The organism is Croceicoccus naphthovorans (genome assembly GCF_001028705.1).
GTDB lineage: Bacteria > Pseudomonadota > Alphaproteobacteria > Sphingomonadales > Sphingomonadaceae > Croceicoccus > Croceicoccus naphthovorans.
In genome coordinates this window covers 2889421-2946911 of record NZ_CP011770.1, presented here as the reverse complement: position 1 = coordinate 2946911, position 57491 = coordinate 2889421, and the positions used below count along the sequence as shown (strand labels likewise).

General features: G+C 63.4%; 49 protein-coding genes, 1 tRNA gene and 2 pseudogenes (1 of these 52 running past the window's edge). 23 read left to right on the top strand and 29 right to left on the bottom strand.

Annotation, left to right across the window (positions count from 1 at the left end):
* Positions 1-47: 47 nt before the first annotated feature.
* The 8 genes from AB433_RS14700 to AB433_RS14665 form a co-directional block, all read right to left on the bottom strand.
* On the bottom strand, positions 48-3311 hold the full coding sequence (locus AB433_RS14700; protein ID WP_156170920.1) for an efflux RND transporter permease subunit: 3264 nt from the start codon (positions 3309-3311) through the stop codon (positions 48-50).
* A 37-nt stretch (positions 3312-3348) separates the two neighbouring features.
* Positions 3349-4497, bottom strand: coding sequence for an efflux RND transporter periplasmic adaptor subunit (locus tag AB433_RS14695; protein WP_047822043.1), 1149 nt, complete (start codon positions 4495-4497; stop codon positions 3349-3351).
* Positions 4498-4508: 11 nt separating this feature from the next.
* Positions 4509-5807 carry a TolC family protein gene (locus AB433_RS14690; protein WP_245626678.1) on the bottom strand — a complete coding sequence of 433 codons (1299 nt, stop codon included), beginning with the start codon at positions 5805-5807 and terminating at the stop codon, positions 4509-4511.
* An 18-nt stretch (positions 5808-5825) separates the two neighbouring features.
* On the bottom strand, positions 5826-6200 hold the full coding sequence (locus AB433_RS14685) for a hypothetical protein (protein ID WP_047822039.1): 375 nt from the start codon (positions 6198-6200) through the stop codon (positions 5826-5828).
* A gap of 123 nt (positions 6201-6323) precedes the next feature.
* Positions 6324-7277 (bottom strand): CDF family Co(II)/Ni(II) efflux transporter DmeF, encoded by a 954-nt coding sequence (dmeF, locus tag AB433_RS14680; protein ID WP_047822038.1) that lies wholly within the window; start codon positions 7275-7277, stop codon positions 6324-6326.
* 130 nt (positions 7278-7407) lie between these two features.
* Positions 7408-8346, bottom strand: coding sequence for a DUF2493 domain-containing protein (locus tag AB433_RS14675; RefSeq protein ID WP_047822035.1), 939 nt, complete (start codon positions 8344-8346; stop codon positions 7408-7410).
* A gap of 219 nt (positions 8347-8565) precedes the next feature.
* Positions 8566-9006 (bottom strand): hypothetical protein, encoded by a 441-nt coding sequence (locus AB433_RS14670; protein WP_047822033.1) that lies wholly within the window; start codon positions 9004-9006, stop codon positions 8566-8568.
* 11 nt (positions 9007-9017) lie between these two features.
* On the bottom strand, positions 9018-9947 hold the full coding sequence (locus AB433_RS14665) for an ArdC family protein (RefSeq protein ID WP_047822031.1): 930 nt from the start codon (positions 9945-9947) through the stop codon (positions 9018-9020).
* Between the two features lie 610 nt (positions 9948-10557).
* Here AB433_RS14665 and AB433_RS14655 point away from each other — a divergent pair.
* The 4 genes from AB433_RS14655 (at position 10558) to AB433_RS20085 (ending at position 16240) form a co-directional block, all read left to right on the top strand.
* Complete coding sequence (locus tag AB433_RS14655; protein ID WP_047822027.1) at positions 10558-11781, top strand: TolC family protein; 1224 nt, start codon at positions 10558-10560, stop codon at positions 11779-11781.
* Positions 11782-11783: 2 nt separating this feature from the next.
* A complete protein-coding gene (locus tag AB433_RS14650; protein WP_047822026.1) occupies positions 11784-13025 on the top strand; it encodes an efflux RND transporter periplasmic adaptor subunit in 1242 nt (413 codons plus the stop codon).
* 13 nt (positions 13026-13038) lie between these two features.
* Complete coding sequence (locus AB433_RS14645) at positions 13039-15417, top strand: efflux RND transporter permease subunit (protein ID WP_082134950.1); 2379 nt, start codon at positions 13039-13041, stop codon at positions 15415-15417.
* A 50-nt stretch (positions 15418-15467) separates the two neighbouring features.
* Positions 15468-16240 (top strand): IS5 family transposase gene (locus AB433_RS20085; RefSeq protein ID WP_156170621.1). Its coding sequence is split into 2 segments (ribosomal slippage): positions 15468-15786 and positions 15786-16240, totalling 774 coding nucleotides; the frame shifts between segments, so codons are not numbered across the junction.
* On the opposite strand, the pseudogene AB433_RS14630 reads toward AB433_RS20085, so the two are convergent.
* The 10 genes and pseudogenes from AB433_RS14630 to AB433_RS20630 form a co-directional block, all read right to left on the bottom strand.
* A pseudogene (locus AB433_RS14630) lies at positions 16238-17329 on the bottom strand (ParB/RepB/Spo0J family partition protein); the annotation flags it as partial. The gene AB433_RS20085 and the pseudogene AB433_RS14630 sit on opposite strands and share 3 nt — an antisense overlap.
* Before the next feature lie 378 nt (positions 17330-17707).
* Positions 17708-18064, bottom strand: a complete 357-nt coding sequence (locus tag AB433_RS14625; protein WP_047824205.1) for a type II toxin-antitoxin system RelE/ParE family toxin — start codon at positions 18062-18064, stop codon at positions 17708-17710.
* 3 nt (positions 18065-18067) lie between these two features.
* On the bottom strand, positions 18068-18337 hold the full coding sequence (locus AB433_RS14620; RefSeq protein WP_047822024.1) for a type II toxin-antitoxin system Phd/YefM family antitoxin: 270 nt from the start codon (positions 18335-18337) through the stop codon (positions 18068-18070).
* Between the two features lie 59 nt (positions 18338-18396).
* A pseudogene (locus AB433_RS14615) lies at positions 18397-20202 on the bottom strand (strawberry notch C-terminal domain-containing protein); the annotation flags it as partial.
* 85 nt (positions 20203-20287) lie between these two features.
* Positions 20288-21292, bottom strand: coding sequence for a tyrosine-type recombinase/integrase (locus AB433_RS14610; protein WP_007015829.1), 1005 nt, complete (start codon positions 21290-21292; stop codon positions 20288-20290).
* On the bottom strand, positions 21289-22203 hold the full coding sequence (locus AB433_RS14605) for a tyrosine-type recombinase/integrase (protein ID WP_006832488.1): 915 nt from the start codon (positions 22201-22203) through the stop codon (positions 21289-21291). The genes AB433_RS14610 and AB433_RS14605 overlap by 4 nt, the downstream gene beginning before the upstream one ends.
* Positions 22200-22976, bottom strand: coding sequence for a tyrosine-type recombinase/integrase (locus tag AB433_RS21655; RefSeq protein ID WP_342670041.1), 777 nt, complete (start codon positions 22974-22976; stop codon positions 22200-22202). Before AB433_RS21655 ends, AB433_RS14605 begins: the two co-directional genes overlap by 4 nt.
* Before the next feature lie 913 nt (positions 22977-23889).
* Positions 23890-26373, bottom strand: a complete 2484-nt coding sequence (locus AB433_RS14595) for a strawberry notch family protein (RefSeq protein ID WP_047822020.1) — start codon at positions 26371-26373, stop codon at positions 23890-23892.
* Positions 26374-26448: 75 nt separating this feature from the next.
* Positions 26449-27354: a DUF7146 domain-containing protein gene (locus AB433_RS20080; protein ID WP_156170919.1), complete on the bottom strand. Its 906-nt coding sequence runs from the start codon at positions 27352-27354 to the stop codon at positions 26449-26451.
* 215 nt (positions 27355-27569) lie between these two features.
* A complete protein-coding gene (locus AB433_RS20630; RefSeq protein ID WP_156170841.1) occupies positions 27570-27812 on the bottom strand; it encodes a hypothetical protein in 243 nt (80 codons plus the stop codon).
* Between the two features lie 504 nt (positions 27813-28316).
* On the opposite strand from AB433_RS20630, the gene AB433_RS14585 reads away from it, so the two are divergent.
* The 3 genes from AB433_RS14585 to AB433_RS14575 all read left to right on the top strand — a co-directional run bounded on the left by AB433_RS14585 (position 28317) and on the right by AB433_RS14575 (position 30855).
* On the top strand, positions 28317-28541 hold the full coding sequence (locus tag AB433_RS14585; protein ID WP_008601437.1) for an XRE family transcriptional regulator: 225 nt from the start codon (positions 28317-28319) through the stop codon (positions 28539-28541).
* A 75-nt stretch (positions 28542-28616) separates the two neighbouring features.
* A complete protein-coding gene (locus tag AB433_RS14580; protein WP_221403488.1) occupies positions 28617-29798 on the top strand; it encodes a type II toxin-antitoxin system HipA family toxin in 1182 nt (393 codons plus the stop codon).
* Positions 29799-30081: 283 nt separating this feature from the next.
* Entirely contained in the window at positions 30082-30855 is a 774-nt protein-coding gene (locus AB433_RS14575) for a sulfite exporter TauE/SafE family protein (protein ID WP_047822014.1), read from the top strand.
* Positions 30856-31005: 150 nt separating this feature from the next.
* On the opposite strand, the gene AB433_RS14570 is transcribed toward AB433_RS14575, so the two are convergent.
* Positions 31006-31200: a DUF465 domain-containing protein gene (locus AB433_RS14570; protein WP_047824203.1), complete on the bottom strand. Its 195-nt coding sequence runs from the start codon at positions 31198-31200 to the stop codon at positions 31006-31008.
* A gap of 306 nt (positions 31201-31506) precedes the next feature.
* On the opposite strand from AB433_RS14570, the gene AB433_RS20075 reads away from it, so the two are divergent.
* From AB433_RS20075 to AB433_RS14540, 7 genes are all read left to right on the top strand, one after another.
* Positions 31507-31662: a YdcH family protein gene (locus tag AB433_RS20075; protein WP_082134949.1), complete on the top strand. Its 156-nt coding sequence runs from the start codon at positions 31507-31509 to the stop codon at positions 31660-31662.
* Positions 31663-31852: 190 nt separating this feature from the next.
* Entirely contained in the window at positions 31853-34129 is a 2277-nt protein-coding gene (gene ptsP / locus AB433_RS14565) for a phosphoenolpyruvate--protein phosphotransferase (protein ID WP_047822012.1), read from the top strand.
* Between the two features lie 169 nt (positions 34130-34298).
* Complete coding sequence (locus tag AB433_RS14560) at positions 34299-35147, top strand: helix-turn-helix domain-containing protein (protein ID WP_047824201.1); 849 nt, start codon at positions 34299-34301, stop codon at positions 35145-35147.
* A 122-nt stretch (positions 35148-35269) separates the two neighbouring features.
* On the top strand, positions 35270-36193 hold the full coding sequence (locus AB433_RS14555) for a tetratricopeptide repeat protein (RefSeq protein ID WP_047822010.1): 924 nt from the start codon (positions 35270-35272) through the stop codon (positions 36191-36193).
* A gap of 39 nt (positions 36194-36232) precedes the next feature.
* Positions 36233-37198: a tRNA lysidine(34) synthetase TilS gene (gene tilS, locus AB433_RS14550; RefSeq protein ID WP_047822008.1), complete on the top strand. Its 966-nt coding sequence runs from the start codon at positions 36233-36235 to the stop codon at positions 37196-37198.
* 120 nt (positions 37199-37318) lie between these two features.
* Positions 37319-39265, top strand: coding sequence for an ATP-dependent zinc metalloprotease FtsH (ftsH, locus tag AB433_RS14545; RefSeq protein ID WP_047822006.1), 1947 nt, complete (start codon positions 37319-37321; stop codon positions 39263-39265).
* Positions 39266-39376: 111 nt separating this feature from the next.
* Positions 39377-39631 carry a hypothetical protein gene (locus AB433_RS14540; protein ID WP_047822004.1) on the top strand — a complete coding sequence of 85 codons (255 nt, stop codon included), beginning with the start codon at positions 39377-39379 and terminating at the stop codon, positions 39629-39631.
* 4 nt (positions 39632-39635) lie between these two features.
* On the opposite strand, the gene AB433_RS14535 is transcribed toward AB433_RS14540, so the two are convergent.
* Both AB433_RS14535 and rpoZ read right to left on the bottom strand, forming a co-directional pair.
* On the bottom strand, positions 39636-40226 hold the full coding sequence (locus AB433_RS14535; protein WP_156170840.1) for a hypothetical protein: 591 nt from the start codon (positions 40224-40226) through the stop codon (positions 39636-39638).
* 209 nt (positions 40227-40435) lie between these two features.
* Positions 40436-40780: a DNA-directed RNA polymerase subunit omega gene (rpoZ, locus tag AB433_RS14530; RefSeq protein ID WP_047822000.1), complete on the bottom strand. Its 345-nt coding sequence runs from the start codon at positions 40778-40780 to the stop codon at positions 40436-40438.
* Between the two features lie 109 nt (positions 40781-40889).
* Between rpoZ and AB433_RS14525 the strand changes: the two genes are divergently transcribed.
* Both AB433_RS14525 and AB433_RS14520 read left to right on the top strand, forming a co-directional pair.
* Positions 40890-42083 carry a phospholipase D-like domain-containing protein gene (locus tag AB433_RS14525; RefSeq protein WP_047821998.1) on the top strand — a complete coding sequence of 398 codons (1194 nt, stop codon included), beginning with the start codon at positions 40890-40892 and terminating at the stop codon, positions 42081-42083.
* Positions 42084-42118: 35 nt separating this feature from the next.
* The gene (locus AB433_RS14520) at positions 42119-42721 is read left to right on the top strand and encodes a hypothetical protein (RefSeq protein ID WP_047821997.1); all 603 of its coding nucleotides are present in this window, start codon (positions 42119-42121) and stop codon (positions 42719-42721) included.
* 12 nt (positions 42722-42733) lie between these two features.
* On the opposite strand, the gene AB433_RS14515 is transcribed toward AB433_RS14520, so the two are convergent.
* The 3 genes from AB433_RS14515 to metX form a co-directional block, all read right to left on the bottom strand.
* Positions 42734-44245 (bottom strand): replicative DNA helicase, encoded by a 1512-nt coding sequence (locus AB433_RS14515; RefSeq protein WP_047821994.1) that lies wholly within the window; start codon positions 44243-44245, stop codon positions 42734-42736.
* 73 nt (positions 44246-44318) lie between these two features.
* A complete protein-coding gene (gene metW / locus AB433_RS14510) occupies positions 44319-44924 on the bottom strand; it encodes a methionine biosynthesis protein MetW (RefSeq protein WP_047821992.1) in 606 nt (201 codons plus the stop codon).
* Positions 44921-46048, bottom strand: coding sequence for a homoserine O-acetyltransferase MetX (gene metX, locus AB433_RS14505; protein WP_047821991.1), 1128 nt, complete (start codon positions 46046-46048; stop codon positions 44921-44923). The genes metW and metX overlap by 4 nt, the downstream gene beginning before the upstream one ends.
* Positions 46049-46176: 128 nt before the next feature.
* On the opposite strand from metX, the gene hisC reads away from it, so the two are divergent.
* Together hisC and AB433_RS14495 are read left to right on the top strand one after the other, a co-directional pair.
* Positions 46177-47292 carry a histidinol-phosphate transaminase gene (hisC, locus tag AB433_RS14500; protein ID WP_047821989.1) on the top strand — a complete coding sequence of 372 codons (1116 nt, stop codon included), beginning with the start codon at positions 46177-46179 and terminating at the stop codon, positions 47290-47292.
* Positions 47289-48248, top strand: coding sequence for a prephenate/arogenate dehydrogenase family protein (locus tag AB433_RS14495; RefSeq protein ID WP_047821987.1), 960 nt, complete (start codon positions 47289-47291; stop codon positions 48246-48248). Before hisC ends, AB433_RS14495 begins: the two co-directional genes overlap by 4 nt.
* Here the strand turns inward: AB433_RS14495 and AB433_RS14490 are convergent.
* From AB433_RS14490 to ftsE, 4 genes are all read right to left on the bottom strand, one after another.
* The gene (locus tag AB433_RS14490; protein ID WP_245626677.1) at positions 48237-48932 is read right to left on the bottom strand and encodes a lysophospholipid acyltransferase family protein; all 696 of its coding nucleotides are present in this window, start codon (positions 48930-48932) and stop codon (positions 48237-48239) included. The two genes, AB433_RS14495 and AB433_RS14490, sit on opposite strands and share 12 nt — an antisense overlap.
* A gap of 12 nt (positions 48933-48944) precedes the next feature.
* Positions 48945-49475, bottom strand: coding sequence for a YdcF family protein (locus AB433_RS14485; protein ID WP_047821981.1), 531 nt, complete (start codon positions 49473-49475; stop codon positions 48945-48947).
* Positions 49476-49550: 75 nt separating this feature from the next.
* Positions 49551-50504: a cell division protein FtsX gene (locus AB433_RS14480; RefSeq protein ID WP_245626676.1), complete on the bottom strand. Its 954-nt coding sequence runs from the start codon at positions 50502-50504 to the stop codon at positions 49551-49553.
* A complete protein-coding gene (gene ftsE / locus AB433_RS14475; protein WP_047824197.1) occupies positions 50504-51217 on the bottom strand; it encodes a cell division ATP-binding protein FtsE in 714 nt (237 codons plus the stop codon). The genes AB433_RS14480 and ftsE overlap by 1 nt, the downstream gene beginning before the upstream one ends.
* Positions 51218-51469: 252 nt before the next feature.
* On the opposite strand from ftsE, the gene AB433_RS14470 reads away from it, so the two are divergent.
* On the top strand, positions 51470-52474 hold the full coding sequence (locus AB433_RS14470) for a zinc-ribbon domain-containing protein (RefSeq protein ID WP_047821980.1): 1005 nt from the start codon (positions 51470-51472) through the stop codon (positions 52472-52474).
* 136 nt (positions 52475-52610) lie between these two features.
* Positions 52611-52697, top strand: a tRNA-Leu gene (locus AB433_RS14465).
* 56 nt (positions 52698-52753) lie between these two features.
* On the opposite strand, the gene AB433_RS14460 is transcribed toward AB433_RS14465, so the two are convergent.
* Positions 52754-53413: a helix-turn-helix domain-containing protein gene (locus AB433_RS14460; protein ID WP_047821978.1), complete on the bottom strand. Its 660-nt coding sequence runs from the start codon at positions 53411-53413 to the stop codon at positions 52754-52756.
* Between the two features lie 109 nt (positions 53414-53522).
* Between AB433_RS14460 and AB433_RS14455 the strand changes: the two genes are divergently transcribed.
* The 3 genes in view from AB433_RS14455 to AB433_RS14445 are tightly spaced (each overlapping or abutting the next) and all read left to right on the top strand, a layout consistent with a single transcriptional unit that may run on beyond the window.
* Entirely contained in the window at positions 53523-55553 is a 2031-nt protein-coding gene (locus AB433_RS14455; RefSeq protein WP_047824195.1) for a serine hydrolase domain-containing protein, read from the top strand.
* The gene (locus AB433_RS14450) at positions 55553-56560 is read left to right on the top strand and encodes a dipeptide epimerase (protein ID WP_047821976.1); all 1008 of its coding nucleotides are present in this window, start codon (positions 55553-55555) and stop codon (positions 56558-56560) included. The genes AB433_RS14455 and AB433_RS14450 overlap by 1 nt, the downstream gene beginning before the upstream one ends.
* Positions 56557-57491 carry the 5' portion of a peptide MFS transporter gene (locus tag AB433_RS14445; protein ID WP_047821974.1) on the top strand. It continues 394 nt past the right edge of the window, so 935 of the gene's 1329 nt are visible here — the first part of the coding sequence; its start codon is at positions 56557-56559; the stop codon falls past the right edge of the window. The genes AB433_RS14450 and AB433_RS14445 overlap by 4 nt, the downstream gene beginning before the upstream one ends.

Below are 57491 nucleotides of genomic sequence, written 5' to 3'. Positions count from 1 at the left end.
CCGCGCGCTTGCGAGAAAGGACGCTGTCCCGCCATATAGCTTCGCCACTAGGTCACATTTTGAAGCTCCTCGCGCTCTTCAGGCGTGACATTGCGCCGCAGCCTGTCCCACCAACGCTGTCGCCAGGTCCGGTCATCTTCTCTGGTCCCGAAAACCAGCTTCAAGATTGCGGGCAAGACGAAGAGGGTGAGCGCGGTGGCCGTGATCAATCCTCCGATGACGACTGTCGCCAAGGGACGCTGCACTTCCGCGCCGGTCCCGGTCGCAATGGCCATCGGCACGAAGCCGAGCGATGCAACGAGCGCGGTCATGAGAACCGGCCTCAGGCGCGCCAATCCACCATCGACGATGGCGTCATCGAGCGCCATGCCCCTGTCGAGCCGCTGACGGATCGCAGTCACCATCACGAGGCCATTCAAGGTCGCCACACCCGACAGGGCGATAAAGCCTACCGCCGCAGATACCGAGAATGGCATCCCGCGCAGGGCCAAGGAGAAAATCCCGCCTGCCAGGGCCAACGGGATCGCGCTGAATACGGCGAGCGCCGGCACCCAGCCCCCAACCGCCATGTAAAGCAGCAAGAGAATGACCGCGAAAGCGATAGGAATGACTATCTGAAGTCTTTCCTGGGCAGCCTGGAGGTTCTGGTATTGACCGCCCCACTCGATAAACGCGGCAGCGGGCAGTTCGACCTGCGCCGCAACCCTTTCCTGGGCCTCTTCTACAAAAGACCCGAGGTCGCGTTCTCGCACGTTGGACGAAACGATCACCAGTCTGCGTCCCTGTTCCCGGCGAACCTCCGCGAGACCATCCACCACACGGAACTCGGCAACCGAGCGTAGCGGTATGGTTGCCCCGTTCGGGAGCAGCACCGGCAAAGCACCCAACTGGTCGAAATCGTCGCGGGTCGCGTCCGACAACCGCACAACCACATCGAAGCGGCGATCGCCTTCGAAAACGAGGCCCGCAGGCCGACCGCCCAGTGCGATCGCCACCGATTGCGCAACGTCTTCGACCTTCAGCCCGTAACGGGCAATCGCTGGCCGATCGAAGGCAATATCGAGGGTGGGGAACCCGGTCACTTGCTGGACCTTGACGTCCGCGGCGCCGTCGACATTGCGCAGCACGCCCGCAACCTCGTTCGCCGCCGAGGTCATGGCGCTGAGATCGTCTCCGTAGATCTTGACGGCAACATCTCCGCGAACGCCTGCGATCAATTCGTTGAACCGCAATTCGATCGGTTGGCTGAACTCGTAAAGGTTGCCGACGAGACTGCTGAGGGCGCTCTCCATTTGCGCGACCAACTCGTCCTTGGCGAGGTCGGGATCGGGCCATTCCTCACGGGGTTTGAGGATCACATACGCATCGGAAGCGTTCGGCGGCATCGGGTCACTGGCCACTTCCGCCGTGCCCGTCCGCGAAAAGACGAGCTCGACCTGCTCAAACTGCTCGAGCCGGTCCTCGACCCGCCTTTGCATCGCGAGCGAACGTTCGAGCGATGTCGAAGGAATACGCAGCGATTGCACGGCGATGTCGCGCTCGTCCAATTGCGGTGTGAACTCGCTCCCGAGGAAGCTGAACACGAAGGCCGCAAAGGCGAAGATGCCGACGCCCATGCCGATGACCGGCCAAGGGCGGGTGATCGCCCTGCGGACCAGCGGTCCGTATCGCTCCTTGGCGATCCGGATCGGCTTGACCTCCTTTTCCGTCAGCTTCTTGTTGAGCAGGATGGCGATCATTGCCGGGACGAAGGTCAGCGACAACACGAACGCCGAGGCGAGCGCGAGCATGACCGTGATCGCCATGGGCGAGAAGGTTTTGCCTTCGACCCCGGTAAAGGTCAGAAGCGGTGCGAAGACGAGAAGTATGATCGCCTGCCCGTACACAGTCGGCTTGATCATTTCCTGCGCGGCAAGCCGCGTTTCCGTCAACCTTTCGCCCAGTGTGAGAAGCCGGCCTTCGTGTTCCTGCCGGGCCGCGAGCCTCGCGACACTGTTCTCGACGATGATGACGGCACCATCGACGATCAGGCCGAAGTCCAGCGCACCCAGGCTCATGAGATTGCCCGACACGCCGAGCCGGTTCATTCCGATCGATGCCATCAGCATGGAAAAGGGAATGACCAGCGCCGCGATGATCGCTGCCCGGATGTTGCCCAGCAGCAAGAACAGGATCGCGATCACCAGAAGCGCGCCTTCAACGAGATTCTTCTCGACGGTCGCGATCGTCGCATCGACCAGCGAAGACCGGTTGTAGACGATCTCCGCGACAATTCCTTCCGGCAGGGAGCTGCGAACTTCCTCGAGCCGTTCGGCCGCCTGGGCCGACACGGTGCGGCTGTTCTCGCCCGCGCGCATGAGCACGGTGCCCACGACCGCTTCATCGCCGTTCAGCGACGCCGCGCCCGTTCGCAGGTCGCCACCGATGCTGACCGTGGCGACGTCTCCTACGCGAATGGGGACTCCTTCGCGTGTAGAAACGACCGCCTGCTCGATATCCTCGACACTGCCGAGGCGCGCATCGACCCGGGCGAGGAGGGCTTCGCCTGCCCGCTCGACGAAATTGGCGCCTTCGGCGAGATTGGCCGCTTCCAGCGCATCGATCACTTCGTCGAACGATAAACCGTACCCGGTCAATCGCGCGGGATCGGGTTGGACAAGGTATTGCTTTTCGAAGCCGCCGATCGAGTCGACACCTGCCACACCGTCGACCGACCGCATGAAGGGCGCAACCACCCAGTCCTGAATAGTTCGCAGATACGCGGCCTTGGCGACATCACTGTCGAGCTGGTCGCCACGTTCGGTTACGAAGCTCCCGTCGGACTGCCATCCGACCGCTCCGCCCAGCGGTGCTTCCTTGCCGTCAGGAAACTCGTACTCGATGGTATACATGAGCACTTCGCCCAAGCCGGTCGAGATGGGTCCCATCACCGGTTCGGCACCCTCGGGTAGGGAGGCACTTATGGGCGTCAGCCGTTCGTTGACCTGCTGACGCGCAAAATAGATGTCGGTCCCTTCCTCGAAAATCGCGGTCACCTGGCTGAACCCGTTGCGCGATATTGAGCGGGTCATCTCCAGACCCTCGATACCGGCAAGCCCGGTTTCAACGGGATAGGTGACCTGCGTTTCGACTTGCGAAGGCGACAGGGCTGGTGCCTCGGTGTTGATCTGCACCTGTACATTGGTGATATCGGGCACGGCATCGATGGGCAGGCGCAGCAAATTCACCACGCCATAGATTGCCACACCGAGCGTCAGTACGACCATCGCCCAGCGAAAGCGCACGGCGACGTCGAGGATCATGCCGATCAGGCCATGGCGGTGGGAGCGATCCGCGTCCTGCATGTGATCAGTGTCCATGCTCGGCCTCCTCCTTCTCGAGTTCAGCCTTCAGCAAAAAGGCATTGGCGGTGGCGATCCGCCACTGCGCTTCGAGACCGGACTCGATGACCACGCGTCCTCCCGAACGCGCACCGGTGACCACCGGACGGGCTTGAAACCCGCGGCGCGTGCGAACGAAGACCACTTCTGCGCCATCGATTGTCTGGACGGCACTTTCCGGCACCGACATGCGGCCTGTATCGACCTCACCCGAGGGGCGGATACGTGCCTGCAGGAAGGCCCCGGGTTGCAGACCGGGGATCGGTCTTGCCAGCGACAGGACCGCCGTAGCGCTGCGGCTTTCGGGATCGAGCGAGGGAGTGACAGACCGCACGCGCGCACCCACTTCCCGGTTGTCCGCGATTTCCAGCGTCGCCTCGTCGCCAGGCTGGATGCGGCTTGCTTCAGCCGACGGGAGGGCAACCTCGACCTGCATGCCGCTCGGATTCACGACCTGATAGAGTTCTTCCCCGGCATCGACGAAGGAGCCGAGAACGATAGGCGCCGAGGTCACTCGGCCCGCGAGCGGGCTCGTGACCGCAAGGGAGCGCCCGTCGCCGCTAACGCCCGCCGCGGAGACTGCCGCCTGGGCGCGCGCAAGTTCCGACTGGGCGACCTGCAGATTTGCTCGCGCGGCCTCGAGATCCTGCCGTGCGGTGACATTGGCTTCGAAAAGGCGGCGCTCCCGATCGTAGGCAGCAGACAATTCGTTGACCCGCGCGCCCGCTGCGCTGAGTTGCGCCGCAAGAGCAGCGGCGTCGGCGCTCTCGATGCGGGCAATCGTCTCTCCCTGCCTCACGTAATCACCCAGCGTTTTGCCGACACTGCGGACTACGCCCGCTGCGCGGGCATCGATGCGGGCACTTGCCGTCGGACTTGCCGCGACGGTGGCCGGAAAGACCAGCTCGACCGCCGATCCCTGACCGACGGTTTCGACCTCTATCTGGGACGCTTCGATTTGTTCGGCGCCAAGCAGGACAAGGCCTTCGGGAAGCTCGACCTCCTCACTCGTCTCCTCGGCGTTTTGGTCAGCTTTGTTGTCGGGCCACAGCATGAGCGCCGCGACTACAAAGAGAATGACAAGGCCGATCACAACGGCCAGACGTTTACGGTTCATCGGAAAATACCTCATTGTGCACCGAGCCAGATCAGTGTCGCCGCCAGGCGGCCACGATCTTCCTGAGCTTGAATCAAAGCTTCACGGATGGTGTCGCGTGCTTCGGCCGCAGCCAGAACTTCGATCAGCGGAAACCTGCCGTTGCGGTAGCCAATCCGAACGAGCCGCAAGGCTTCTTCGGCTTGGGGCAAGGACGTCTCCGCGAGGGTCTCGACCCGCGCTTCGGCTGCCAGAAATTGTCCGCGGGCCTGCGTGACCTCGAGTTCGAAATCGGTGCGGGCAATTGCTTCCCGCGCCGTCGCGGCGCGAAGCCGCGCTTCGGCAGCAGCGATGTTTCCCTGGTTGCGATTACTGAACGGAAACGGGATCGAAACCCCCACGAGAAACGCCTGGTCTCGACTTTCCTCGAACCGTCGGACTCCGGCGGATATTGCCGGATCCGGAATGCCGAGAGAGCGTTCCCGGGCGATCGCGGCATCCGCGGCCTCGCGTTCGGCACGGGCGACCTGAAGTCGTAAGGCCGAAGGTGACGCGAGCAGCGTCGCCGGAGGTTCGATCTCGGGGAACACCGAAGGCACGTCCGTAGCAGGTGTTGCCTCGCCCCAAAGCGCGGCGAGCGCGTTCCTCGCCGTACTGTCGGCAGCCAGGGCCGCTTCAAGCTCCGCGAGCGCCTCCGCAAGTGCCGCTTCGGCACGAAGCGATCGCAGAGGAGGCTCCCGCCCAACATCGACCAGTACGCCTGCGATCCTGGCAAGCTCGCGATTGCGCTCGACTATGTCCCGCGCGAGTTCCAATCGGGCTGCCGCAGCGACGGCTTCGACATAGCGTTCGCGCACCGATCGCCCGAGCTGAGCAACCGAGAGCGCTCCTGAAAGGGTCGCGACGCGCGCTTCCGCCTGGGCGGCGCGGACGCGCGCTCCCCGTTTGCCGCCCAATTCGAGCCGCTGGCTCAGGGACAAAGTATACTCGGTGGCCTGCAATCCCGAAAACGCGCCGCTCCCGGCAATGTTTTCGGCTTCGAAAGCAATTTCTGGGTTGGGCCGCAGCCGCGCCTGGTCGACCAGGGCCCGCGCCGCGTCGGCTTCGGCCCGCGGTCCGATCAGGCGCGGATTTTCTGGGGGCTCATCTGCGCTGTCGACGATGCCCGCACGAGCGAGCGCAGCTTCGAGCGTCAGAAGCTCACGCTCCTGCGCCGCCACGGTCGTGGCTTGAGCGGCGAGGAACAGCCCTCCAAGGAGGACCCCTCGCCAATGAATGGCTGACATTTTTCGAATATTCCTCTGCTGACGATCCGAACTGCGCTGCGGCATGCAGCGCGGTGACGGTCGTCAGGCGCGAGGGGGGCGCTTCAGTCGGTCGGCAATGTCGGAAGCGAGCGCTTCGGCGGGAGGCGCATCGGGAACCACAACCAAGTGAGGAACCGAATTCTTCTGCACGGTGCCGGCAAAGCTCGCCCCATGATGACAATGGCCGTGCCCACACACGCCGTGTTGCTCGGTCGGCGCATCCGGATCGCCCGGAACTTCGTCAGTAGCTGCGGATGACGCGGACGCGCTGTCGAGCGAAACCAGAACGGGCGTGCTTCCGGGCGCCACTTCGGCGCCGCAAGCAGCAGCATCCGCCGCCGTCACGAACACCATCGCGACCAGCATGAGCAGGACGACGAAAGGGTGCAGGACAAGGCGACGATAGCTTGTAGTCATGGATTCCAATGGCTCATAGCAAACCGCATCAAGATTGCAAGTTCCGTAACACGATGAAGTATAAGTCTTTTGTTACAGTATAACAGTCCTCGAATACTGTTTCGGTCTTTTAGAACGGCGCGATCAGGCCGCGCGAAGCTCGGGATGGGGATGCTCGCAGCGATGCACTTCGATCGTGACGTGCACATATTCCGCATGCTCTGAAAGTCGGCTCGCATAATGGTCGGGCGCGAGCGGATCACCGGCGATGAGCGAGGCGATGACCGCATACTTGCCAGGGCCGATACGCCAGATGTGCAGATCGCCGATCGCGGCGTCCCGGTCCTCTAGCGCCTCGCTCACTTCTGTGTATCGTTCAGAGTCCGCCTCGGCGTCGACAAGCACGGCTGCGGTATCGCGCAGCAGCGACCATGACCAGCGCCCGATCACGAATGCACCTACCAGACCCATTGCTGCGTCCATCCATGCCCAGCCGAGGTACATGCCGGCGAGAAGGGCCACGATAGCCAGGACCGAGGTCAGGGCATCGGCAAGCACGTGGAAATAGGCGGAGCGCAGATTGTTGTCGGCATGCGCATGGTCGTGGTGATGATGATGGTCGTGATCATGCCCATGGTGATGATCGGCACCAAGCAGCCAGGCACTCGCGAGGTTCACCACGAGGCCGAGCAGGGCGATCCAGATCGCCTCGGTATAGGCAATCGTGAGCGGACTGACGAACCTTTGAGCCGATTCAACCGCGATCCCGATTGCGAAGATGGCGAGGACAAGCGCGCTCGCGAAGCCGGCGAGGTCGCCCACCTTGCCGGTACCGAATGTGAAACGCGGGTTGTTCGCATGGCGCCTGGCAAACCAGTAGGCAAAGGCCGCGACGCCCAGGGCACCTGCGTGGGTCGCCATGTGGATACCATCGGCGAGAAGCGCCATCGATCCGGTCCACAGGCCAGCGACGATTTCGACCACCATCATCGCGGCGGTCAAGGCAACGACATAACGCGTGCGCCGCTCATGGGCGTCGTGCGAGGCGCTCAGGAAGTTGTGATCATGGGCGAGCGGATTGGAGTCGGCGTGGTGCATGCGGGGCTGATAACCCGAGATGCCTTCCCAAGAAATCCCCTCTCCAACCGAAAAGGCAATCGATGACAATTGTCTGAGATGGTCGCCGCAGCCAACCGATGGTAGACATGCTGCAGCGACCAACAGACTATTATCCCTTAGTCTTGGATCCGGACGTCACGGTCCTGCGATCGACCACGGTGATCCGGCGCGTCTTGGCGTCGATCACTAGCCGTTCAGTCACGCCATTGCCCGGAAAGGCGACAACGTAGCGCGGATTGAGCGAGAGCATCTGCTCGTTGCGCTTGAACCCGGCGCGGGCACCAAGACGACGATCGAGCGAAAAGGTCAGCTGCTGGACTTCGCGGCGTTCAGCCCAGCTCGCGGCGAGGCGATCGGCACCCTTGCCGTCGCCGCCATGGACCAGGAAGAGATCGGGAACCGCATCGCGAACCTTGTCGAGCGTAGCCCAGATAGTGTCGGCATAGACGCGCGCGTCCTCAGCGTTGTCGAAGCTCTGGCGACCACCGGCAAAGACGACCGGAGTTCCTTCAGGGATCAGGGCGTGGCGCCGGTTCTCTGCGCGAGCGCGGAGGAAATCGCGGGCATCGATTACGGCCGAAGTGAGGTTGCGCGAATGGCTGGTCCGCGAGCCCGAAACGGGCTTCCATGACGAACCGGTCTCGTCGCGGTACAGCGCTGCGGCTGCCTCGCGCATCTGCTCGAAGGCCAGCATGCTGGCTTCGGCGGCCTGTGCACGCTCGACCTGCTCTTCCAGATTGCTCGAATGCACTTCGGAGCCGTCGGCCGATGCGAGCAAAACCCGGATCTCGTCGCTGGCCCGGTCAAGCTGAGCCGACTTGCGGCTGGCTGCGCGGTGGAAGAGATTGACCATGCCCCATGCAATATCCTCGCCGTCGGCCTCCAGGGCCGTATCCGAAAACATCGCGAAGAGGTCGGACCATACGGCACCAAGCGTCTGGTCGATCGCATCCTCGCAGGGAAAGTCGGTCTCGTTGAAGAGGGCTGGCCTGATGCTGAGGCCTGAAAGGTCGAGGCCGCTCAACTGATCGATAAAGCTGTCGTACATGGGGTGTCTCCTGATCGCGGGGACAAGGAGAGGAGGCACCATTGCCTCGGACCTGTCCGCCGGAGCCCGATCAGGGCCGGGGAAAGGGGCAAGGCGCACCGCGTAGCGGGAAACCTGCGGCCCTAGGCTGGCGCGGGTAACACGGGCCGACGGGCCGCAGGTTGCGGCGCGCCCCGACCGGCCCAAGGGCCTCTCCCGGCGGAGAGGAATGAGGCAGGATCAGGACCCGGTGTCGCAGTTGGATCGGGAGCGCTCGAAGATCGCTTCGCCATTCGAGAACCGCCCGACCAGGCGCAACTCACCGAACAGGTCGATGAACCTACCCGAGACCTGGCCAAGCCAGTGCCGTGCTCTCGCCGTTCGTGGGTTGTAGAAATCCGCCTCCCAGTATCGGGGATCGTCGCGTTCGGCGAGCCAGATCGCGGCAAGCCCGCACCAGGTCGATATGCCACAATCGGCGAAGGCATTGCGCAGGAGGATACGGTCCTCGCGGCCGCGCCATCCATCGAAGCGCTCGAAGGATGGAAAGGTCGCCTTCGCAGTATCGATGACCTCGTCGACGAGGCACTCGTAGACCCAGTCGGTGTCGTCCTCTTCGCCGTCATCGAGCAGGCGAAAGGCCACCGCGGAGCCGGTCGGATAGCTGACGGAACGTCCCATCTCACTGCTCCTCAGGCTGCATCTGCGAGATAGATGTCGGCCTCGCTTTTACGGGATCGATGACCCCCAAGTTCGAGCAACAGGCTGGCCGCTTCCTCGGCCTTGGCCGCAGCGGTGAGGATCGCGCGCTCGTCCGATTTGAGGATCTTGAGCCAGGAGGCGATGTAACTGGCGTGATGGTCGAGGTGGGTGACCGGAAGGCCCAATTCGGCTCCAAGGATTGCCGAGGAAAGTTCGGCAATCAGTTCTTCGGCGGCATAGGCCTCGCTGCCGAAGCGGTTCTTGAGATCACGATCGAGCCGCGAGGAATGCCCCGTCCAGTGCGACAGCTCATGTGCAAGCGTCGCGTAGTAGTGGTCGTAGGCTTCGAAGAGTTCTACTGGCGGCATCGTGACCCGGTCACGCTGCGGCTCGTAATAGGCCTGGGCTCCATGATGCCGCAGGTCAGCGCCGATCTCGGCGAAAAAGGTATCAAGCCGCTCTTCGCGTCCTTTGGGCTCCAGCGCGGCAATGAGTGGTTCGGGATGATAGAATGCAGGGAGGCCGTCGCACTGGTCGGCATTGAACACGGCATAGGCCTTGAGGACGCGCCGGTTCTCGGTGTCGGCTTCGCCTTCGGCGTTCTCGACCTCCTTGGTGTAGCTCTTGTAAAAAATCGCTATGGTAGATTTCTCACCCTTGCGGACCTGTCCGCCGAGCTTCTGGCACTGGCGGTAGGTCATCCAGTAAGGCGAGACGTAGCCGCAGCCATCGGCCACCATCCACAGCCAGAAGGTGTTCATGCCGCGATAGGGTGTCCCGCAGCTCCGCAAGGGTCGCGAGACCGGCACGCCGCGCCACGGCTTGACCCAGGGCTTGGTGCCTTGCTCCAGCTTTTCAATGATGGCGGCGGTGATGCGGTTGGCTGGCGAAGCTGAAGCAGCGCGGCGGGACTTGTTCATGGGAGGTCTCCTGATCGCCGGGACGGGCATATCCCGGTTCAGGAAGAGCAAAGCTCCCTCTTCTCTTTTTTTACTGCGTGCTACCTCGCACGCGCCGGATCTTCCGTCGGACACGGGGTCGTACGGCAAGCAATCGCTCAAAAACCGGTCCCCGCGGCTTGCCCATTCGCTTGCGATCGGCTAACCGCCCGCCGATGCGCCAGCTCCATTTCCTGTTTTTGTTGGCATTGCTCTTGGTCTCGCATGGCGGACTTCCGGGATCGATTCCGCATCTGGACGCGGCGCATGCACATGAGGCGGCAAGCGCGCATCATGCGCATGAGCACAATTCCGCCGATGTCATCGAGGTCGAGACAGACGCCGATTCGCTCGCGTCCGAAGATATCGTGCCTCACCCCGCTTCGCATTCGCACAGCTCGATTGCGATGCCGGACCAGACCGAGTTCGCGGGCAACGCCCCTGCGCCTCGAACACTTCTGCGACCGGGCGAGACACCGCCTCTCATCGGCTTTTCGCCAGCTCCGTTAACGCAGCCCCCATCAGCCTGATTTTCTGAATCCGGCCCGCATTCCGGGCCAATTTCCATTCAGACAATCAGGAGCAGTCTATCATGCACGTGTCCACGCGTGCCGCCCTTCTGGCGGCCACGTTGGTGTGGGCGACCTCGGCATCCGCCCAGACGTACACACTCGAGGAGGCCGTTCGAACTGCGGTCGCCAATTCACCGCAGGGCGAGGCGACCGCAGCGCGCCTCGACGGCCTCAACGCAGCGCGAAGCGCTGCCGATACCAACCCCGCGCCCACGATCGATGGGACCGTCGAGAACATCGGCACCCCGGGCTTTTCCCAATGGCAGATCGACGGGACTTACAACCAGCGACTGGAGCGCGGCGGCAAACGCGCGGCGCGCGTGGGCCTCGCGCAAGGTGATATCACCGTTGCCGGGGCCGAGGCTCTCGTGCGGCGTCTCGATCTCGCGAGCGAAGTCCAGGCGTTGTACGTCGAAGCGCAAGCCGCCGCCTTGTCGCTCGAACTTGCCAAGAGCAGGGTCGAGATCGCCGAGACCCTCGCCAATGAGGTGCAGCGCAGGGTCGATGAGGCGCGCGACCCTCTGTTCGCGGGAACGCGGGCCCGCACACAACTGGCCGAAGCCCGGGTGGATCTTGGGCTGGCGGAACACGCCTTCGAAGCCGCTCTGGCGCGCCTGGCGCTCCTTACCGGCGGAGATCCACGCAGCATCGGGGTCGTGACCTCGGGCTTCCTCGAAGCCGAAGAGATTGCCATCACCACTGCCGACCTTACGCCAGTCGATCTTGCCGTCTTCCAGGCCCGGCGCGAGAGGGCGGACGCGAACTATCGCCTCCAGGAAGCCAATTCGCGCACCGATCCAACTGTCTTCGCGGGACCCAGGTTGTTCGGCAATGGCGACGTCGCCGTCATTGCGGGCTTCTCGCTGCCTTTGCCCAACCGCGCGCTCAATCGGGCCAACATCGACCGCGCCGCGGCCGAGCAGCGGCAGGTAGAGGCGGACCTCGCGGTCGAACGGTTCCAGCGTCGCCGGCAGATCGCTCTGGCTGCCGAACGTGTCGAAGAGGCGCGCCACGAGGCCGAGGCTATCCAGGAGCAGGTGGTACCCGGTGCCGAACAGACCCTGCGGGAGGTCCGTGCCGGCTACAATCGCGGAGGGTTCACCTTTCTCGATGTCTCCATTGCCCAGACCGCATTGCACGAAGCCAGAGTCCGCTTCGTCGATGCGCTCGCCGAATATCATCAGGCCAAGGTCGACTACGACCGACTGACTGGCCGCTTCATCGAACTTGTTGGGGGTTATTGATCATGCGCAAGACGCATTTATTCCTTGCTGCATGCTTTGCAGCGACACTTGCCGCCTGCGGCCAGTCGGCAGATACGCCGGAAACTTCCGAAGAACAGGCAGCCGCAGAGGGCGAGTACGAGCGCGGTCCACACAACGGGCGCATGCTTCGTGACGGCGACTTCGCTATCGAGATTACCGTCTTCGAAGACGGTGTTCCGCCCGAATACCGTCTCTACGCCTACCGTGACAACGAGCCCGTCGATCCCGAAACGGTCCGTGCCCGGGTCCTGATCACGCGTCTGGACGGCGAAAAAACCACGTTCGAATTCGAACCGGAACAGGATTACCTGCGAGGCCAGGGGGTTCTCGTCGAACCGCACAGTTTCGACGTCGTGGTCGTGGCAAACGAAGGCGACAACAGCCATCGATGGGCGTTCGAATCCTACGAGGGTCGGGTCACGATCTCGGACGAGGCGGCACGTGCGGCCGGCATTCGGACCGAAACGGTCGGACCGCAGCAGGTCGGTGAAACCGTGGAAATCATCGGACGGGTTGAGCTCGATCCCTCTGGCAGCGCCGAGGTGGGAGCCAAATTCCCGGGCACCGTCATGTCGCTGCATGCCAATCTCGGCGATCGTGTAGCCCGAGGGGCGCTGCTGGCGCGGGTGGAAAGCAGCTCATCGTTGCAGACCTATCCGATCTACGCGCCGATTTCCGGAGTGATCACGCATCGCAATACCAACATTGGCGACATCGCGGACAGCGATCCGATGTTCGTCATCTCCGATCCGTCTCGCACGGTTGCGACCTTCCCGATCTTCCCACGCGACATCGAGCGGGTTCGTCCCGGACAATCGGTGCTTATCCGGGGCCTCGAAGGCCAGCGTGCGCAGGGCTCCCGCATCCGGGACTTCCTGCCTCTGGCGGAAGTCAGCAGCCAGGCGGTGACCGCACGTGCGCCGCTCCCCAATCGCGATGGCTTCTGGCGACCGGGAATGGCGGCCCGGGGTCTGGTCTCGGTCGACCAGCGACGGGCGCCTCTCGCCGTCAGGACGGACGCCATCCAGCAGTTCCGCGATTTTCGCGTCGTCTTCGCCAAGATCGGCGAGACCTACGAGGTGCGGATGCTCGAGCTTGGTCAGGAAGGTCCCGAGTGGACCGAAGTGCTGAGCGGGATCGATGCAGGCACCGTCTACGCATCCGAGAACAGCTACGTGATCAAGGCCGATATCGAGAAGTCGGGCGCGAGCCACGATCACTGAGGAGCGCGATTTCATGTTGGAAAGAATTGTCGAGCTGTCGATCAGACAGCGTTTCGCAGTGCTGGCAGCGGTGTTCATTTTCGCCGCCGTGGGCATTTACAGTTTCGGCCGGCTCAAGATCGATGCGGTGCCGGACATCACCAATGTGCAGGTGCAGATCAACACTTCGGCGCCGGGCTTCTCTCCGCTCGAAGCCGAGCAGCGCATTACCTATCCGGTCGAAACCGCCATCGCGGGGTTGCCGGGGCTTTCCTATACGCGCTCGGTTTCGCGCTACGGTCTCAGCCAGGTCACCGTGGTCTTCGAGGACGGCACCGACATCTACTTTGCCAGGCAACTCGTCAACGAGCGTCTGCAGGCGGTACGTTCAAACCTGCCGGAGACGGTTGAACCCGAACTCGGGCCTATCGCCACGGGGCTGGGCGAGATCTTCATGTACACGGTCGAGGCCGAGCAGGGCGCGGTCAAACCCGATGGGTTGCGCTATACTGCGCAGGATCTGCGGACGTTGCATGACTGGGTGGTTCGGCCACAGCTTCGCACGGTTCCAGGGGTCACCGAGGTCAACTCGATCGGCGGCTACCGTAAGGAGTATGTCGTAGCGCCGCTTCCCGAACGTCTTGCCGGCTTCGGTCTGACGGTCGAAGACGTGATCGAGGCGCTCGAAAACAACAATGCCAATGTCGGTGCTGGCTACGTCGAGAGGTCAGGTTCGCAATATCTTATCCGCGTACCCGGACAGGCCGAGGACGAACGCGATTTGTCCGGGATTATTGTCGATTACCGCGATGGGGTTCCCATTCGCATCGCTGATGTGGCGGATGTCGAGATCGGATCCGAGATCCGCAATGGCGCCGCAACCAAGGATGGCCGCGAAGTCGTGCTCGGCACGATCTACATGCTCGTTGGCGAGAATGCCCGCGATGTCAGTGTCGCGGTGGCCGAAAGGCTGGAAGAGGTAAACCGCTCGCTGCCCGGCGGCGTTGTCGCCAATACGGTCTACGATCGCTCCGAACTGGTCGAAGCAACGGTCTCCACAGTCGAGAAAAACCTCGCCGAAGGGGCGCTGTTGGTCATCGTTGTCCTGTTCGTCCTGCTCGGCAACTTCAGGGCTGCACTCATTACCGCTGCCGTGATCCCCCTCTCTTTCCTCCTTATGATCACGGGGATGGTCGAGAACAACGTGTCCGGCAATCTCATGAGCCTGGGGGCATTGGACTTCGGCCTGATCGTGGACGGTGCGGTCATCATCGTCGAGAACTGTCTCCGCCGGTTCGGCGAGGCGCAGCATTCGCTCGGAAGGCTGCTGAATCGCGAGGAACGCTTCAAGCTGGCGGCCCGCGCATCTGCCGAGGTGATCAAGCCGAGCCTTTTCGGCATCCTGATCATCACCATCGTCTATGTGCCGATCTTCGCTCTTGAAGGCGTGGAGGGCAAGACGTTCCACCCGATGGCAATCACGGTCGTCATGGCGCTAACCGCCGCCATGGTGCTCTCCCTCACCTTCGTTCCCGCGGCAGTCGCGACATTCGTAACGGGCAAGGTCGAGGAGAAGGAGACGCGCGTCATGCGCGCCGCCAAGTCGGGCTATCAGCCTATGCTCGACTTCGCCTTGCGTTCGCGCAAAGCTGTCCTTGCCGGAGCCGTGGCTCTGGTGGTCCTGAGCGGATGGGGCGCAAGCCGGATGGGATCGGAATTCATTCCCAATCTCGATGAAGGCGATATCGCGCTCCACGCCCTAAGGATTCCGGGTACCAGCCTCAGCCAGGCGGTCGCCATGCAGACTGCCCTGGAAGACAAAATTCGGACCTTTCCCGAGGTGGACCAGGTATTCGCGAAGATCGGTACCGCCGATGTGGCCACTGACCCAGTGCCTCCCTCGGTCGCAGACACCTTCGTGATCATGAAGCCGAGAGAGGATTGGCCGGATCCCCGCAAACCAAAAGAGCAACTCGTCGCCGAGATGAACGAGGCAGTCCAGCAGGTGCCGGGTTCGCGCTACGAGTTCCTTCAACCGATCCAGATGCGCTTCAACGAACTCATCGCGGGCGTGCGTTCCGACGTCGCGATCAAGATCTTCGGGGACGATCTCGACCAGCTTGCTTCCGTTGCAGCCGAGGTCGAGGGCGTCGTCTCTTCGATCGAAGGATCGCAGGACGCGCAGACCGAACAGGTGACCGGCTTGCCGTTCATTCAGGTCATCCCTGATCGCGTCCGCCTGACCCAGCTCGGGTTGAACGTGGACGATGTTCAGACGGTGGTGTCGACGGCAATCGGCGGGACCAAGGCCGGCCAGATCTTCGAAGGTGATCGACGCTTCGATATCGTTGTCCGGCTGCCCGAAGAGATGCGCGAGGATCGCCAGGTCCTAGGCCGTAAACTCATAAACTGACTTGCGCGGCGCGGGCGCGGTTGATTCAAGGCTTCGGGAAGGAGCTTTGGATGACGCGTCGTAGATTTGAACTGACCGATGATGAGTGGCTGGTGATCGAGCCGTTGTTGCCGAACAAGCCTCGCGGGGTTCCGCGTGTGGATGACCGGCGGGTCATCGACGGGATATTGTGGCGCTTTCGCACGGGCAGTCCTTGGGCTGATATTCCCGAGCGCTATGGCCCACATACCACCTGCTACAACCGTTTCGTGCGCTGGCGCAAAGCCGGTGTGTGGGACCGCCTTCTCGAAGCGGTGAGCCAAGCCTTCGACGGCGAGTTGGTCATGATCGACAGTTCTTCCATCCGGGTCCACCAGCACGGTGCGACCCTAAAAAGGGGGACCCAAATCGCTGCATGGGACGTTCCCGGGGCGGTTTGACAACCAAGATCCATGCCCTGGTTGATGGTCGCGGCCTGCCGATCCAACTGCATCTGTCCGAAGGCCAGGCGAGCGATTGCCGTGAGGCCGAGAGGCTGCTGGCCGCCGTGCCGAACGCCACCACCTTTCTCGCCGATAAGGCTTATGACAGCGATGCCATTCGCAGTCAGATCACCGCGCAGGGTGGCTTCGCCAACATCCCAGTCAAGCGCAATCGTCGCAAAGGCTTCGCGTTCAGCAGCTTCCTGTATCGCTACCGTAATCTGGTCGAGCGTTTCTTCGGGAAACTCAAAAACGCCAGAGGCTTGGCCACCAGATACGACAAACGAAGCGATAACTTCCTCGCTGCCATCAAGCTCTTCTGCACACGCCTATGGATCGCCGCTAATGAGTCTACGCCCTAGGAAGGCACCAGCCTCGGATTTCAGTTCGTCGGCGAGTACGGGGGGACGATCATTGAGCGCGCGCATGGCGCGGTCGATCACCACGAGTTCCTGTTCGGCCTTGGCGACCTCGTCCTCGTCGCTGTCCTCGTCTTCGAGCACGGCGGCGACGCGGTCGTAGTCGGCCTCGAGCTCGCCGAGCTCCTGCGCTTCCTGCTCGGTCATCGGTGCAGGTTCGCAAGGCAAGCGATTGAGGCCGTCGACAAGGTCATGGCTGACATAGGTGCCAAGCGTCGGCCGGACCCAGGCAAGGCCATATTCGAGCGTGGCCTTTTCTGCCGCCCCCTCCATGGCCTTGTGCGCGAGGTCCTCGAGCAGCGCGACATCGATCCAGCTCTCGCTGGCATCATCGTCGAACAATTCGCGCTCGATCCGGCCACCTGCGGCGAGGTACGCATCGCGTCCGACCAGAACGGCTCGCGGATCGGAACCGCGCACCGTGGCATCAAGCACCATGCGGCGGATCGTGTCAGGCGTGATCTGGTACCAGGCGTCCTGCAACTCGGCATAGACATGCGCCTGTCGCTCGATGTCAGAGATTGCGCCGTAGGCCTTGGCCATGTCGAGCGTGATGGTGCCTTCGGCGAGCGCTTCGAAGACGCAAGGCGCGAGAGAGGCCAGGCGCAGCCGTCCTTCGACAAAACGGACAGTGAGGCCGAAGCGGCGCGCCACGTCTTCTGTGGTAGCCCCCGCCTCGATGATGGAGGCGAAGGCCTGGGCCTCGTCGGCCGGATTCATCGCGAGACGTTGGACGTTTTCGGCAAGGCTGGCTTCACGCACCTCGCTTTCCTCGCCTTCGATCACGAGGCAGGTGACCTCGTGGTTTTGGGACAAGGTGCCCTCTTCGGCCAGTGCCTGCAGCGCGGCGAGCCGACGACCGCCGGCCTCGACCTCGAACTTGCCGCGCTTTCCTTTGCGAACGACGAGGTTCTGCAGCAGACCGCGCGCAGCAATGTCTGCCCGCAGCTGGAGGTCGGCGAGCACGTCGCTCGACTTGCGAACGTTGCGGGGGCTCGGAACGAGCTTCTTCAAGGGGATCGACTGGATCATGGGTTTTCTCCTGATGGAATGAAGGCGCAGGTGAGGATCACGAGGCCCACAAGCCCAAAGGGCTCCCTCCACTCTCTTCAATGGCTGTGGCGAACATCTATACGACCGAGATGGGGCGATCAGGGATCGGCTAAGTTCCGATCATGAGGGCAGTTGTTCTCAATGCGCGAACCCATTCGCAGGCCCGTCATCAGCGGGCACAGGCAGATCAGTCGCCCGGACTTGAGGAAGGACGTGATCAGGCTCCGGCGTACGCGACACGGGAGCTTATCGGTTCATTCAGACACACGAAGGGGAGGAGAGAAGGGGAAACTTAAGCGCAATCGGAGGCAGCGCTCAGTTTCATTCGGACCCTGACCTGTTGAGCGGAGACTCTATCTATCCGCTGCCGAGCAAGCGCTCTTCGAGAAGCGTCCGAAAATCCCGACGCGCATCAGCAATTACGAACACAGTCACCTGATCGGGTGCTGGCTCGGGCTGATATCCGTAGATGATGCGGAAGGGAGAGCGCGACAATTGCCGGAATTCGGTGATCCCGAGAGCCTCAAGTTCCGGTGGAACCGGTCCTTTCTGAGGATTGTCGGAAAGGGACTCGATAGACGCGACGAGGTCATCCAGCAGTGCGTCCGCACCATCGTCGCCATCCGGCCCGCGCTGCGCCACGCGACGCTGCCAGATACCCGCAAGATCACGCTCCGCACCGGAGGTGATCTTGATCGCTAACGCGGCCGTCATCATTCAGTTTGACTTACCCCGTACGCGCTCCGCAAGGCCTGCCACCGGGCGGGTCCGACCAGCGGCAACATCGGCCTGTCCGAGCGCCAGAAGTTTTAGCAGAGCGAGCGTTTCCTGTGCGCGCTCGTAGCTGGCGACATCCTGCAGAACTGCCTTGGCTTCGCCATTCTGCGTGATGACCAGTGGCCCGCCGCCATCTCCAATCTCCCGGATAATTTCGGCGCTGTGGGCCTTCAGATAGCTGATCGGTTTGATGCGCTGGTCCAGCTTCATAGAACACCTTGGGACTGAATTTGGTCTTTATATAGTCCACGACTTGGCAATTGCAAAGCTCAATGCCCGATTGCGATGCCTGGGAGTATCTGGCCTGCCCTCGACACCGGGACGAACAGCCGCGTGCGGTAGCGGATGATCTCGGTGAAGCAGCCCTTGTTCTTGTACCAGTCGAGGCGATCGGGCGAGAACCCGGTCAGTTCAAGGCGCTGTTCGCCGCCTACCAGCGAGCGCTTAACGGTGAGTGGATTGTGGCTTGCGAGGCCCAGCGGTTTGCCGCTGGCAAGGACAAGGTCGCCGATCTGCTCAGCCGATGGTCCGGCAACTCCGGAGAGGCCAAAGGTCTCGGCGATCGCAGCGAGATCGAGATCGAGCACTTCGCGGCCGATGATCGACTGGCCGTCTTCGGCAACGAGCCGGGTGACCCGAACATGATCGCCGGGGAGGCGCTTCCAGACCGGGAGCAGCAGTCCGGTGGCAAGATGGACGCGCTCGGTCACCGGTGACTTGGCCGCTTCCACTTCCTCGGCACGCCAGGCGCTCGTGAACGCAGTGACGCCAATTTCTTCCCATTGGCTCTCAGAGAGTGCCTGAAGTGTCCAGTTCGCGGACTTGAGCGGTCGCAAGAGGCGCCGACGTTCAATCACGGCCCCGTCGTCGGCGATGAGACGCCGGGCTGGAACCGACAGCGCAACCTTGCCCGACCGCGCATTGCGCATCGGGATCGCGTGCGGGCTACCGATCTCGTGCGTCCGCACCAGGCGTTGCAATCGCATAGGCCTAAGGTGCTTGGTCACTTCGAGCGAGACGAGACGGGTCTCGGCTCCGGTCACGGGGTCGGTGCGAAGAAGTTCATCTGTCAGGACCGTAAAGTGATCGACCCTGACGGTCTCCAGTCCCTGGTCGAGCGTTCCGGCTTCACGCGCAGCCTCGATCCGCGCTTCGACGAGGCCGAGATATTCATCGAAGATTGCGTTCTGGAGCGCGATCGGCAGCGCAAGAATGCGGTTGAGCCAGCGCTGGATCGTCGGGAGATTATCGGTCAGTCCACCATCGGGGTTTTCGAGCCGGAGGCCGGTGCGCTCGACGAAGTTGGCAAAGGTGGTGGCTTCGAGCTTGCCGTCATAGAGCAGCTGGAACCAGCGGCTGAGCGCGTCGCGCGCATAGTCGCTTTCAAGATTGTCTGCCGGGTCGAACAGGTTCTGTCCGCCCGTCTGGCGCTGGCCGCGCGTAAGCGCTCCCAAAGCATCGAGCCTTCGCGCAATAGTCGAGATGAATCGGCGCTCGCCCTTCACATCTGTGGTGACCGGGCGGAACAACGGGGCCGAGGCCTGATTGGTGCGGTTCGTGCGACCAAGACCCTGGATGGCGTTGTCGGCGCGCCATCCCGGTTCAAGCAGGAAGTGAACCCGGCGCTGCTGGTTCCTGGCGCCCAAGTCGGCATGATAGGAACGCCCCGTGCCGCCCGCATCCGAGAAGACCAGGATGCGCTTGGTCCCTTCCATGAAGCTTTGGGCTTCGGCGACATTGGCGCTGGGGCTACGCCGTTCGAGGCGCTGCTCACCATCGCGGCCCAGGACAAGCCTGCGGGTCCGGCCCGTGACTTCGGCCACGGCGTCGGTTCCGAAATGCTCGATGATCGCATCGAGCGCAGTGGCGATGGGCGGCAGTGCGCAAAGCTGTTCGATCAGCGCATCGCGCGCGGCAATGGCGCGCGGGCAGAAGACGGGATTGCCGTCTCCGTCGCTCATCGCCTCGGAGCGAAGATTGCCGTCCTCGTCGGCGAAGACCTGCATCAAGCGCACCGGGAAGCTCTTGGCGAGATAGTCGATGACGTATTCTTTGCAGTCGCAGTTTATGTCGAGCGTCGCAGCCGGAGGCGCGGGATTGCGTCGGTTCGTCATGATTTTACTCCAGATAATTGTGCGGTTGGGGCAGCGTGGCCGAAGGCTATGCCCGCTTGCGGACGTCGTTGAGCATGGCGATCAGAGTGTCTGACGGCGGCTTGAAGCGTCCAGGGCTGATTTCCGGCCCGCCATGCGCAGCCAAAATCCGCAGCTTCTCCTCTGAATCGGCGCGCAGATATGTTTCGGTGCTCTGGATGCTGGCATGTCCAAGCCATAGTGCGACCTTGCGAATATCGCCTGTCGCTGCGAGCGTGTGCATCGCGCAGGAATGACGCAATACATGCGGCGTGACTCGTTTGCGCAGCAACGACGGCTGCTTCTTTGCTGCCGCGTTGACATGTTTGGCGAGACGGAATGCGAAGCCATCGCGGGTGATGGGCTGCCCGTTCGCGTTGAGAAATACCTCGGCGACCTCAGTCTCAGGACGGATGACAAGCCATGCGCGGAGTGCGGACTGGGTCTCTTTCCATAGCGGCAAGACCCGCTCGCGACGGCCTTTACCCATGATGTGGACCGTCGAGAGCGATCGATCCGGGAAATCGCGCAGTTGCAGCGACACGAGTTCCGATACCCGAAGCCCCGCTGCATAGGTCAAGTGCAGCATAGCGCGATCGCGCGTACCGAGCCGTGTCCGAGGATCGGGCGCGTCGAGTAATGCCTTGATCTCGGCCCGGTCGAGATAATCGATCAGCGTCTTGTCTGCCTTCTTGCTGGGGATCGATCGAACCCGAAGCGCCTGGTCAAGACACGCCGGAACCCGATACTCGATGTACCGGAAGAAGGATCTGATCGCAGCGAGCCTGCCATTGCGGGTCCGCACACAGCTGCCGCGCTCGACCTCGACATGGCCGAGAAAGGCCATGATCATGTCGGTGCCGAAATCCTCGATCTCGAGATCGGTCGGTCGACGCTTCAGCCGATCGGATGCGAACCGGACCAGCAGGACGAAGCAGTTGGCATAGGTCTTCACCGTATGCGGGCTTACGGCGCGTTCCCGCGGCAGATGTTCGCGCAGGAAGGCTGTGAGATGGGGAGCAAGCGCCGTCATGCCGCTTCTCCCAGATACAGATCCTCGCTCGCGGCAGCGATGTCGCGCAGCAGCACTGGCGTGGCTTCGAGATACCAGTAGGTGTTGGCGACCGAGGTGTGACCGAGATAGACACTGAGCGCGGCCATGTGATGCGTCACGGCGTCCCGGTCCGGCGAGCAGGACTCGAGCGAGCGTACGGCGAAGGTATGCCGCAAATCGTGAAGCCGCATACCTGCAGTCCCGGTTGGTCCACGATATCCGAGCTGTCGCGCCAGCCTGACGAACACGACGTGGGCGCGGACCTTATGGGGTGCTCTTCCCCGGATCGTCACGAACAGATCGTTGCCCGTGGCACCGAGCCTTGCCCGGGTTGCGAGATAGGCCTCGAGAGCCTGACGGATTGATGGCTGCAAGGCGATTAGGCGCTGCTTGCCGAACTTGCCGTCGCGGACGATCAGACCGTCTTCGACCAGATCGTCGCACTGTAGTGCTAGAGCTTCGGAAATCCTCAGACCGGTCGCCGCCAGCAGACCGAACAGGTAATGATAGGTGAAGGGACTGATCATGCCCTTGGGCGGAAGATCGAGCGCCGCCTTCATGATCGCCCGGACCTGTTCCGGTTGGATGATGTGCGGCGTTGGTCGCGGACGCTTCCCCCGGCCAAACACACCGGCGGGCGGAACCTGGTTGGCTGGATCCTCGGCATGGGCAAACAAGCAGAAGTTGCGCACGAAAGTGAAGCCGGTCCGCGCGGTGTTCTGCGAAGTCGTCGCTCGGCACCAGTCGTAGATGCGGTCGATACGGGTGTGGCTGTCTCCGAAGCCAGTCGCGTAGGTGCCGAACTTGCGAAGCAGGCGCTCCTGCTCGAAAAATTTGCGACCGAGGCTGCGATGCAAAGCGACGTACCGCGAAATCTGTGCGTTTATCATGACAGGTCTCCGGGCCAGGGTTGTGCGATCTTCAAGAGCATCGGCAGATCGGTCTTGGCGTAAATGGCGGTGGTCTCGGGCGAGCTGTGGCGCAGGATGGTCCCGATGGACTCCAGGCCTGCACCAGAGCGCAGCATGTTGGTTGCAAGCGAATGCCGGAATATGTGCGATCCGGTCGGCAGACCTTCGATCCCGCCGCGCTCGAGTGTGCGTGCAACGATGCCGGCGATCTCGGCTGACGAACTGAATGGCCGGAACGGGGCTTGCGAACGCAAGAACAGGTGCGCTTCGATGGCCGTCGGGCGGGCCGCAGCAAGATATGCCAAGATCGCGTCGCCAACACCCTGTGGCAATGGCAAACGATCCGGTCGACGCGTCTTGCCCTTGACCTTCAGATGGCCGGATCGCCAATCGATATCGTCGAGACGCATATCCCGAATATCTCCTGCTCGCAGGCCAAGTCTGGCAAGCAGGAGAATGATCGCCTTATCCCGAACTTCCACCGGCCGACCTGTCGGGCAGGCTGCAATGATCCTCTCGATCGTTGCCGGGTCGATGTAGCGCGGCAATGCCGAAAGCCGGTATCTCCGTACGGAAGGCATTGCGTGCAGCAGCGCTGGGCGGCATTGGCCTCGGCCAATAAGAAACCGAAGATAGCTCCTCATGATCGTGGCGAGCAGCGAAGCCGATCCCGGGATCTCCTTGCTGCGACGCTCGAACGCATCTCGCAGAGTGGCAGCATCCCATTGTGCCGGCGCGCCGAGCATGGGCATCAGCCGCTCAATCTCTGCCCGGTATCGCCGGATCGTCTCGTCGGTCACGCCTCGATCCTGCCTGAGCCAACCGACATATGCCGCGACCTGCGGATCTTCGACCACCTTCACCGCGACCGGAGCGATGGCGCGCCGATCACGAAGAAACTCAACGAAGTGCCGTGTGCAACGCCGCCGTCGCTTCCTGCCGGAAGTGGTCAGCTTGCCGCGCTTGCGGAAAACCGGGCACCGACAATCGTGATCGGCATACTGTTTGGTGACCGTGTCATCGACATCGGTCCATGGACATCGCGATACCCGCAGCCAGGCCGCGAAGTGCTCCGCCTCTGAACGGTAGGCTTGCGCCACCCCCTTCGCGAGTTGGAGGCCATCGATCATATGCGAATAGTCAGCAAGATGACGCCCGAGATCGTAAATCCCATCGGCTACGTCGATGTAACCCTGGTCTTCGAGAAACCGGACAAAGCGCCTGACACGCGCCGCAAGATCGGCCTTGTAGGCTGTCGCTTGCGCTGAATACCTTGGGCACCGGCATCGATGCTGCTCAAAACGGCGCACGATGCGATCATCAACCGTCCCGAGCGCAATCCCGCGTAGTCCCAGCCAACACAGAAAATGGCGGATCGCTGCGCTGTACAGGACCGCACAGGCTGTTCCCTCTTCAACCGACAGAGAGGAGAGGAATGCACTGAATAGGGCGTTAGTACTGGGCGGCTCTCCAACCCTGCTTGGTGCAGGCTGAAACGACACAAATGATCTTGTTGGCATGGTGGTTCCTTCGACATGTTGAGGTCGAAGGACCGGTAATTATCTGGAGTAAAATCATGACGAACCGACGCAATCCCGCGCCTCCGGCTGCGACGCTCGACATAAACTGCGACTGCAAAGAATACGTGTAATGTTGAGCTCAGCATTACACGTACTCCCGCGGGGAGAGATCGATATCGAGCGCTTCACGTTCTTCGTCGGAGAGGTCGGCAAGACGCCGGTCGAGCATGGCCTCCGCAGTCGACACCAGCTGCACGACAACCGAATGGTCCTCGCCAAGAGCTGCTTCCATCGCGGGTATCAGGCTCGGCAGCTTCATCGAGAGCAGGAGCTGGGCAAAGAAGCGCTGCTTGGTACCCTCGAAGATCGATAGCGCCGCAGCCTTGGCGTTGCGATTGAGCGTATCGCCGCTGTCCTCGTCGACCACTCGGGTTGCTTCGAGCGCGGCTTCGAGGTTGCGGTGAATGATCGCCCAGGCATCGGCATAGGCATCATAGATTCTTATCTGCGCGTCGGTCAGGCTGTGCTCGAGGATCTCGTACTCGACCCCGGCGAAGGACAGCGCACGGGCGAGATAGAGGCCCTGGGCCTTGAGGTCGCGGGCGACAAGCTCCATCGCCGCGACGCCGCCGGCGCGGATCTCGGTCGTGAACGCCTCGTGGGTCGGAAAGGCGGTCTCGGGTCCCCAGAGGCCAAGCCGTGAGGTGTAACCGAGGTTGGCGATATCCGAAGCTCCAGTGGCAGACGCGTAGATCACCCGGGCGCGCGGGAGATGGTTCTGCAGCCTGAGGCCCGCCATCCCTTGTTCGGAGCCCTTGACCTTGCCGCGGATTGAAGCGCTCCCGAGTGCATTGGCCATGGCGTGGGCTTCGTCGAAGGCGATCACGCCATCGTAGTCCTCACCCGCCCAGGCAAGGATCTGGTCGAGGCGCGTATCCTCGGCGCGCCCCGAGCGCAGCGTCGGGTAGGTGACGAAGAGGATGCCTTCGGACATCGTCACGGGATGGCCGAGTTTCCAGCGCGAGAGCGGCTGGAGATCGAGCGGTAGCCCGCCAAGCGCTTCCCAATCGCGGCGCGCATCTTCGAGCAGCGCCTCGTTCTTCGTGATCCAGATATGGCGACGCTCGCCGGCGAGCCAGCGATCCATGATGACCGCGGCGATCTGCCGTCCTTTGCCCGCTCCGGTTCCGTCGCCGAGGAAGAAGCCTTGGCGGTAGGAGTGTCCGTCTTCGGCCAGTTCCAGCGAGGTGCCTTCCTGGCTAACCTTGAACTGACCCGGAAGATCGCGCGCAAATGCCTGGGCAGCGTAGACCAGTGTCTCGCATTGCGCTTCGGACAGCAGGCCATCCGCCTGCCAACCTGCGGGAAGGCGCGGGCAAATATCGGGCTGCGGTGCCGCGACCGAACCCATAGCGACCGATTCCACGAGCGGGGTAGGATGAACTGGCGCATCTTCGACGGCGATGCGGCTAGGCCGGTAAGGCAGGTAAATGCCTGCCTGTTCAGGCACCGGTGAGGGTTCGGCGAGGACCGAATAGGTGAGGTCGATCGCAGTTGCTGTGGCTGCAGGAGTCGCCGCGAACGGCGCCACCGGCCGAACCGGCGCGCTTTGGGTCGAAGTCTTGCCAAGGAGGCGCACTGGCTTGCCGACTGGCAGGCGATGGAGGCTGGCGGAGGTCCGCGCTCGTCGCGGTAGCTCCGTGACAATTTCGTGGAGCTCAATTAGGTCGGCAGTATCTCCGATGATCGCTGACGAGGACACAATCGGCGTTTTGTCGAACACGACCAGTCGCACGGCGATCCCCGTCCCTGTCCGGCGAAAAGCCTGCTGCAGCCGGACATTGAGGAGCAGCGACGCTTCGTCCTGTGCCTCGGCGAAGGTGCAAGCATCGAAGCCATTGGGCAAGATGGCGACAATCCTCGCCCCAGCAGCAGCAGACCGGATTGCACTGCGAAGGTGGCGCTGCGCCGTCTCACCGTCCTTTCCGCGTTCCTGGCTGCGGGCGAATGGCGGGTTCATCAGCACGACCGACGGAGCAGCGCCGCGAAGCAGATCGGCGATCAGTTCCCCGTCGTGCGCAGTGATCGTGGCCGCGGGAAAGATGTGGACCAGGCTGTCTCGTCTTGCAGGATCGATCTCGTTGAGGATCAGCGAAGCGTTCTGAACGCTGCCCCACAGCGCAAGGGCGCCATTGCCGGCGGATGGCTCGAGCAGCGTGTCATGCGCAGAGACTGCTGCGGCCTTCGCCATCAGCCAGGCCAGCACCGGCGGGGTCGAGAACTGCTGGAGTTCGACCTGTGCTTCGCTGCGAACGTGCCGCGGCGGCAAGGCTGCTTCGAGCCAGTCGAAAGGCGCTTCTGCTGCGTGCGCGCTTGTCGCCAGATCGATGTGTGAGGACTCGCGAAGCCAGAGCAGTGCGCCGATCTCGACCGCGTTGTTGTAATCGTCGATCGTCCAGGCGCTTCCCCAATCTTGTGCACCGGTCTCTTCGGCAAACAGGCTGGAAATGTCGGTACGGGTGAGATGACGCCCCGACGCAAGAAGCGCGGCAATCCTGGCCCCAATGGCGTGGGCCAGGGGCACTGCCGGCATCTGCTCGCCGGCGGGAAACAGATCTGATTGAAACATGGCAATTCGTCCTCCTGATGAGGGCATCGGGACACGCCCTCTGCCGGATCAGGAATTCGAGAAGCCCACTCTCCTCTACGGCGCCGCCTTGCGGCGCAGCCATGCTGTCAGTTCATCGTTCCAGTCTGTGTCGCGTGACGACGGCTTGCGAACGTGGATCGTCCGCGCATCGCGGGCATAAGCGGCCAGGGCACGCGACGCAGCCAGCTCGCCGCCAGCATCGTGATCGACGAAAAGGTGAAGCTCGGTCACGCTCTCGGGTACGCTGACGAGGCCGAAGCGCTCATTGCCCAAGGTCGCCCAGACGGGAATGCCGGTGAGAGCATAGGCCGACATCGCGCTCTCGACCCCCTCGGCAAGGCCAAGCTTGCCGGAGGCCGGAGCGAAGAGGCGGACAGCTGCTTCGCCGAGCGCGCCGAGCGCGCGCTTCGGTTTGTCGAAATCGGCCTTGGCATTGCCCGAAAGGAACGTGCGATGGATGGCGATCGGCCCCACGTCGAGGCTGACCGCCGCAATCATGGCCGGCAAAAAACGGGTGCGTCCCTTCGGACCAAGAGGCGTTCGTGGATGGAAGCAGAGCGCCGGAGATGCTGCGAGGATGCCGCGGCTCTCGAGATAGGACTTTGCTGGACTCGCGCGTAACGGCTGTGCGTCGCGCCAGATGCGCAAGGCAGCGGCCGAAGGCTTCGCTGCAGGACCAGTGTCCATCGTGGGCTCGATTGCACCTCCCGAGAACCAGGCTGACGCCGGTACACCTTCACTCACCAGAGCAGCCAGCACGCTCTGCTGATCACATCCCGCAAAACAATGGAAAAGGATCGCTTTTTGGCCGAGCGACACACCGAGTGACGGCGTACGGTCGTCATGCGCAGGGCAGCAGGCCATGCCTTTTGTGCCGGACCATTTGCCGCCCCGGTTTTCACAGATGCGGCGGGCGGCTTCTTCCAAAGAGCTTATCTTGGTGGAATATCGGTGGGACATGGCACATCGCGATCCTTTCGGCTCGCTCACAAAGGCCCTCCTCCCCTCCAGCCCTTTTGTGTTGTAAGAACAGGTCGGAGGGGATTCACGTCTGCACTGCGAGCCCGTCGATTTGAGCGTCACATCGACATCGCCGCTCACCCGCGAGGTCTACCGATTATTCGTAGTGACTTCTCACTAGCGCCATTGATCCTTATTGCTGCCCCACGACCTGGTCAGTTTAGATCATGCGACACGTTACCTAATCGAAAATTCCAGTCCGATCTTTCCTTTTGCAAATCGCGTCGTGCCTTCGAAAGGTAGTCCCGCCAAGTCCGTCGATGAGTGATATGGCTGATTTTGCCGGGCTTGCTCATTCCCGCCATCGCGGCAACCGCCATTCTGCCATGGCCGGGTTGATCATTTTCACGAGCGAATAATGTCTTCGCGCGTTCGATTTCCTCGTCTGAATAATGCATTCGATGCTCCATCGGGTTGGACCTGCGAGAGCGTTCGAACGAAATTCGGCGAACCCTCTGCAGGGTCCGCCGGTTAACCTCCAACTGGAGGACGGGACCTCGGAATTCTTCCGAAGCTGTCGGCTTGTGCCGACATGCGTGACGTTTGCGATATAGTCGCTGAGACAATTCGCGCAACTGCACAGCGACTTTTGAAGTACGATGGTCAAGCCGCGGCCTAGCGACCGCTCACCAGCGCCTCTCCACTCAGTCATGGTCATTGTAAGCCTCGTGCAGGAGGCGGTGAAGCATCTTCCTTCGGTAAATCTGCTTCAAGCGAAAGAGCACAAAAACATGACATATCATTTCTATTTGCGGAATTTCGCATGATATGTCATATATCGGGCCATGCCCCGTTCGTCTCGAGCTGCTAGCGGACTACCGCCCCAGAGCCAACGTGCGATTACACGGCTAGGTAAGGATATCGCCCTTGCTCGCCGCCGGAGAAAACTTCCTCAGCGTTTAATGGCCGAGCGCATGATCGTCTCGGTTCAAACGCTGCAACGCCTCGAAGCGGGAGATCCTACCGTGGGCCTCGCGGTTCTGGCGAGCGCCCTGCATGTCCTGGGGATGACACAGCGCCTTGCCGAGCTGGTAACCCCAGACAGTGACCGGGCTGGCATCAGCGAGGATTTGTCCCGCCTGCCCCAGAAGACCCACGCTGTCAGCGACGATGATCTGGATTTCTAGCAAGCCGTGACGACCATCCGCACCTATGTCTTCGTGCATCTTGAGGAGGGGCCTGTTCCGGCAGGCCTTCTCACGATGACCGACGAACCGCGCAACCAGTTTGCTACCTTCGCTTACGGGCGGCGTTATCTGGAACGCGCTGACCGTATTGCGGTCGATCCTGTAGCTCTGCCGTTGCACGAAGCTGGAACTTCTCGAACATTCAGGACGGAAGAAGGCTTTGCCGTGTTCGGTGGCATTCGGGATGCTGCTCCTGACGGCTGGGGCCAATACCTAATGTACAAGGCGATGGGCGATCGCTTGCCGAGCGAAATCGATCTCATTCTGGCCTCGGGCGAACATCGCGTGGGTGCGCTCGCCTTTGGGCCGACGTCCGCCCAGCCTGAGAGAATTACACCATGGGGGGACGGCCCTGCTCCGGGCGAAGAGTTCACGCTCGCAGAGCTAGCAGAAGCCGCCGAACGAGCGCAGCATGTCGACGAACTCGACGAGAACTTGAGGGCGTTGCTAGCCGCCGGGTCATCTCTGGGCGGCGCCCGGCCGAAGGCTGCTACAAAAATCGGCGACAAACCCTGGATCGCGAAATTTCAGAAGCGGGGAGACAGCTTCCCCGAATGCCGGGTCGAACTGGCGACAATGCGGCTTGCCAGCGAATGTGGTCTCGATGTGCCGCCACTCGACTTCCGCTGTGTCCTTGATCGCGACATCTATCTGATCGAGCGGTTCGATCGGATTCCTCACGGCAACTGGCTGGAACGCAGGCCCTTTGCTTCGGGGCTCACAATGCTCGGGGCGCATGAGAGCGAGGTCAGCAGCTTCAGCTATGCCGATCTCGCAGGAGCGATCCGGCAATTCGGAACCGAAGTACGCCAGGATCTGCACGAATTATTTCGTCGCATGCTGTTCAATATCCTCGTCACCAATGATGATGATCACCTACGTAATCATGGCTTCCTGTTCGATGGTGAGGGATGGCGGCTTTCGCCGCTTTACGATGTAGTGCCGAAGCCTCAGCTGGGACTGGAGCGCCGGCTCGTCCTCGGCGTCGGGCCGGAAGGCCGCGCTGCAACGATCGAGAACGCTCTCGCCGGTGCCGCGGTCTTCGACCTCAGCCATGATGACGCGAACGCAATCGCCGAAGACATGAGCAGAATCGTAGCGACACGGTGGGAACACCTATTCACAAAAGCAGGGATAAGCGCGGCTGATCGCAAGCGTTTCGCCACCTGCTTCCGGTTGGCAGCACCTGTGTCATGATCGCAAACGCAGAAATCCGTTCATGGGGGCGCGTGCTTGCCTAATTTGGCATGGTGATTACCCGGTGATTGCTAGCCGAGAAAATGGGGATCAAAAAATGCCGATTTGTGATTGTATATCAGTCTATTATGATAGTATGACCACTAAGGTCTGGTATTTTCGTTATCGCAAGCGGTGATCGCGCAAGATAGATCGCCTTTCGGGGTACATTCGAAATCTGGTTGGCACGGCTGGCCCGTTCGCCCCTAATTCCCCGTCCGGTTTCAATTTCGGGAACACGGACATGGATGGCATCGGCATTGGCTGGCCCACGCTGGCAGAGATCTGGCCCTATATCGGCATCGGCTTTGCCGCGCAGCTGGTGGACGGCGCGCTGGGCATGGCTTTCGGGGTGATCTGCAACTCACTGCTCGTCGGCGTGCTGGGGCTGCCGCCCGCGCTGGCATCGGCGAAAGTTCACGTGGTGGAATGTTTCACCACCGCCAGTTCGGGCCTCAGCCACCTTTACCATCGCAACATCGACAAGCGGTTGTTCTTCAAACTGCTGCTGCCCGGCGTGATCGGTGGCGTGACGGGGGCCTACCTGCTGACCAGCATCGATGCCTCTGTCGTGAAGCCGTTCGTGCTGGGCTATCTGACGCTGATCGGCATCTACCTGCTGGTGCGCGGTATATTCTGGCCGCCCAAACCGCGTGAGGCGAAGTCGGTTGCGCCGCTGGGCCTGATCGGCGGGTTCCTCGATGCCGCGGGCGGGGGCGGCTGGGGGCCGGTCGTCACCTCGAACCTGCTGGTGCAGGGGGTGGAGCCGCGCAAGGTAATCGGCACGGTGAACTCGGTCGAATTCTTCCTGACCATTGCGGTGTCGGCGACGTTTATCGCCAGCATCGGCGTGGCTGACCTTGCCGGACCGACGCTGGGCCTGATCCTTGGCGGTGTGGCGGCGGCCCCGATCGGCGCATGGGCGGCAAAGCGCCTGCCGGTGAAGCCGATCCTGATCTTCGTGGGCCTTGTGCTGGCCGCGACGAGTGTGTTCGGGATCTGGAAGACACTTGGCTGAAACGGTCGCTTTCCGGCGCTGCCGGGCTGCAAGCCATCGCCGCCTGCGCTTCCGGTGCTCACGGACTTTAAGTCCGCTGCGCGCCGGTTCTCGGCAACGACGTCTTTTGCCTCGGCATCATCCGAAAATCGATCCGTTTCAGTCTAAGAGCTACGCAATAATATCCGGGATCAGCGCGTCCTGAATCTGCGCGATCTGGTCCTTCAGGCGCAGCTTGCGCTTTTTCAGGCGCGCGACCTGCATCTGGTCAGCCGGGTTTTCGGCCAGCGCGGCAATGGCGGCGTCGAGGTCGCGGTGCTCCACCATCATGATGCTCAGCCGCTTGCGCAGTTCGTCTTCGGTCATCGATGCGCTTTCAAGACCCCGTGCAGCTACCCGTCGCCCCGGTTCAGGCGTGCGCGTCTTTCGCACTTTGCGATGCATCGTGCAATCGGGTCTGGCACGGATTGCGGCACATTCGCCTGATCGCAATTGAACCCCCGCTTCGTCGAAATATTTCTGCAACAGTCTTCGCAAGGCGCGCGGTTTGTGGTCCACTCCATGTGTCGGTGGCGAAGGCTAGCGAGTCGCGGTGCCGGCACGGGTTGCAGCCGTTATGGTTCGGGGAGTTTCACTCACACCACGCTCAATACCCAACGCAAGGAGATTGCTATGGAATCGACGCACATCACCGCTCTTCAGAACAAGCACGCCGGTCTGGATCGGCAATTGCGAGACGAGCAGGCGCGACCGGCGCCCGATGCTGCGAGGGTTCAGCAACTGAAGCGGGCAAAGCTGAAGGTGAAGGAGGCGATGACTCTGAACTGACGGCAAGCCGCTTCCCAACACGGAGCGAAGAAAGGCGCTAGTCCCTTGAGACAAGTCGCCTGATATCAGCGCCCCCGAGCCGTCGGCCCGGGGGCGTTCGCTTTTCGGGCGGCTCGAACGGCGCGTATTTCGGCCCGCGCCGTTCTTTCCCCTTTTGCGCCGGCGCGCCCATGTGCTTTAAGCTTGCGCGATGCAGTCCGCCGTCTCCGCCTCTCGCTCTATCCTGACCAGCCTGCACGAGGTGATGGCCGCGCGCACCCATGCGCAGGCCAAGCTGAACCAGGTGGTCGATATCATCGGCGAAAACCTCGATAGCGAGGTCTGCTCGATCTACCTGCTGCGCGAGGGGATGCTGGAACTGTTCGCAACCCGCGGTCTGGAACAGAGCGCGGTCCACGTCACGCGGCTGGCCATCGGTGAAGGTCTGGTCGGTTCGATTGCCGCGAACATAGAAATGCTGAACCTTGCCGAGGCGGCGGCGCACCCGGACTTCAGCTATCGCCCGGAAACGGGGGAAGACAAGTTCCACTCTTTCGCGGGCGTGCCCATCGTGCGGTTGGAACGCGCGGTCGGCGCGCTGGTGGTACAGCATGTCGAGCCGCGCCGGTATGAGGATGTCGAGATAGAGGCGTTGCAGACGGTGGCGATGGTGCTGTCCGAACTGATCAGCAACGCCGACCTGATCGACGAATACGATTCCTTTGCCGCCAGCCCGCAGTTCGTCGATCCGCAGCAGTTGCACGGTCTGCCGCTGGTCAAGGGCCTTGCCGCCGGTCACGCGGTGTTCCACCAGCCGCGCATCACCATCGAACACGTCATGGCCGAGGATACCGAGGCCGAGCGACAGCGCGTCTATCTCGCCTTCGACAAGATGCGCGAACAGATCGACAAGATGGCCAGCCAGGCCGAGTTCGGCGTGGGCGGAGAGCATGAGGCCGTGCTCGAAACCTACAAGATGTTCGCCTATGACGAAGGCTGGGCCAGGCGCATCAACGAAGCGATCGATTCCGGCCTGACCGCCGAGGCCGCCATCGAACGCGTGCAGCAACGCACCCGGATGCGCATGCGCCAGATAGACGATGCCCTGCTGGCCGAACGGATGCACGATCTGGAGGATCTGTCGAACCGCCTGCTGCGGATGGTGTCGGGGCAGGTCGGCACGGCGGCGACCATGGGCCTGCGCGGCGATGCGATCCTGATCGCGCGCAACCTTGGCCCGGCGGAATTGCTGGAATACGACCGGCGGCGGCTGAAAGGCGTGATCCTTGAGGAAGGGTCGCTGACGGCCCATGTCGTCATCGTCGCGCGGGCGATGGGTGTGCCGGTGCTGGGGCGCGTGCAGGGCCTTCGCGGCTATTTGCGCGAAGGCGACGAAGTGCTGCTGGATGCGACGCAGGGCATCGCCAACGTCCGTCCCGGACCGGCGGTGGTAGAGGCGTTCGAGGCGCGCTCGGCCAAGAACCGCGAACGTCAGGCCGCCTATGCCGCGTTGCGCGAAGTGGAGCCGATTTCGAAGAACGGCGAGCGTGTGACGATCATGATCAACGCCGGGCTTCGCGACGATGTGCCGATGCTGGCCGCGACCGGGGCCGACGGAATAGGCCTGTTCCGGACAGAATTTCAGTTCCTGGTTTCCGCCGCCCTGCCGCAGCGCGAACGCCAGACCAAGTTGTACCGCGACGTGATGGAAGCCGCGGGTGACAAGCCGGTGGTGTTCCGCACGATCGACATCGGCGGCGACAAGTCGCTGCCCTATTTGCGCACCGACGACGATGGGCAGGATGACGAGAACCCGGCGATGGGCTGGCGCGCGCTGCGCCTTGCGCTGGAACGCGAAGGGTTGATGAAGGCGCAGGCGCGATCCTTGCTGGAGGCGTCGGCCGGACGGACGCTGAACGTGATGTTCCCGATGGTGTCCGAGGTGTGGGAATTCGACGCGGCCAAGGCGGTGTTCGAAGGCCAGCTGAAGTTCCTGAAAGAACGGCGCAAGATGCTGCCCGAACGCATCCGTTACGGCGCGATGCTGGAAGTGCCCGCGCTGGCCGAGATGCTGGACGTGCTGGCGCCCAAGCTGTCGTTCCTGTCCATCGGCACGAATGATCTGACGCAGTTCCTGTTCGCCGCCGACCGCGCCAATCCCAAACTGGCCGAACGCTACGACTGGCTCAGCCCCGCGATCATGCGGTTCCTGCGCCGGGTGATGCGGCAGCTGGACGGGCACCAGATCGACATCACCGTCTGCGGCGAAATGGGCGGACGCAGGCTGGAGGCGCTGGCCCTGATCGGCCTTGGTATCCGCCGCCTCTCGATCACCCCCGCCTCGGTCGGCCCGATCAAGGAGATGGTGCGCCAGATCGACACCCGCGAAATCGCCTCTGCCATGGATCGCTGGCTTAACGAGCCTGTCGGCGATCTGCGTGGAGCGATCACGTCCTGGGCGGAAGAGCGCGGCTTGGATCTGGACTGATCCGGCCGGGTGCGGCGTTTTGGTCGGGAACTGGCGTTAAGTCGAACCATTCCTTCAACAAGTCGCGCAAATCACGGGGTACTCGCTTGACTTGCAGGCGCAGGCGCGCTTGCCTTCGCATTCGCGGGCCACAGGTACTGAAAACCGCGCGATCCGGACCGGGGAAGCAATGCACGACGATAACGAGCCGAGCGAAACGACCGAAACGACCGAAACGACCGAAGCGGCAGACGTGGCTGCGGCGGCGCCCACCGGAACCGTCGGCGAAAGGCTGGCGGCAGAGCGTGAGCGGCAGGGCCTTACCCGCGCCCAGATCGGCGAGCGGACCAAGATCGGCGAACGACATCTCGATTCGATAGAGGAAGGGCGGCTGGCCGACCTGCCGGGGCGGACCTATGCCATCGGCTTCGTGCGCAGCTATGCCCGCGCGCTGGGCATGGACGAGAATGCGCTGGTCGCCGACGTCCGCAACGAATTCGGCATGATGGAGCCGCAAAAGCCGACCCGCGTGCTCGACCATATGGAGCCGGGCGATCCGGCGCGGGTGCCTTCGTCGAAACTGGCGTGGGGCGTGGCGGCGCTGTTGATCGCGGTCGTGGCCATCGGGGCCTTTGCGTGGCGCGGTTTCTTCCTGCCCGCCGAAGACCTGCCCCCCATCGCGGCTGAGGAAGAGCCGGTTGCCGCCGCGCCAGCGCCGACCGCCACCGCCAGCGAGGCGGCGATCGCCGATGGCGCGGTGATATTCACCGCCACGGTCGACGGCATCTGGGTGAAATTCTATGACCGCAACGGGCGCGACCTGTTTCAGAAACAGATGGCCGAGGGTGAGAGCTTTACCATTCCGCAGGATGCCGACGGCCCGCAGCTTTGGACCGGGCGGCCCGATGCGCTGACCATCACCATCGGGGGACAGGCCGTGCCGCCGCTGGCGACCGAACAGCGCACTATCCGCGATGTGCCGGTCGATCTGGAATCCTTGCGCGCTCGCCCATCGGGGCCGGGCGTGCCAACCCGTTAAGCCTGCCGCGCGCCCATGATGGTCAAGGTGAATCGTGCCTTCAGCATCGCCGTTAAGCATCTGTTTGGCATGAAGTTGTCACCACTGGCGCGCAACACGAGAACCAGAAAGGTCCGTTCCGCATGATTTCCGCACTTCCCCGTCTCGCTCTGGGGCGCCTCCCGGCCCTGCTGCTGGGCACGATGCTGTCCGCGTCATTGCTTGCTCCGATGCCCGCGATGGCCCAGTCCGACGATGCCGCCCGCATCCGCAAGCTGGAGGCCGAGGTAAAGGCATTGCAGCGCAAGGTCTTCCCCGGCGCGGACGGCAAGTATTTCGAGCCCGAGATCACCGCGGCCCAGCCCGCCAGCCCCGCCGTCGCCGCGCCCGCCAGCGGCCCGGTGACGGACCTGCTGACCCGTATGGATTCGGTAGAGGCCGCGCTGGCGCAGATGACCGCGCAGGTAGAGGTGAACACCAACGCGCTGCGCTTGCTGAATGCCCGGCTTGAGGCATTCGAGACAGCGAACATGGTAACGATGACGCCGATGCCGGTCGAACCCAACGGCGGGATCGGCAATGGCGCGACCCCGCCGCCGAAGCAGTTGCCGCCCGCATCGAACACGCCTGCGCCGACCGCACCGGCTGCAACCGGCATCGAAAAGCCCGTGACCGGCGACGCGGGCGACGACGAATACGTCTATGGCTTCCGCCTGTGGGAAGCGGGCCAGTACGGCCCCGCGCGCACGCAGTTGCAGAAAATGCTCAAGGCCTATCCCAGCCACAGCCGCGCGTCCTATGCGCAGAACCTGTTGGGCCGGGCGTACCTGGACGACAACAAACCGCGCGAGGCGGCAGAGGCGTTCCTCAAGAACTATCTCGACAATCGCGGCGGCGCGCGGGCGCCGGACAGTCTTGTCTATCTGTCGATCGCCACTCTGCGGCTGGGCAACAAGGCCAAGGCTTGCGAGGCGTTGGAGGAATTCCGGCTGGTCTACCCGTCTGAGGCTTCGGGGCGGCTTGCCTCGTTGTCGAGCGACACCGCCAGCAAGGCTGGTTGCAAGTAAGACCGACATGGGGGCAAAAAGGGGGGCACGACGCGGGGCATGAACCTTCCGGTCTATTTCATTCAGGAATGCCGGCGGCTGGGACTGGGTGAGGGGCAGCCGCTGGGGCTGGCCGTTTCGGGCGGTCCCGATAGTCTTGCCCTGCTGGTCATCGCGCAACAGGCGATGCCCAACGACATCCGCGTCGCCACCGTCGATCACGGGCTTCGGCCAGAGGCGGCGGACGAAGCGGCGATGGTCGCGGCGGCCTGCGCCGATCTGGGCGTGCCGCACGAAACGCTGACGATCCGGCTGGAAGAAGGCGGCAACGTGCAGGCCCGCGCGCGCGAGGCTCGCTATGGCGCACTGGGCGACTGGGCCGCGCATCAGGGGCTTCGCTTCGTGGCCACCGCGCATCATGCCGACGATCTGGCCGAGACATTGCTGATGCGGCTGAACCGCGGGGCGGGGTTGCGCGGATTGGCTGCGATGCGCGACCGTTCGCCTATGCCCGGCCGACAAGGGGTGGCGCTAATCCGGCCCCTGCTCAAATGGCCGCGATCCGAACTGGTCATGACGGTGGAGCGCAACGGCCTGACCCCGGCGATGGACCCCTCGAACGAAGACCCCGCCTACGACCGCGCCCGCGTCCGCGCTGGTCTGGCCGGGGCGGAATGGCTCGACCCGATGCGCATCGCCGCCAGCGCGCTGCATCTGCGCGATGCGGCGGACGTGCTGGAATTCGCCGCGCGGCACGAATACGCGGCGCAAATCACGACCAGCGAGGATGGCGGCCAGCTGGCCTATCTTCCCGCAGGTCCGCGCGCGGTGCGGTTCCGCGTGCTCGAAGAGATTATTGCGCGGTTCGCGACCGAAGGTCAGGCACGCGGCGACGAACTGGCGCGGCTGCTCGAATCGCTCGAATCGGGGCAAAAGGCGACGCTGGCGGGGGTGGCCTGCACCCCCCGCGCGGGGTCGTGGCATTTCACCCATGCCCCGCCCCGAAACGGCGACGGCGGCGAATAAGCGCGAAATCGGACGAATTGCGGGGTCGCAACCGACTTTCGTTTGCTTGCCATTCACCATGTGTCGCCTACATTGGCCTATAACCTGTTTTGAGCGGGTGAAAGGACACCGACCGCACCGATGAACGACAACGACGAGAAGCCGAACGGCAATCCGTGGCTGAAGAGCCTGATGATCTGGGGCGGGATATTCCTTGGCCTCCTGCTCGTCGTATCGATGTTCGGCGACCGAGCGGCCCCGGCCGGGGCGACCATCGCCTACTCCGATTTCCGAGAAAAGGTGGCCGAAGGCTCTGTCCGCGAAGTGCAGATCGCGCCCGACCGGATCACCGGCACGCTGAAGAACGATCAGACGTTCAGCACCGTGCCCGTCGGCGCGGACCCGGAACTGACCACGCTGCTGTCCGACAACGACGTTCGGTATGAGGGTAAAGAGGCAGAGCAGCCGAACATGCTGCTCTACATCCTTGCCCAGTCGCTGCCGTTCCTGCTGATCCTCGGCATCGCGTTCTTCGCCTTGCGTCAGGTGCAGAAGGGCGGCGGCGCGGGCGGCGCGATGGGTTTCGGCAAGTCCAAGGCCAAGATGCTGACCGAAAAGCAGGGCCGCGTGACGTTCGACGATGTCGCCGGCATCGACGAAGCGCGTGAGGAGCTGGAGGAAATCGTCGAGTTCCTGAAAGACCCGTCGCGGTTCTCGAAACTCGGTGGCCAGATCCCCAAGGGCGCGCTGCTGGTCGGTTCGCCCGGTACCGGCAAGACGCTGCTCGCCCGCGCCATCGCGGGTGAGGCGGGCGTGCCGTTCTTCACCATTTCCGGTTCCGACTTTGTCGAGATGTTCGTCGGCGTCGGCGCAAGCCGCGTGCGCGACATGTTCGAACAAGCCAAGAAGAACGCGCCGTGCATCGTCTTTATCGACGAAATCGACGCGGTCGGTCGCCATCGCGGTCACGGCCTTGGCAATTCTAACGACGAGCGCGAGCAGACGCTGAACCAGCTTCTGGTCGAGATGGACGGGTTCGAGGCGAACGAAGGCATCATCATCATCGCGGCGACGAACCGCCCCGACGTGCTGGACCCCGCGTTGCTGCGTCCGGGCCGTTTCGATCGTCAGGTCGTGGTGCCCGTGCCCGACATCGAAGGGCGCGAGAAGATCCTGTCGGTTCACATGAAGAAGGTGCCGCTGGCCCCTGACGTGAACGCCCGCACCATTGCGCGCGGCACGCCCGGCTTTTCCGGCGCGGATCTTGCCAACCTTGTGAACGAAGCGGCCCTGCTGGCCGCGCGCCGCAACAAGCGACTGGTCGCGATGCAGGAGTTCGAGGACGCGAAGGACAAGGTCATGATGGGTGCGGAACGCCGTTCCATGGTTATGACCGACGACGAAAAGAAGATGACCGCTTATCACGAGGCGGGGCATGCGCTCGTCTCGATCAACGAACCGGCGTCTGACCCGATCCACAAGGCGACGATCATCCCGCGCGGTCGCGCGCTGGGCATGGTGATGCGCCTGCCGGAACGCGATAATTACTCGTACCACCGTGACAAGATGCACGCGAACCTTGCGGTCGCGATGGGCGGACGCGTCGCGGAAGAGATCATCTTCGGCCATGACAAGGTGTCGAGCGGCGCGTCGGGCGACATCCAGTACGCGACCGACCTTGCCCGCAACATGGTCACCAAGTGGGGCATGTCGGACAAGCTTGGCCCGCTGCAGTACGAGCAGAGCCAGGAAGGCTATCTGGGCATGGGCCAGACCGCGCGGACGATGTCCGGCGAGGAGACCAACAAGCTGATCGATGCCGAGATCAAGCGTCTTGTCGAAGACGGTCTTGCCCGCGCGCAGGCGGTGCTGAAGGATCAGGAAGACAAGCTGCACCTGCTGGCCCAGGCCATGCTGGAGTATGAAACGTTGACCGGCGACGAGATCAACCAGCTGATGAAGGATGGCACCATCGACCGCCCGGACCAGCCCAAGGGCCCCAGCCGCCCGGCCAGCACCGGCAGTATCGGCGTGCCCAAGGCTGGGCGACGGTTCGGAGGCAATGGCCCCGAAGCACAGCCAGCCTAGACGACGGTTTGGCGGAGGCTCCGCGCCGCAGGGCGCGTGATGCCGATACTTTTCGGAACCGGGGCGCATCGCCGGGGGTTGCCATTGGGTAATCCCAGCGAGGTATCGACGATGCGCAAGACCCTGACCGCCCTTTCCGCCAGCCTGATCGCCTTGGGCCTGTCCGCCTGTTCGGAGCAGACCGAACAGGATGCATCCGAAATGGTCGACCGCGCCGCCGCAGATGCCGCCGACAATGCTGAGGTTGTAGAAAACGAGGTGCGCGAAGCCACCATCGATGTGGCCGACAAGGTCAGCGCCGAACTGAAGCAGGACGAACAGACCGATCCCGATCAGGGCGACGGCGCGCTGGACGGCACCGACTGACCCGTCAGGTGACGATGATCTCCGGGTAGAGGTCGTCGACCGCGATGCACTGGTTGGCGGGGTCTGCGACCTTGGCGCCAAGTTCTGTGCGCATGTCGGCCAGCGCTTCCGATCCGATCAGGATGTCCTCTTTCAACAATTCGTGGCTCAGCACCCCGCCCCCGCCATCACCTTTGCCATCGCGGCGCAGCGCATAGAGCGGTGCGTCCATCTTCGCCAAACGGACCAAGGCGTTCCAATCCAACCGCAGGCTCGCCTCTTGCGGGCCGTCCTGGCCCACGACGATCGGGTGCTGCCACCCCTCTTGACCTGCCGCCTGCGCCAGAACGACCGGGCCGGTCCCGTAATGCGCGCCAAAATGAATCGCCGCGGTGGTTTCGGCATCCAGCGTGCGGGCATTGCCGTCGCCCGAGTAGGCCACCACGCCGACCCCATTGTCGTTCGACGGGCTGCGCCATGACCAAAGCGCCAAAAGCATCCTGCCATCCTGCGCCACATCGGCAGACCCGCTGACATGACCGCCAAGCGCCGATGCCTGACATTGCCAACCGGGCGTGGGCTGGTGCGGCGTGGTGATGCAGGCGGAAAGGAGCATGGGCGCAAGCACGGCAAGCGGGCCGAGATTCTTCAATTCGCGGTTCCTCTCAGCAGGTCGATCCTGGCCGAAACGGTAACGCGCATTCCCGTGCGCGCAACATCAAAGGTCTATCGACCCGGCACCGGCAAGACGATTGCGCCCCAACGAAAAAAGGCGGCCCCGCAGGACCGCCCTCATTCGTTCTCAGCGTCGGACCGAGGCTGTGATCAGCCCTCGTAGTCTCCGCCGATCGATGTGCTGCGCGTCGGCGCGGCGGCGGTAAGGCGAAGAGCCTCTGCCGAGCGGGACAGCGAGCCGATTTCATCGATCTCGTCATCGTCGTCCACGGCGACCTTCTGCAGGTTCTGAACCAGCGTTTCCTTCAGGTTTTTCGGGGCGACGGTCTCTTCCGCGATCTCGCGCAGGGCGACGACCGGGTTCTTGTCACGATCGCGATCGACGGTCAGTTCGGCACCGGCGGAAATCTCGCGTGCACGCTGGGCGGCCAGCAGGACGAGATCGAAACGGTTCGGGACCTTGTCGACGCAATCTTCAACGGTAACGCGCGCCATGGGGCACCTCTACAAATTCTGCAAATGCGGGAAAGCGCCGCGAATAGGCATAGGCTAAGCCAGAGTCAAGGATTGCGGCGCGCGGCAACCTGCCCCACATCCATTTGCGATGCCCGATGCAACCGCTCTTGAGCCAGCCGAAATGGACGCGCCCTCCTATGCGGACCCGCCGCCGTTCACCGCCAGCGCGCAGGGGCAGAGCCTGACGTTCTATCCCGCCGGGCAGGATCGGCTGGATGCGTTGTTGGACCTGATCGGATCGGCGACCGAGACGCTGAACCTGTGTTTCTACATCTTTGCCGAGGATACGACGTCGCAGCAGGTGCGCGACGCGCTGATCGCGGCTGCGCGGCGGGGCGTGACGGTGAAGCTGGTCGTGGACGGGTTCGGCGCGGCGGCGAGCGATGAATTCCTTGCCCCGCTGCTGAAGGCCGGGGGGCGTTACTGGCGATTCTCCGCCAACTGGTCGCAGCGGTACCTGATCCGCAACCATCAAAAGATGGTCATCGTCGATGGTCAGCGCGCGATGATCGGCGGTTTCAACATCGAGGACAGCTATTTCGCCCCGCCGCAGCGCAACGGGTGGAACGACCTTGGCCTGATCGTCGAGGGATCGGTGGTCGACCAGTTGCAGGCGTGGTTCGCAAAGATGGAGGAGTGGGTTGCGAACCCCAAGGCCCGCTGGCGCGCGATCCGGCGCATCGTGCGCGAATGGGACGGGGGTGGCGGGCCGGTGCGCCTGCTGGTGGGCGGGCCGACGCGCGGGCTTTCCAGCTGGGCGCGTTGTGTGTCGCAGGACCTGATCGAGGGCGATCGGCTGGACATGATGATGGCCTATTTCAGCCCGCCCAAGCGACTGGTGCGCCGCATCGCACGGATCGCGTCCAAGGGCCAGACCCGGCTGCTGATGGCGGGCAAGAGCGACAACGGAGCGACCATCGGCGCGGCGCGGGCGCTGTACCGTCCTATGTTGAAAACGGGTGCGCGCATCTGGGAATTTGTGCCGTGCAAGCTGCACACGAAGCTGATCGTGCTGGACGACCGGGTCTATGTGGGCAGCGCGAATTTCGACATGCGCAGCCTCTATATCAATCTCGAACTGATGCTGATGATCGAGGATGCGGCGTTGGCGGACCAGATGCGCGGGTTCATTGCGCAGCATCTCGATGCCTCGCTGGAGGTTACGCCCGAGGTGCACAAAAAGCGCGCGACGGTGTGGAATCGCGTGCGCTGGCGGCTATCGTGGTTCCTTGTCGGCGTCCTTGATTACACGGTCAGTCGGCGGGCCAACCTCGGCCTCTGACGGAACATTGTGCGGATGCGAAGCGTTGGTCCGCCATGAAGATACTAGGACAACTGCTTGCCGCAACCGCCGTCGCTTCGATGGGACTGGCCGCTGCGTGCAAGTCTGAAGAAACCCTGCCAGACAGCCCCGCCGCTACAGAAACCACCGCGACGCCAGGCCCCAATGCCGGCACGCCCGCACCGGATTCCGGTGAAACCGGCGTTCCCGATGGTGAACCGATCGACAGCGGCACCATCGGCGGCGACGGATCGGAACTGCGGGTCGCGACGTTGACGGCAGCCCAGATTTCGAGCGCGGACTTGCAGGGTGAACTGTCGTGCTCGTTCATCCGCAGCGATGAGCGCGCGCCCCTGCTGCTGGCCAGCGGCAACGTCGGATCGGATGATCGCGCGCTGGGCGTTGTCGGCTATGCCGGCGGTGTAGAGCGGATCATGAGCACCGAGGACGGCGGTTTCGATGCGATCGTCGACGGCGGGCGTTTCGCGACCAAAGGCCTGACCATAGACGTGCGTCGCGGCAAGGCGCCGATGCCGGGCGCGACCGGCGAATCGCCGCCCTATCCCGCCGCTATGCGCCTGATGCGTGCCGACGGGGCGGAAAGGTCGTTCAATGGCACATGGAACTGCGGCCCCTAAAATAGAAACCGATCAGTCATACTCGTAGTTGTAGTCACCCTCGGCAAGGTCCGAGAACTTGGTGATGCGCGATTCGAAGCGCATCCGCACGCGGCCTGTCGAACCGTGGCGCTGTTTGGCGACGATCAGTTCGGCAAGGCCGGTCACCTGCTCCATCTTGGCGCGCCACGCTTCCCACTTTTCGTGGACGTCGGCGGGGTCGTTCTCGTCGGGGAACTTCGGCTCTACCGCCTTCACGTAGTAATCCTCGCGATAGACGAAGAGCACGATATCCGCGTCCTGCTCGATCGACCCCGATTCGCGCAGGTCCGACAGCATCGGCTTTTTATCTTCGCGCTGTTCCACCGCACGCGACAACTGGGACAGCGCCAGCACCGGTACGTCCAGTTCCTTGGCCAGCGTCTTCAACCCGCGCGAAATTTCCGAAATCTCGTTCACGCGGTTGTCGTTGGCGCGGCCCGACCCTTGCAGCAGTTGCAGATAGTCGACCACGATGAACCCGATGTTGTGCCGCCGCTTCAACCGACGGGCACGCGCCCGCAGGGCCGCGATGGAAAGCGCGGGGGTGTCGTCGATATAGAGCGGCAGTTCGGCCAGTTCCTGCGACGCGCGCGACAGCGACTGGAAATCCTCACGGCTGATCTTGCCGGTACGCAGGTTCTCCGAAGAGATGCCAGAGTTCTCCGCAAGGATACGCGTGGCCAGCTGGTCGGCGCTCATTTCCAGCGAAAAGAACGCGGTCGCCGCACCGACCGATTCGTCTTCCGGGATACCGTCGAGCAGGTCGCGCCGCAGCCGGTCGGCGGCGTTGAACGCGAAGTTGGTGGCAAGCGAGGTCTTGCCCATGCCCGGACGTCCGGCAAGGATCAGCAAGTCGGAATTCTTGAGGCCGCCCAGTTTCTGGTTCACCGACGACAGGCCGGTGGTAACGCCCGCAACATGACCGCCCGAATTCAGCGCCTGTTCGATGAGCTTGATCGAGGTGCGTGTCGCCTGCGCAAAGCTCTGCGTCTCGGTGCCGGTCGTCGTCCCCTCAGCCACCCTGTACAGCGCCGATTCCGCGTGCTCGATCTGCTGCATCGGGTCGACCGCGTCGGACGTGTCCATCGCATCAGTGACCAGCTGGCGGCCCACGCTGACCAACTGGCGCAGCAGGGCGAGGTCGTAAATCTGTTCGGCCAGTTCGCGCGGCGCGATCAGGCCCTGCGCATCGGCGGTCAGCCGGGCGAGATAGTTGATCCCGCCAAGGTCCTTCATCGCCTCGTCCGTTTCGAAATACGGCTTCAAGGTTACCGGCGTGACCACCGCCTTGCGATCGATCAGCGTCAGGATCTTTTCATAGATGCGCGCGTGAAGCGGCTCGAAGAAATGATCGGGGACGAGGTGCGTGTTCAGTTCTTCGATCACGCGATTGTCGATCAGCGCCGCGCCCAGAAAGGCGGCCTCCGCCTCTACGTTGGCGGGAAGCTGGCGGCCGTCGGAATCGTTGGCGGCGCTGAGCGGAATCGGATCGGCAACTGGCATGGGGCAGCGTAATGCGCGCGACGCGGGCGGCTATCAAGAAGCGAATTTTTCCACACCCTGTGGGCAGCGTGGACTATCCGCGCGAGACGAGGAAAACCGCGTGTTCCGCCGTCAGGTTGGCAAACCGCTGGCGCGATGCCTTGCCGCCCGTAAAGAACCACGCGCGTTCCGCCGTAATGCCGCGTTCGGCCAGCAGAGCGCGGAAATCGGCGATGGTCAGGTGGTGGATGTTGGGCGTTTCGTACCAAGCCACCGGGATCAGCCGCGTCACCGGCATCCGCCCGCCGGTCAGCAACGACGCCCGCACCCGCCAATGCGCAAAGTTCGGAAATGACACGAACCCGCGCGGCGCGATGCGCAACAGGTTTTCCAGGATCAGGTCGGGCCGCCGCGTCGTCTGCAACGTCTGCGACAGGATCGCGTAATCAACCGACTTGTCGGGGTAATAGACAAGGTCGGTATCGGCATCGCCCTGCATCACGGAAAGCCCGCGCCCGACGCAATGCGCGACATTCGCCGCGTCCAGCTCCAGCCCGCGCGCATCGCAGCCTTTCTCGGTAAGCGCCGCCAGCAAGTCGCCATTGCCGCAGCCGATGTCGAGCACGCGCGCGCCCGGCTCGACATGGTCGGCGATGACGGCAAGGTCGGGGCGCAGCGCGCCCTTGGCGTGCGGGCTCATTGCAGGAACCCTTTCACCACCTGGTCCAGTTCTGGCACGTCGAGCAGGAACGAGTCGTGCCCATAGGGGGCCGACAGTTCGACGAAGCTGACCGGCAGCCCCGACGCGTTCAGCGCATGCGCGATGGTGCGCGATTCACTGGTGGGGTAGAGCCAGTCGGTATCGAAGCTGACGAGGCAGAACCGCGCCTTCGTGCCCGCAAAGGCATCGGCCAGCTTGCCGCCATGTTCCTCGGCCAGATCGAAATAGTCCATCGCGCGCGTGATATAGAGGTACGAGTTCGCATCGAACCGGTCGGTGAACGCCAGCCCCTGATAGCGCAGGTACGATTCGACCTGGAAATCGGCGTCGAATCCGAACGTCTTCGCATCCCGATCCTGCAACCGCCGCCCGAACTTCTCGGTCAGGCCCTGTTCCGACAGGTAGGTGATGTGCGCGGCCATGCGCGCGACGGCGAGGCCGGACTCCGGCCCTACTTTACGCGGGTCGCCTACATCGTCGGCATAATAGTCGCCGCCGTTCCACGCCGGGTCGGCCATGATCGCCTGTCGCCCGACTTCGTGGAACGCGATGTTCTGCGCCGAATGCCGCGCGGTGCTGGCGATGACGAGCGCGGCGTTCAGCCGCTCGCCGAAATTCGCGGCCCAGCTGAGCACCTGCATCCCGCCCATCGATCCGCCGACAACGGCGTGCAGCGTTTCGATCCCCAGCGCATCGACCAGCGCGACCTGCGCGCGGACCATGTCGCGGATGGTGATGACGGGGAAGCGCATGGCATAAGCCTTGCCGTCCTCTGCCGCGCTGGCCGGACCGGACGATCCCATGCACGATCCTATGACGTTGGCGCAGATCACGAAGAAACGGTCGGTGTCGATCGGCAATCCGGGGCCGACCATGCGGATCCACCACCCCGGCTTGCCGGTGATAGGGTGCGGGCTGGCGACGTGCTGATCGCCGGTCAGCGCGTGGCAGATCAGGATGGCGTTCGACCGTTCCGCGTTCAGCGTGCCGTATGTTTCGTACGCGACTTCAACGTCCGCAAGGCTGCGTCCGCTGTCCAGAGGCAGCGGTTCGGCCAGTTTCAGCACGGGGCCAGCGGCGGGATTGGGGGCGGGTGCAGCCATGGGGCGCCGGGATTGGGACGAAGCGTCGCCGCTGTCAACGCGATCCTTGCATGCGCCTGGTCGCAGATCGGCCACTGGTTGCAAAAGTTACTGTTGATCTTGCCCGCCCGGGAACTAGAGCGCCGGGGATGACCGCCAGCCCGCAAGATCGTCGCCCGCAGCCGAAGCCGTGGATCGAGGCTATTCATGCCTATGTGCCCGGACGCTCTAGCGGGGCGGATGGCAAGCCCGTGATCAAACTCTCTGCGAACGAGAACCCGCTGGGCACCAGCGCGCTGGCCCTGTCGGCGCGGCGCGATGCCGGGCGGCCCTGCGATTACCCGAACCCTGACAGCACCGATCTGCGTGCTGCCTTGGCCAATGCGCACGGCCTGGATGCCGCGCGCATCGTTTGCGGCACGGGTAGCGACGAATTGCTGAACCTTGCCGCGCAGGGCTTTGCCGGGCCGGGGGACGAGGTGATCTACGTCCGCTACGGCTTTGCCGTGTACGACATCGCCGCCCGCCGCTGCGGCGCAACGCCGGTGGTTGCGCCGGACAAGGATTATGGCACCGACGTCGACGCGCTGCTGGCCTGTGTGACCGACAGGACGCGGGTGGTCTTCGTCGCCAATCCGAACAACCCGACCGGCAGCTATATCCCGGCCAGCGAACTGGCGCGGTTGCACGCGGGACTTCCCTCGGACGTGCTGCTGGTGGTCGATCAGGCCTATGGCGAGTACCTGACGGCGGAAGAGGACGACGGCGGCTTCGCGCTGGCCGCCGCGCATGACAACGTGCTCGTGACGCGGACGTTTTCGAAGATCTTTGGCCTTGCGGGCGACCGCATCGGTTGGGCGACCGGCGCGCCGCACCTGATCGATATCCTCAATCGCATCCGCGGACCGTTCAACGTCGGACTGGTCGGACAGGCTGGCGCGGTCGCCGCTTTGCGCGACACCGATTTCGTGCGCTCCAGCCGAGAGCATAACTCCGCCGAACGCACGCGCTTCGTCGCGGCGATGGAGAGCCTTGGCAACCACGGTATCCGCCCGTTGCCGAGTAAGGCGAACTTCGTGCTGGTGCTGTTTGAGGGCGCGTTGCAGGCGGAAACGGTGTTCGGTGCGCTGCTGGAGGCGGGCTACGCGGTGCGGCACCTGCCGGGGCAGGGGTTGCCGCATGGATTGCGCATCACCATCGGCACCGCCGCGCAGATGGACGCGGTGACCGCCGTGATCCAGCGTTTGGCGGAGCAATCGGCATGAGCGAGGCGCCCTTTCCCAATGTCGCGGTCATCGGTCTGGGCCTGATCGGCGGGTCGATCGGCCTTGCGGTACAGGAATACATGCCCGGCGCGCGCGTCACCGGCTGGGACGCCGATGCCGATGTACGCTGTGTGGCGGGCGAACGCGGTCTGGCCCATGCCGTGCCGGAAGAGCTGGCCGATGCAGTCGCCGATGCCGACCTGATCGTCCTTTGCGTCCCGGTCCGCGCGATGGAAAGCGCCGCCGCCGCGCTGGCGGGCAAGATCAAGCCGACTTGCGTGATCAGCGATGTCGGGTCGTGCAAGCAATCGGTTGCCGAAGCCATTGCCCGTGCCCTGCCGGGCCAGCCCGTCGTGCCCGCGCACCCCGTGGCCGGGACCGAGCATTCGGGGCCGGAGGCCGGGTTCGCCACGCTGTTCCAGAATCGCTGGTGCATCCTGACACCCGGCAAGGACAGCGATCCGCAGGCGGTAGAGCGGGTCAGCGCGTTCTGGGCCAATATCGGCGCGACAGTCGATACGATGGCGCCCGATCACCACGATCTCGTCCTCGCCGTTACCAGCCATGTACCGCACCTTATCGCCTATACCATCGTGGGCACGGCCTCCGATCTGGAGGAAGTGACGCGGGGCGAGGTCATCAAGTATTCGGCAGGCGGTTTCCGCGATTTCACCCGCATCGCCTCCAGCGATCCGACGATGTGGCGCGACGTCTTCCTGTCGAACAAACAGGCGGTGCTGGAAATCCTGCAACGCCTTTCCGAAGACCTGTCGGCCATGCAGCGCGCGATCCGCCGCGACGATGGCGACGCGCTGTTCGATCACTTCACGAAAACCCGCGCGATCCGCCGTTCGATCATCGAGGAAGGTCAGGACGATGCGCGGCCCGACTTCGGCCGGTCCGATCATTCTTCGGTTGGAGATGGAGCGGCGAACGAGGGCGGCTCAGGTCTCTGACGCGGGGTTCAGCGCGTTGATCGCGCGCAGCACGCGGTCTTCCAGTTCGGCGCGGGGAAGGCCCGGCGGGATTGCTTCGCCCACCAGATAGCGGATCGTGCCCGGCCGCTTCGGGCTCTGCCCATAAGTCAGCCCGCTATCGACCGCGACGGGGACCAGTGGTAGGCCGGTCGTCTTGTAGATGCCATAAAGCCCGCTTTGCAGCTTGCCCGCCTCTCCATGCGGAACCCGTGTGCCTTCGGGGAACAGGATGAAGTCGCGCCCTGCCGACTTGGCCGATCTTGCCTGCCGCGCCATCGCGCGCAGCGTCTTCGCGCCGCTTTCGCGGTCCACCCCGATTACCCCGTAATGCGCGGCGGCGCGGCCCCATAGCGGGATGTGCATCAGCTCCATCTTGGCAAAGGGCACGACCGGGCCGTTCAGGAACGTCGGTGCGTCGATGGCTTCGAAAAAGCTCTCATGCTTGGTGGCATAGAGCGCGGGACCGGCGGGGCGGGGCGCGCCATCGATCACCACGCGGATGCCCAGAATGCGCCGCACGCAGAACCGGTGCCACGCCGACCATGTGCGCGCGACCCACTTCATCGCGCCGACCGGAAGGAAAAGCGCAGGCAGGGTCAGCAGCAACAGCCAGAAGCTGCCGCCGTAGAACGCGATCCCGAACAGGGCAGTGCGCAGGGCCATCAGCATCGCGGGTCAGAAACCGATCCAACGGGCCAGCCAGCCGAACAGGAACTTGTGATATTCCAGGAACAGCATCGCCAGCGAGGGTTCGCTCTTCACCGCATCGCGCACGATCTTCGTATCGGGATCGATCTGCGTGCCCAGTTCGAACGCGGCGCGGCGCATGTGCCAGTCACTGGTGACAAGGCGTATCGACGCCATCTTGCCTTCTGCCACCCAAGCCGCCGTTTCCGACGCGTTGCTGCGCGTGTCGACCGCGTCGTAGCCCAGCGTGATGCAGCACTCCATCCGATCCATCGGGATGTCGTATTCGGCGGCCAGTTCTGCCGGTTTGACTTCCGGGTCGACGCCCGACACCAGCATCCGGCCCGACCATCCTTCGCCCAGCGCTTGAAGCCCCCGTTCGATCCGCCCGCCCGCGCCGGTCAGCACGACGATGCCGTCGGTTTGCGTCGCGTCCGCCGGGCGCGGCAGGAATGCGGCGAACCATACGAAGCCGAGCAGCCATATCAGCAGCAGGAAAGAGAAGATCCGGCGAAACATCCCGTCTGATCTAGGGCGCGCTTCGTCCGCCCGCAACGGCGTTGCGATGCGCTGTCCGCATGTCGGCGCGATGGTTCACGGCATCCGGCGCAAAGTGGCCAGCACGGTAAGCCGCGCGGTCACCGCCGCCAGCCCTACGCCCGCCACCGGGATCAGCACCAGCGCGGCCCAGTCGGTCCAGCCCAATCCCGCCGCCGTATTGCCGGGGCCCAGGGCCGCAAACCGGCCGGCCAGCGTAAAGATCGCCAGTTCCGCCACCGCGAACCCCGCCGCGCCCCCCGCCGCCGCGCTGACGGCAGCGGCGCGTTGGAACAGGCGCGCGACCTGCATGTCGTGCGCGCCCAGCAGGTGCATGATCTCTATCGTATCGTGATTGGCGGCCAGCGCGCTGCGGCTGGCCAGCAGGACCGCTGCCGTCGTTGCAATCACCAGCAGGCCGACCAGCGCGATGGCCAGCCATTGCAGCGCGTCGATGGCCTCTGCCAGTGGCCCCAGCCAGTCCATGTCGGCGCTGACGCTGGCATCGGGTGCGGCCTTGGCCAGCGCGGTTTCGATGTGGGTGAGGGCGGCCTGATCCGCGGGCGCTGCAAGGCGTATCTCGATCAGTTCGGGCAGAACCAGGATGTCCTCGTCCTCACCCAGCGCCTCATCGCCCAGCCACGGGCGGAGCAATTCCGACCGTTCGTCTTCCGATAAACGCCGCACCTCGCGCACGCTTGCTTGCGCTGTCAGCGCGGCCACAGCAGCGCGCGCCTGCCGGTCCGCCTCTTCCGCCGCCGGGCCCGCGATCTGCACGGTCACGCCGCCCGACAGGTCCGAGGCCGCCGTTCGCGCCACGCTGCCCAGAGCCATGCCGCCCGCCGCCGCCACGACGGTCAGCGCCGTCATGATCGCGATCACCCATGGCACCGGCCCGGCCACCGCCTTCTGGCTGATCAGCGGCGCGCTGGGTGGCGGCGGAAAGAAACGGTGGCGTATCCAGCCCAGTCCCTTGCCGATTGCCGCCAGCGGCCCGCGCCGCTCGACCATCATCGCCCGCCCTCACGTCCCGGGCGGTCCTGAGGCGGATTGCGCAAAAGGCCGGTGGGATCGTCCAGCCGCCCTTTTTCCAACCGCATGACGGTCGCATTGGGCAGCCGCCGCATCAGCAGCGTATCGTGCGTAGCCAGCACCACGGTCGTGCCCAGCCGGTTCATCGCCGAAAACAGGTTCAGCAATCGCACCGCCATCTGCGGATCGACATTGCCGGTCGGTTCGTCCGCGACCAGCAGTTCGGGCCGGGTTATCACCGCGCGGGCGATGGCGATGCGCTGTTGCTCTCCGCCCGACAGCGTATGCGGCCGGTTGTCGCGCGCACGGCTGAGGCCGACCCACTCTATCATGTCGGTCACCGGTCCATCGATTTCGTCTTCTGCCACGCCCGCCAGTCTCAGCGGCAGGGCGACATTGTCGTAGACCGTCAGATGGGGAACGAGGCGGAAGTCCTGAAACACCACGCCGATGCGGCGGCGCAGTTCGGGGCGTTCCTCGCGGTTCAATGTCACCGCGTCCTTGCCGAACATCGCGATGGCCCCGCGCGACGGGCGCTGCGCGAGATAGAGCAGTTTGAGCAGTGTCGTCTTGCCCGCGCCAGACGGGCCGGTCAGGAAATAGAACTGCGACGGGCGCAGAGTGAAGCTGACATCGGACAACACCTCTCGCCCCACGCCATAGCGCAGGCCCACGTTCTCGAACTTGACGATCGGCTCTACCGCGCTGCCAAACTGCGGGGCGGCCAGGTCGAGGGTGGATGGATCGCTTCTCAAGATGGCCTTCGGTTCTGCCGGTACGGATCGGACTTGCCGCGCAAGACGGCGCGCCGGACCCGCGCACAGTGCTTGTAGCGCTCGTCATATCGGCTTTTCCAGTCCGTTGATGTGGATAAAGCACGGTTCAGCGCCCCGACTTGGCCCCTGACTCTTGCCCCCGAATTAACCGCGATGTTTAGTTACGCCATGCAAATAGCCTGCCCTGCTTGCCAGACGCGCTACTCGGTTCCGGACGGGGCGATCGGCCCGGAAGGCAGAACGGTGCGCTGCGCCAAGTGCCGCCACAGCTGGTTCGAAGGCCCGAACGGCCCAATGCCGGAGGGGGCGGGTGAGCCTGCTCCCGCACCGGTGCCGCCCGCGCCCGTCCCGCAAGCGCCAACGACCGGCGGCTGGAACGACCCCGCGCCCGAACCTGTTGCAGAGCCCGCAGTGACGACGACGGTTGATCCAACCGCGACCGAACCCGACTTTGCCGGGGCCGCCGCCGTGCCCGAAGGCATGGGGCCGGCCAGCGGCGGCGATTACGGATCGTCGGTCGGGGCCGATGCGGGCGATCCCTTCGCCGCCAGCGCCCAGCCGAGTGATGACTGGCCCGCTGCGCCCGAGCTGGTCGAAACTGCCGTTACCAGCACCATCCCCGCCGCCCCTGTAGCGCCCCAATCCCCCGCGCCGACGCCGGCGGAGCCAGCGGCCCCGGTGGCAGAGCCTGTCGCCGAGGAAGAGGACTATCCAGAGCAAGAGGTCTGGGAAGAGCCTGCTCCGCGCAAGTCGCGCATGCGGTTGATCCTGATCGTCCTCGTCGTCTTGATCGCCGTGGCCGCCGCCGCCTTTGCCGCCGTGCGCTATTACGGCGCGCCTGGGTGGTTGCCGGTTGGCCAGATGGCCTTCGCCCCGCCGTCAAAGGATCTGGAACTCGACTTCCCCGCCGACAAGCAGGACCGCCGGACGCTGCCCAACGGCCTGCAGTACTTCGCCGTCAGCGGCACCGTCACCAACGTCGGCACCGGCCCGCGCCATGTGCCAGACGTTCAGGTCGTGCTGCGCGATGCGCAGGAACGCATCGTCTATACGTGGGAGCTGGAGCCGCCCAAGCGCGAGCTGGACCCCGGTGAGACGCTGTCCATCAACGAGGCGGTCACCGATGTCCCCGCCTCTGCCCGCGTGGTAGAGATCGGCTGGAAGGCCGGCTGAACCGCCCGAAATGGGCCGGTGAATTTTCCGCCGTAAAGTCGGTTGCACACCCCATTGCGCGCTGCTAATGGCACGCGCCTACCAAGGGGCGGCCCGGTCCGATTGCGCGACCAGCAACCGTCTCTTCACTGCAGGTGCGGTCGTGGCGGAATTGGTAGACGCGCAACGTTGAGGTCGTTGTGGGCGAAAGCCCGTGGAAGTTCGAGTCTTCTCGACCGCACCAGTCAGGTTCTTCGAAAAATCTGAAACATCCCCGATCAGGGCGATCGCCCCGCGTCCTTAAAGCGCGTTCATGATCGAATGTTCGTGATCGCTCTCGCCGCTGGCGCAGACGCCCAGCACGCGCGCCTCTTCGCAACCGTCGGCGACGACATAGGCGTGGCCCATGTCCGAATCGATGTAGATACCCTCGCCCTGATGCACGGTGACGGGATCGTAGAATTCGGTGTGCACGACGATCGTGCCTTCCAGAACGTGGACGTATTCCTCGCCCGGATGGCGGACGAGCTGGCCGAATTCCTTGACCGTCTTGGCGCGGATCGTGGTCAGGATCGGGATCATGCGTTTGCGGCGCAGTTCCGGGCACATATAGTGATAGTCGTAGTTGTCGGTCGTCACACGCACCGCGCGATCCACGGTGCCAAGGCTTCGCCGCGCGGTGAAGACGCGCTCTTCCTCACGCTCTTCGGGTTCGGCGAACAGTTCGGATACGCGTATGCCCAGCTTCTGGCTGACTTGCAGGAGCTTGTCATAGGTCAGCGTCAGGCGGTCGTGCTCTACTTTCGATAGCGTGGAGACCGGAATGCCGGTTTCCGCGCTCATCTGTTTCAGCGTCCAGCCGTTGCGATCTCGCAGTCGTCTCAACAACTTACCCAGTGTAGGGTGATCGTCGGTCGATACTACTTTTGCGCCTTGGTCCTCAGGATCAGGTTTCCGCATTTGACAATTCTCTAATTAGGATAATTATGTCCTGATCGGGATCAAGTTCTATGAAGGCACGTTAGCGGCGAACCCTCTCGTTAGCAACCGTGCCGAAATGGGGAACGACATGCGGACGACCAAGACGATATTGCCGGCGGTTCTGGCCTTTGTGGCCCTTCTTTTCGCGGTGGGAACGGGGATCAGGGCGCAGGACGCCGTGCAGGATCAGCCTGAACCTGCCACCGCGACTCAGGCGGCGAGCACGCCCGCGGATGGAGACGGCTCGCTCGATGCGGCGACCGGCGCTGTGCCGTTGGTCAAGGACGATGTCGATGCGTGGCTTGACGGGTTCATGCCCTATGCCTTGCAGAAGGGCGATGTGGCCGGTGCGGTCGTCGTCGTGGTCAAGGGTGGCGAGGTCGTGACCCAGCGCGGCTTTGGCTATGCCGACATGGACGAGCGCACGCCGGTCGATCCGGACCTGACGCTGTTCCGCCCCGGTTCGGTGTCGAAGCTGGTGACATGGACCGCCGTGATGCAGATGGTTGAGCAGGGGAAGGTCGACCTCGACGCCGACATCAACCAGTATCTCGATTTCAGGATTCCCGATCGCAATGGCGAGCCGGTGACGATGCGTCAGGTGATGACGCATACCGCCGGTTTCGAAGAGCAGGTCAAGAACCTGATCGGGTTCGAGCGTGAAGCTGTGCCGGCCTATGACGTGATTCTGAAGCGCTGGGTGCCGGAACGCATCTTCGACGCAGGGACCACGCCCGCCTATTCGAACTATGCCACGTCGTTGGCGGGTTATGTCGTCGAACGCGTGTCGGGCGAGCCGTTCGACGATTATGTCGAGACGCATATCTTTCAGCCGCTGGGCATGAACAATTCGACGTTCCGCCAGCCGCTACCCGACAACCTGAAGCCGCATATGGCAACCGGTTATTCCGAGGCGTCGAAAGAGCCGGTGCCGTTCAACATTGTAGGTCCCGCCCCGGCTGGTTCGATGTCGTCAACAGGGGCCGATATGGGCCGGTTCATGACCGCGCACCTGAACGGTGGCGAGCTGAACGGGCAGCGTATCCTTAAAGCGGAAACCGCGCGCGAGATGCATACGACCGCGCTCGACCTCGGCATGCCGCTCGACAGGATGTTGCTGGGCTTTTTCGAGACCAACATCAACGGTCGCACCGTGATCGCGCACCTTGGCGATCTCGATGGTTTCCACACCTCGCTGCACCTTTTTCTCGATGACGATACGGGGCTTTACGCATCCTTCAACAGCGACGGAGAAGAAGGCGCGGTCGGCGCGCTGCGCATCGCCCTGTTCGAGGAATTCGCCGACCGCTATTTCCCTGGCGAAACCAGTGAAAGCCGTGTCGATCCGAAACTGGCTGCCGAACACGCGCAGATGATGGCGGGCAACTGGGTGGCTTCGCGCCGCGCGGATTCGACCTTCCTCAACATCACGCAGCTGATCGGCCAGACCACGGTTGCCGCCGGTCCCGATGGAGAAATCATCCTGCCGCCCAAGTTCGGCCTGAGCGGTCGCAACACCAAGTGGGTCGAAGTCGAACCCTTCGTCTGGCAGGACCTCAACAGCCATCAGCGCATGGCTGCCGTGGTGAAGGACGGCAAGGTCGTCCGCTTCAGCCTTTCGATCATGTCCGCCTTTACGGTGTTCGAACGCGCGCCGTGGTACAAGGATGCGTCGCTGCTGATGCCGCTGCTCTATGCCAGCCTTGCGATCCTGTTCCTGACCGCGATCCTGTGGCCGGTTCGGGCACTGGTCCGGCGTCATTACAAGACGGAACTGCCGCTGACGGGACGTGAACGGCTGGGTTATCGCCTGTCGCGCATCGGGGCATGGGCCATCGTGCTGGTCCTGATCGGCTGGGCAGTTGCCATAACCTTGATGTTTGACGACCTCAGCAATCTCGGCGGCGGCTTCGACATGGTCGTGCTGGCGTTGCAGGTGCTCAGCTTCGTCGCATTCCTTGGCGGTACGGCAGTCTTCGCATGGTATCTGTGGCAGGTTTGGACCGGCGGCCGTCGCTGGACGGCAAAGGTGTGGAGCGTGCTGCTCCTGCTGGCCGGACTGGTCGTGGTCTGGGTCGGCGCGGCCTTCCACCTGCTCAGCATCGGGACCAACTACTGATGACGGACCTGACACTGACGGCGGAGCGCGAGACGCTCCGCCTGGCGGCGCCGTTCCGGATTTCCGGGCACGTCTTCGAAACCTGCGACGTGGTTGTCGTCACACTGTGTGACGGCACCCACACCGGACGGGGCGAAGGGGGTGGCGTCTATTACCTGAACGACGATGCTGACAACATGCTGGCCGCGATCGAGGCTGCGCGCCCCGCCATCGAAGCGGGCGTGACCCGGGCCGAGTTGCAGGACCTTATGCCCGCGGGCGGCGGTCGCAACGCGGTCGATTGCGCGCTGTGGGACCTGAACGCCAAGCAGGCCGGCGTCCCCGTGTGGCAACTGGCCGGTATCGCACCGCCCCAGGCGAAAGTGACCACTTTCACGCTGGGTGCGGACGATCCCGAGGTGATGGCCAAGGGCGCGCTGGCCTATGCCGATGCGCGGGCGATCAAGGTCAAGCTGACCGGCGACCTTTCGCTCGATCTGGAACGTGTGCGCCACATCCGCGCGGCGCGGCCCGATGTCTGGCTGGGTGTCGATGCCAATCAGGGCTTTGCCATCGACGAACTGGACGCGCTGGTCGCGGGGCTGGTCGAATGCGACGTGGCCTTGCTGGAACAGCCGCTGGCGCGTGGGCGCGAAAGCGATCTTGACGGGTACGACAGTGCCATCCCCATCGCCGCCGACGAAAGCGCGTTGACCAGCGCCGACATCGCCGGATTGGCGGGGCGCTTCTCGGTCTTCAACATCAAGCTCGACAAGTGCGGCGGGCTGACAGAAGCGCTGAAGATCGCGCGCGAATGTCGTGAGGCGGGATTGGGCGTGATGGTTGGCAACATGGTCGGCACCAGCCTTGCGATGGCTCCCGGCTTCGTGGTGGCGCAGTTTTGCGACATCGTCGACCTCGACGGGCCGACTTTCCTTGCACAGGACCGCACGCCAAGCATGACCTATTCCGATGGTCTCGTCTCCTGCGGGGTCGATGTCTGGGGCGGAGAGGAACTGCCCGCGTGAGCTTCGTGGCCGGACAGAAGGGGGAAGCGACCTGGTTCGGCCAGCCGCGCGGCCTGACCGTGCTGTTCCTCACCAACATGTGGGAGCAGTTTTCGTACTACGGCATGCGCGCGCTTCTCGTCTATTACATGAAGATGGAACTGCTGATCGAGCAGCGCATCTCCTCCTTCATCTACGGCACTTACACCGCATTCGCCTATTTCACGCCGATTTTCGGCGGGATCATTGCGGACCGATGGCTGGGCAAGCGGCGGGCGGTGATCCTTGGCGGCAGTATCATGGCCGCCGGGCACTTCATGATGACGTTCGAGCCGCTGTTTTACGTGGCGCTGGGCACCATCGCGCTGGGCAACGGGTTCTTCCTGCCCAGCCTGCCGAGCCAGATCAACGATCTCTATTCCGCAGAAGATCCGCGCCGCCCGTGGGCCTATAATATCTATTACGTCGGCATAAACATCGGCGGGTTCCTTGCGCCGCTGGTCTGCGGGACATTGGGCGAATTCTACGGCTGGCATTACGGCTTTGGTGCGGCGGGCATCGGGATGGGGATCGGCCTTGCGATCTACGTCTTCGGGGGGCGCTACCTTCCGGCGGAGGATCGCCGCGTTCTGCCCGAAGGCACTGCGGGCGGCGGCGGGTTCGACAAACCGACCGTCATGCTGCTGGGCGCGTTGCTGCTGGCTGTCACGGTATTCCGCAGCGCGTACGAGCAAGTCGGCAATACCGTCGCGCTTTGGGCCGATAGCGGGGTGGACCGCGTGGCGGGCGCGTTCGAAATTCCGATGACGTGGTTTCAGTCGCTGAACCCGATGCTGGTCATCATGATCACCCCGTTCCTTCTGGCGCATTGGCGGCGGCAGGCACTGGCAGGGACGGAGCGGACGCCGCTGCGCAAGATGTCGCTCGGCGCGCTGATCGTGGGCGCGGCCTA

Excerpts from the sequence above, each read along its gene's own strand:
- AB433_RS14585 (WP_008601437.1), top strand. The coding sequence starts at position 28,317 with ATGGCCGAGCGCATGATCGTCTCGGTTCAAACGCTGCAACGCCTCGAA.
- AB433_RS14470 (WP_047821980.1), top strand. The coding sequence starts at position 51,470 with ATGCAAATAGCCTGCCCTGCTTGCCAGACGCGCTACTCGGTTCCGGAC.
- AB433_RS14540 (WP_047822004.1), top strand. The coding sequence starts at position 39,377 with ATGCGCAAGACCCTGACCGCCCTTTCCGCCAGCCTGATCGCCTTGGGC.
- AB433_RS14570 (WP_047824203.1), bottom strand. The coding sequence starts at position 31,200 with ATGACCGAAGACGAACTGCGCAAGCGGCTGAGCATCATGATGGTGGAG.
- AB433_RS14645 (WP_082134950.1), top strand. The coding sequence starts at position 13,039 with ATGTTGGAAAGAATTGTCGAGCTGTCGATCAGACAGCGTTTCGCAGTG.
- AB433_RS14675 (WP_047822035.1), bottom strand. The coding sequence starts at position 8,346 with ATGTACGACAGCTTTATCGATCAGTTGAGCGGCCTCGACCTTTCAGGC.
- hisC (WP_047821989.1), top strand. The coding sequence starts at position 46,177 with ATGACCGCCAGCCCGCAAGATCGTCGCCCGCAGCCGAAGCCGTGGATC.
- AB433_RS14625 (WP_047824205.1), bottom strand. The coding sequence starts at position 18,064 with ATGACGGCCGCGTTAGCGATCAAGATCACCTCCGGTGCGGAGCGTGAT.
- AB433_RS14695 (WP_047822043.1), bottom strand. The coding sequence starts at position 4,497 with ATGAACCGTAAACGTCTGGCCGTTGTGATCGGCCTTGTCATTCTCTTT.
- AB433_RS14535 (WP_156170840.1), bottom strand. The coding sequence starts at position 40,226 with ATGCTCCTTTCCGCCTGCATCACCACGCCGCACCAGCCCACGCCCGGT.
- AB433_RS14685 (WP_047822039.1), bottom strand. The coding sequence starts at position 6,200 with ATGACTACAAGCTATCGTCGCCTTGTCCTGCACCCTTTCGTCGTCCTG.
- AB433_RS14525 (WP_047821998.1), top strand. The coding sequence starts at position 40,890 with ATGCCCGATGCAACCGCTCTTGAGCCAGCCGAAATGGACGCGCCCTCC.
- AB433_RS20075 (WP_082134949.1), top strand. The coding sequence starts at position 31,507 with ATGGAATCGACGCACATCACCGCTCTTCAGAACAAGCACGCCGGTCTG.
- AB433_RS14450 (WP_047821976.1), top strand. The coding sequence starts at position 55,553 with ATGACGGACCTGACACTGACGGCGGAGCGCGAGACGCTCCGCCTGGCG.
- AB433_RS14555 (WP_047822010.1), top strand. The coding sequence starts at position 35,270 with ATGATTTCCGCACTTCCCCGTCTCGCTCTGGGGCGCCTCCCGGCCCTG.
- tilS (WP_047822008.1), top strand. The coding sequence starts at position 36,233 with ATGAACCTTCCGGTCTATTTCATTCAGGAATGCCGGCGGCTGGGACTG.
- ftsH (WP_047822006.1), top strand. The coding sequence starts at position 37,319 with ATGAACGACAACGACGAGAAGCCGAACGGCAATCCGTGGCTGAAGAGC.
- AB433_RS14655 (WP_047822027.1), top strand. The coding sequence starts at position 10,558 with ATGCACGTGTCCACGCGTGCCGCCCTTCTGGCGGCCACGTTGGTGTGG.
- AB433_RS14690 (WP_245626678.1), bottom strand. The coding sequence starts at position 5,807 with ATGCCGCAGCGCAGTTCGGATCGTCAGCAGAGGAATATTCGAAAAATG.
- AB433_RS14495 (WP_047821987.1), top strand. The coding sequence starts at position 47,289 with ATGAGCGAGGCGCCCTTTCCCAATGTCGCGGTCATCGGTCTGGGCCTG.
- AB433_RS14665 (WP_047822031.1), bottom strand. The coding sequence starts at position 9,947 with ATGAACAAGTCCCGCCGCGCTGCTTCAGCTTCGCCAGCCAACCGCATC.
- AB433_RS14575 (WP_047822014.1), top strand. The coding sequence starts at position 30,082 with ATGGATGGCATCGGCATTGGCTGGCCCACGCTGGCAGAGATCTGGCCC.
- rpoZ (WP_047822000.1), bottom strand. The coding sequence starts at position 40,780 with ATGGCGCGCGTTACCGTTGAAGATTGCGTCGACAAGGTCCCGAACCGT.
- dmeF (WP_047822038.1), bottom strand. The coding sequence starts at position 7,277 with ATGCACCACGCCGACTCCAATCCGCTCGCCCATGATCACAACTTCCTG.
- metX (WP_047821991.1), bottom strand. The coding sequence starts at position 46,048 with ATGGCTGCACCCGCCCCCAATCCCGCCGCTGGCCCCGTGCTGAAACTG.
- AB433_RS14480 (WP_245626676.1), bottom strand. The coding sequence starts at position 50,504 with ATGGTCGAGCGGCGCGGGCCGCTGGCGGCAATCGGCAAGGGACTGGGC.
- AB433_RS14515 (WP_047821994.1), bottom strand. The coding sequence starts at position 44,245 with ATGCCAGTTGCCGATCCGATTCCGCTCAGCGCCGCCAACGATTCCGAC.
- AB433_RS14595 (WP_047822020.1), bottom strand. The coding sequence starts at position 26,373 with ATGTTTCAATCAGATCTGTTTCCCGCCGGCGAGCAGATGCCGGCAGTG.
- AB433_RS14610 (WP_007015829.1), bottom strand. The coding sequence starts at position 21,292 with ATGACGGCGCTTGCTCCCCATCTCACAGCCTTCCTGCGCGAACATCTG.
- AB433_RS20080 (WP_156170919.1), bottom strand. The coding sequence starts at position 27,354 with ATGTCCCACCGATATTCCACCAAGATAAGCTCTTTGGAAGAAGCCGCC.
- AB433_RS14520 (WP_047821997.1), top strand. The coding sequence starts at position 42,119 with ATGAAGATACTAGGACAACTGCTTGCCGCAACCGCCGTCGCTTCGATG.
- AB433_RS14455 (WP_047824195.1), top strand. The coding sequence starts at position 53,523 with ATGCGGACGACCAAGACGATATTGCCGGCGGTTCTGGCCTTTGTGGCC.
- metW (WP_047821992.1), bottom strand. The coding sequence starts at position 44,924 with ATGAGCCCGCACGCCAAGGGCGCGCTGCGCCCCGACCTTGCCGTCATC.
- AB433_RS14620 (WP_047822024.1), bottom strand. The coding sequence starts at position 18,337 with ATGAAGCTGGACCAGCGCATCAAACCGATCAGCTATCTGAAGGCCCAC.
- AB433_RS14670 (WP_047822033.1), bottom strand. The coding sequence starts at position 9,006 with ATGGGACGTTCCGTCAGCTATCCGACCGGCTCCGCGGTGGCCTTTCGC.
- ptsP (WP_047822012.1), top strand. The coding sequence starts at position 31,853 with ATGCAGTCCGCCGTCTCCGCCTCTCGCTCTATCCTGACCAGCCTGCAC.
- AB433_RS14605 (WP_006832488.1), bottom strand. The coding sequence starts at position 22,203 with ATGATAAACGCACAGATTTCGCGGTACGTCGCTTTGCATCGCAGCCTC.
- AB433_RS14650 (WP_047822026.1), top strand. The coding sequence starts at position 11,784 with ATGCGCAAGACGCATTTATTCCTTGCTGCATGCTTTGCAGCGACACTT.
- AB433_RS21655 (WP_342670041.1), bottom strand. The coding sequence starts at position 22,976 with ATGCCCATGCTCGGCGCGCCGGCACAATGGGATGCTGCCACTCTGCGA.
- AB433_RS14580 (WP_221403488.1), top strand. The coding sequence starts at position 28,617 with ATGACCGACGAACCGCGCAACCAGTTTGCTACCTTCGCTTACGGGCGG.
- AB433_RS14490 (WP_245626677.1), bottom strand. The coding sequence starts at position 48,932 with ATGGCCCTGCGCACTGCCCTGTTCGGGATCGCGTTCTACGGCGGCAGC.
- AB433_RS20630 (WP_156170841.1), bottom strand. The coding sequence starts at position 27,812 with ATGCATTATTCAGACGAGGAAATCGAACGCGCGAAGACATTATTCGCT.
- AB433_RS14560 (WP_047824201.1), top strand. The coding sequence starts at position 34,299 with ATGCACGACGATAACGAGCCGAGCGAAACGACCGAAACGACCGAAACG.
- AB433_RS14460 (WP_047821978.1), bottom strand. The coding sequence starts at position 53,413 with ATGCGGAAACCTGATCCTGAGGACCAAGGCGCAAAAGTAGTATCGACC.
- AB433_RS14485 (WP_047821981.1), bottom strand. The coding sequence starts at position 49,475 with ATGTTTCGCCGGATCTTCTCTTTCCTGCTGCTGATATGGCTGCTCGGC.